At 58.5% G+C, this 57,671-nt stretch carries 47 protein-coding genes and 3 tRNA genes (1 of these 50 running past the window's edge); 26 read left to right on the top strand and 24 right to left on the bottom strand.

The features are described 5' to 3' along the window. From H8S56_RS16235 to H8S56_RS16210, 6 genes are all read left to right on the top strand, one after another. Positions 1 to 865, top strand: the 3' portion of a protein-coding gene (locus H8S56_RS16235; protein ID WP_187519185.1) for a cryptochrome/photolyase family protein. The gene continues 674 nt to the left of window position 1, outside the view; only the last 865 of its 1,539 coding nucleotides appear in the window; its start codon lies off the left edge, out of view; its stop codon occupies positions 863 to 865. Further along, positions 862 to 1,011, top strand: coding sequence for a DUF2256 domain-containing protein (locus H8S56_RS16230; RefSeq protein ID WP_080265939.1), 150 nt, complete (start codon positions 862 to 864; stop codon positions 1,009 to 1,011). Before H8S56_RS16235 ends, H8S56_RS16230 begins: the two co-directional genes overlap by 4 nt. A 77-nt stretch (positions 1,012 to 1,088) precedes the next feature. Beyond that, positions 1,089 to 2,150, top strand: coding sequence for an SDR family oxidoreductase (locus tag H8S56_RS16225; protein WP_187519184.1), 1,062 nt, complete (start codon positions 1,089 to 1,091; stop codon positions 2,148 to 2,150). 135 nt (positions 2,151 to 2,285) lie between these two features. Continuing rightward, the gene (locus H8S56_RS16220) at positions 2,286 to 2,786 is read left to right on the top strand and encodes a type VI secretion system amidase effector protein Tae4 (RefSeq protein WP_024684767.1); all 501 of its coding nucleotides are present in this window, start codon (positions 2,286 to 2,288) and stop codon (positions 2,784 to 2,786) included. Beyond that, positions 2,786 to 3,241 carry a type VI secretion system amidase immunity protein Tai4 gene (locus tag H8S56_RS16215; protein WP_024684768.1) on the top strand — a complete coding sequence of 152 codons (456 nt, stop codon included), beginning with the start codon at positions 2,786 to 2,788 and terminating at the stop codon, positions 3,239 to 3,241. Before H8S56_RS16220 ends, H8S56_RS16215 begins: the two co-directional genes overlap by 1 nt. A gap of 79 nt (positions 3,242 to 3,320) precedes the next feature. Next, on the top strand, positions 3,321 to 3,692 hold the full coding sequence (locus H8S56_RS16210; RefSeq protein ID WP_187519183.1) for a hypothetical protein: 372 nt from the start codon (positions 3,321 to 3,323) through the stop codon (positions 3,690 to 3,692). Positions 3,693 to 3,714: 22 nt separating this feature from the next. On the opposite strand, the gene H8S56_RS16205 is transcribed toward H8S56_RS16210, so the two are convergent. After that, positions 3,715 to 4,293, bottom strand: a complete 579-nt coding sequence (locus H8S56_RS16205) for a CGNR zinc finger domain-containing protein (protein WP_024695209.1) — start codon at positions 4,291 to 4,293, stop codon at positions 3,715 to 3,717. 408 nt (positions 4,294 to 4,701) lie between these two features. Here H8S56_RS16205 and H8S56_RS16200 point away from each other — a divergent pair, with 408 nt between their 5' ends. The 7 genes from H8S56_RS16200 to H8S56_RS16170 all read left to right on the top strand — a co-directional run bounded on the left by H8S56_RS16200 (position 4,702) and on the right by H8S56_RS16170 (position 13,343). After that, on the top strand, positions 4,702 to 5,130 hold the full coding sequence (locus H8S56_RS16200) for a DUF2231 domain-containing protein (protein WP_187519182.1): 429 nt from the start codon (positions 4,702 to 4,704) through the stop codon (positions 5,128 to 5,130). Continuing rightward, a complete protein-coding gene (locus H8S56_RS16195; protein WP_187519181.1) occupies positions 5,127 to 6,419 on the top strand; it encodes a PQQ-dependent sugar dehydrogenase in 1,293 nt (430 codons plus the stop codon). Before H8S56_RS16200 ends, H8S56_RS16195 begins: the two co-directional genes overlap by 4 nt. 522 nt (positions 6,420 to 6,941) lie before the next feature. Then, positions 6,942 to 7,547 carry a TetR/AcrR family transcriptional regulator gene (locus H8S56_RS16190; RefSeq protein WP_187519180.1) on the top strand — a complete coding sequence of 202 codons (606 nt, stop codon included), beginning with the start codon at positions 6,942 to 6,944 and terminating at the stop codon, positions 7,545 to 7,547. A 388-nt stretch (positions 7,548 to 7,935) separates the two neighbouring features. Then, positions 7,936 to 9,567, top strand: a complete 1,632-nt coding sequence (locus H8S56_RS16185) for a methyl-accepting chemotaxis protein (RefSeq protein WP_187519179.1) — start codon at positions 7,936 to 7,938, stop codon at positions 9,565 to 9,567. 81 nt (positions 9,568 to 9,648) lie between these two features. Further along, positions 9,649 to 10,470 carry an aldo/keto reductase gene (locus H8S56_RS16180; RefSeq protein ID WP_187519178.1) on the top strand — a complete coding sequence of 274 codons (822 nt, stop codon included), beginning with the start codon at positions 9,649 to 9,651 and terminating at the stop codon, positions 10,468 to 10,470. A gap of 97 nt (positions 10,471 to 10,567) precedes the next feature. After that, complete coding sequence (locus H8S56_RS16175; RefSeq protein ID WP_024687920.1) at positions 10,568 to 11,587, top strand: transporter; 1,020 nt, start codon at positions 10,568 to 10,570, stop codon at positions 11,585 to 11,587. 139 nt (positions 11,588 to 11,726) lie between these two features. Beyond that, complete coding sequence (locus tag H8S56_RS16170) at positions 11,727 to 13,343, top strand: inorganic phosphate transporter (RefSeq protein ID WP_187519177.1); 1,617 nt, start codon at positions 11,727 to 11,729, stop codon at positions 13,341 to 13,343. Between the two features lie 46 nt (positions 13,344 to 13,389). On the opposite strand, the gene H8S56_RS16165 is transcribed toward H8S56_RS16170, so the two are convergent. Both H8S56_RS16165 and H8S56_RS16160 read right to left on the bottom strand, forming a co-directional pair. Then, on the bottom strand, positions 13,390 to 14,574 hold the full coding sequence (locus H8S56_RS16165) for an HlyD family secretion protein (RefSeq protein ID WP_024694819.1): 1,185 nt from the start codon (positions 14,572 to 14,574) through the stop codon (positions 13,390 to 13,392). Further along, positions 14,571 to 16,250: an MFS transporter gene (locus H8S56_RS16160; RefSeq protein ID WP_024687917.1), complete on the bottom strand. Its 1,680-nt coding sequence runs from the start codon at positions 16,248 to 16,250 to the stop codon at positions 14,571 to 14,573. Before H8S56_RS16160 ends, H8S56_RS16165 begins: the two co-directional genes overlap by 4 nt. A gap of 286 nt (positions 16,251 to 16,536) precedes the next feature. Between H8S56_RS16160 and H8S56_RS16155 the strand changes: the two genes are divergently transcribed. Both H8S56_RS16155 and H8S56_RS16150 read left to right on the top strand, forming a co-directional pair. Continuing rightward, complete coding sequence (locus H8S56_RS16155; protein ID WP_187519176.1) at positions 16,537 to 17,634, top strand: enoyl-CoA hydratase/isomerase family protein; 1,098 nt, start codon at positions 16,537 to 16,539, stop codon at positions 17,632 to 17,634. A gap of 3 nt (positions 17,635 to 17,637) precedes the next feature. Then, positions 17,638 to 18,789: an acyl-CoA dehydrogenase family protein gene (locus H8S56_RS16150; RefSeq protein ID WP_187519175.1), complete on the top strand. Its 1,152-nt coding sequence runs from the start codon at positions 17,638 to 17,640 to the stop codon at positions 18,787 to 18,789. Between the two features lie 62 nt (positions 18,790 to 18,851). On the opposite strand, the gene H8S56_RS16145 is transcribed toward H8S56_RS16150, so the two are convergent. Both H8S56_RS16145 and H8S56_RS16140 read right to left on the bottom strand, forming a co-directional pair. Then, complete coding sequence (locus H8S56_RS16145; RefSeq protein ID WP_187519174.1) at positions 18,852 to 24,044, bottom strand: dermonecrotic toxin domain-containing protein; 5,193 nt, start codon at positions 24,042 to 24,044, stop codon at positions 18,852 to 18,854. Between the two features lie 149 nt (positions 24,045 to 24,193). After that, positions 24,194 to 24,754: an NADPH-dependent FMN reductase gene (locus H8S56_RS16140; protein WP_024694816.1), complete on the bottom strand. Its 561-nt coding sequence runs from the start codon at positions 24,752 to 24,754 to the stop codon at positions 24,194 to 24,196. Positions 24,755 to 24,965: 211 nt separating this feature from the next. On the opposite strand from H8S56_RS16140, the gene H8S56_RS16135 reads away from it, so the two are divergent. Further along, positions 24,966 to 25,181: a hypothetical protein gene (locus tag H8S56_RS16135; RefSeq protein WP_024687912.1), complete on the top strand. Its 216-nt coding sequence runs from the start codon at positions 24,966 to 24,968 to the stop codon at positions 25,179 to 25,181. A gap of 37 nt (positions 25,182 to 25,218) precedes the next feature. Here the strand turns inward: H8S56_RS16135 and H8S56_RS16130 are convergent, their stop codons facing one another. The 4 genes from H8S56_RS16130 to H8S56_RS16115 form a co-directional block, all read right to left on the bottom strand. Continuing rightward, positions 25,219 to 25,776, bottom strand: coding sequence for a GNAT family N-acetyltransferase (locus tag H8S56_RS16130; protein ID WP_024687911.1), 558 nt, complete (start codon positions 25,774 to 25,776; stop codon positions 25,219 to 25,221). Positions 25,777 to 25,798: 22 nt separating this feature from the next. Then, entirely contained in the window at positions 25,799 to 26,578 is a 780-nt protein-coding gene (dnaQ, locus tag H8S56_RS16125) for a DNA polymerase III subunit epsilon (RefSeq protein WP_024687910.1), read from the bottom strand. Positions 26,579 to 26,644: 66 nt separating this feature from the next. Then, positions 26,645 to 27,097, bottom strand: a complete 453-nt coding sequence (gene rnhA / locus H8S56_RS16120; protein WP_024687909.1) for a ribonuclease HI — start codon at positions 27,095 to 27,097, stop codon at positions 26,645 to 26,647. Positions 27,098 to 27,141: 44 nt separating this feature from the next. Further along, positions 27,142 to 27,900, bottom strand: a complete 759-nt coding sequence (locus H8S56_RS16115) for a methyltransferase domain-containing protein (protein ID WP_024687908.1) — start codon at positions 27,898 to 27,900, stop codon at positions 27,142 to 27,144. 81 nt (positions 27,901 to 27,981) lie between these two features. Here H8S56_RS16115 and gloB point away from each other — a divergent pair, with 81 nt between their 5' ends. The 8 genes from gloB to fabI all read left to right on the top strand — a co-directional run bounded on the left by gloB (position 27,982) and on the right by fabI (position 38,795). Then, complete coding sequence (gene gloB / locus H8S56_RS16110) at positions 27,982 to 28,761, top strand: hydroxyacylglutathione hydrolase (protein WP_024687907.1); 780 nt, start codon at positions 27,982 to 27,984, stop codon at positions 28,759 to 28,761. A 99-nt stretch (positions 28,762 to 28,860) separates the two neighbouring features. Beyond that, a complete protein-coding gene (locus H8S56_RS16105; RefSeq protein ID WP_187519173.1) occupies positions 28,861 to 30,453 on the top strand; it encodes a LysM peptidoglycan-binding domain-containing protein in 1,593 nt (530 codons plus the stop codon). Positions 30,454 to 30,591: 138 nt separating this feature from the next. Next, positions 30,592 to 32,421, top strand: a complete 1,830-nt coding sequence (locus tag H8S56_RS16100; RefSeq protein ID WP_024687905.1) for an extracellular solute-binding protein — start codon at positions 30,592 to 30,594, stop codon at positions 32,419 to 32,421. Further along, positions 32,418 to 34,274: an extracellular solute-binding protein gene (locus H8S56_RS16095; protein WP_024687904.1), complete on the top strand. Its 1,857-nt coding sequence runs from the start codon at positions 32,418 to 32,420 to the stop codon at positions 34,272 to 34,274. Before H8S56_RS16100 ends, H8S56_RS16095 begins: the two co-directional genes overlap by 4 nt. Before the next feature lies 1 nt (position 34,275). Continuing rightward, a complete protein-coding gene (locus H8S56_RS16090) occupies positions 34,276 to 35,349 on the top strand; it encodes a microcin C ABC transporter permease YejB (protein ID WP_024687903.1) in 1,074 nt (357 codons plus the stop codon). Position 35,350: 1 nt separating this feature from the next. After that, on the top strand, positions 35,351 to 36,370 hold the full coding sequence (locus H8S56_RS16085; protein WP_024694813.1) for an ABC transporter permease: 1,020 nt from the start codon (positions 35,351 to 35,353) through the stop codon (positions 36,368 to 36,370). A gap of 1 nt (position 36,371) precedes the next feature. Then, a complete protein-coding gene (locus H8S56_RS16080) occupies positions 36,372 to 37,982 on the top strand; it encodes an ABC transporter ATP-binding protein (RefSeq protein WP_187519172.1) in 1,611 nt (536 codons plus the stop codon). An 18-nt stretch (positions 37,983 to 38,000) separates the two neighbouring features. After that, the gene (gene fabI, locus H8S56_RS16075) at positions 38,001 to 38,795 is read left to right on the top strand and encodes an enoyl-ACP reductase FabI (protein WP_024687900.1); all 795 of its coding nucleotides are present in this window, start codon (positions 38,001 to 38,003) and stop codon (positions 38,793 to 38,795) included. Between the two features lie 132 nt (positions 38,796 to 38,927). Here the strand turns inward: fabI and H8S56_RS16070 are convergent, their stop codons facing one another. The 9 genes from H8S56_RS16070 to H8S56_RS16030 all read right to left on the bottom strand — a co-directional run bounded on the left by H8S56_RS16070 (position 38,928) and on the right by H8S56_RS16030 (position 48,190). After that, a complete protein-coding gene (locus H8S56_RS16070) occupies positions 38,928 to 40,811 on the bottom strand; it encodes a SurA N-terminal domain-containing protein (protein ID WP_187519171.1) in 1,884 nt (627 codons plus the stop codon). Between the two features lie 204 nt (positions 40,812 to 41,015). After that, on the bottom strand, positions 41,016 to 41,288 hold the full coding sequence (locus tag H8S56_RS16065; RefSeq protein WP_024687898.1) for an HU family DNA-binding protein: 273 nt from the start codon (positions 41,286 to 41,288) through the stop codon (positions 41,016 to 41,018). A gap of 145 nt (positions 41,289 to 41,433) precedes the next feature. Continuing rightward, positions 41,434 to 43,830: an endopeptidase La gene (gene lon, locus H8S56_RS16060; protein ID WP_024694812.1), complete on the bottom strand. Its 2,397-nt coding sequence runs from the start codon at positions 43,828 to 43,830 to the stop codon at positions 41,434 to 41,436. A gap of 206 nt (positions 43,831 to 44,036) precedes the next feature. After that, a complete protein-coding gene (clpX, locus tag H8S56_RS16055; protein ID WP_024687896.1) occupies positions 44,037 to 45,320 on the bottom strand; it encodes an ATP-dependent Clp protease ATP-binding subunit ClpX in 1,284 nt (427 codons plus the stop codon). Positions 45,321 to 45,426: 106 nt separating this feature from the next. Beyond that, entirely contained in the window at positions 45,427 to 46,068 is a 642-nt protein-coding gene (clpP, locus tag H8S56_RS16050) for an ATP-dependent Clp endopeptidase proteolytic subunit ClpP (RefSeq protein WP_002552734.1), read from the bottom strand. Between the two features lie 91 nt (positions 46,069 to 46,159). Then, positions 46,160 to 47,470 carry a trigger factor gene (tig, locus tag H8S56_RS16045; RefSeq protein ID WP_024687895.1) on the bottom strand — a complete coding sequence of 437 codons (1,311 nt, stop codon included), beginning with the start codon at positions 47,468 to 47,470 and terminating at the stop codon, positions 46,160 to 46,162. Between the two features lie 373 nt (positions 47,471 to 47,843). Continuing rightward, a tRNA-Leu gene (locus tag H8S56_RS16040) sits at positions 47,844 to 47,928 on the bottom strand. A 56-nt stretch (positions 47,929 to 47,984) separates the two neighbouring features. Continuing rightward, positions 47,985 to 48,060, bottom strand: a tRNA-His gene (locus tag H8S56_RS16035). 53 nt (positions 48,061 to 48,113) lie between these two features. After that, positions 48,114 to 48,190, bottom strand: a tRNA-Arg gene (locus H8S56_RS16030). 295 nt (positions 48,191 to 48,485) lie between these two features. On the opposite strand from H8S56_RS16030, the gene folD reads away from it, so the two are divergent. Continuing rightward, on the top strand, positions 48,486 to 49,343 hold the full coding sequence (gene folD / locus H8S56_RS16025; protein WP_024694811.1) for a bifunctional methylenetetrahydrofolate dehydrogenase/methenyltetrahydrofolate cyclohydrolase FolD: 858 nt from the start codon (positions 48,486 to 48,488) through the stop codon (positions 49,341 to 49,343). Between the two features lie 61 nt (positions 49,344 to 49,404). Here folD and H8S56_RS16020 read toward each other — a convergent pair whose 3' ends face one another. The 6 genes from H8S56_RS16020 to H8S56_RS15995 form a co-directional block, all read right to left on the bottom strand. Then, positions 49,405 to 51,177: an ABC transporter substrate-binding protein gene (locus H8S56_RS16020; RefSeq protein ID WP_187519170.1), complete on the bottom strand. Its 1,773-nt coding sequence runs from the start codon at positions 51,175 to 51,177 to the stop codon at positions 49,405 to 49,407. Between the two features lie 86 nt (positions 51,178 to 51,263). Continuing rightward, entirely contained in the window at positions 51,264 to 51,536 is a 273-nt protein-coding gene (locus H8S56_RS16015) for a DUF2160 domain-containing protein (protein WP_024687892.1), read from the bottom strand. Between the two features lie 11 nt (positions 51,537 to 51,547). Next, positions 51,548 to 52,348: a carbohydrate ABC transporter permease gene (locus H8S56_RS16010; protein WP_024687891.1), complete on the bottom strand. Its 801-nt coding sequence runs from the start codon at positions 52,346 to 52,348 to the stop codon at positions 51,548 to 51,550. A 9-nt stretch (positions 52,349 to 52,357) separates the two neighbouring features. After that, a complete protein-coding gene (locus H8S56_RS16005) occupies positions 52,358 to 53,221 on the bottom strand; it encodes a carbohydrate ABC transporter permease (RefSeq protein ID WP_073164558.1) in 864 nt (287 codons plus the stop codon). After that, positions 53,218 to 54,327 carry an ABC transporter ATP-binding protein gene (locus tag H8S56_RS16000; protein ID WP_187519169.1) on the bottom strand — a complete coding sequence of 370 codons (1,110 nt, stop codon included), beginning with the start codon at positions 54,325 to 54,327 and terminating at the stop codon, positions 53,218 to 53,220. The genes H8S56_RS16005 and H8S56_RS16000 overlap by 4 nt, the downstream gene beginning before the upstream one ends. Then, complete coding sequence (locus tag H8S56_RS15995) at positions 54,327 to 55,421, bottom strand: ABC transporter ATP-binding protein (RefSeq protein ID WP_187519168.1); 1,095 nt, start codon at positions 55,419 to 55,421, stop codon at positions 54,327 to 54,329. The genes H8S56_RS16000 and H8S56_RS15995 overlap by 1 nt, the downstream gene beginning before the upstream one ends. Positions 55,422 to 55,716: 295 nt before the next feature. Here H8S56_RS15995 and H8S56_RS15990 point away from each other — a divergent pair, with 295 nt between their 5' ends. Beyond that, positions 55,717 to 57,570 (top strand): sigma-54-dependent Fis family transcriptional regulator, encoded by a 1,854-nt coding sequence (locus H8S56_RS15990; RefSeq protein WP_187519167.1) that lies wholly within the window; start codon positions 55,717 to 55,719, stop codon positions 57,568 to 57,570. The last annotated feature ends 101 nt before the right edge of the window (positions 57,571 to 57,671 follow it).

Here is a 57,671-nt window from a genome sequence, read left to right as displayed (position 1 = left end):
CGACTACCCAGTGACTCACGCGGATGCCCAGACGCTCTGGGACTATTTTCTGGATTTCGGCCTGGCCGCGTTCGGCGATTACCAGGACGCGATGGCCAGCAACGAGCCTTTCCTGTTCCATGCCCGCATCAGCGCTGCACTCAACATCGGCCTGCTGGATCTGCGCAAGTTGTGCAGCGACGTGGAAACCGCGTACAGGTCGGGGCGCATTGCCCTGAACGCAGCCGAAGGCTTCATTCGCCAGTTGATTGGCTGGCGCGAATACGTGCGCGGCGTCTACTGGTTGAGGATGCCGGAATACGCCAGCGGCAACCTGTTCGGTAACACCCGCGCGCTTCCAGCGTTCTACTGGACGGGCGACACGAAGATGAACTGCATGCGCCAGGCCATCGGCCAGAGCCTGGAATACGCCTACGCCCATCACATTCAACGGCTGATGGTGACCGGCAATTTCGCCCTGCTCGCCGGCATTGCGCCCACCCAGATTTGCGAATGGTACCTGGCAATCTACATGGACGCCTTCGACTGGGTCGAATTGCCCAACACCCTGGGTATGGTCATGCACGCCGACGGCGGTTATCTGGGGTCCAAGCCTTACTGCGCCAGCGGTCAGTACATCAAACGCATGTCGGATTACTGCCGCGGCTGCGCCTACAAGGTCAGCGAAAGTACCGGCGAGGATGCGTGCCCGTTCAACGCGCTGTACTGGCATTTTCTGATGCGACACGGCGACCTTTTGCGCCGCAATCAACGCCTGGGCATGGTCTACAAAAACCTCGACCGCATGACCGACGCAAAGCGGGATGCCCTCTGGGATCGCGGTCAGATGCTGCTTGCCAGGCTGGACGCCGGGGAGCCGCTGTGAAAAAGAGCGAGCTTCCCGTCAAGACCTGCGTGGTGTGCGGACTGCCGTTCAACTGGCGTAAAAAATGGGCACGATGCTGGGACGAAGTACGCTATTGCTCCGAGCGGTGTCGTCGGCACAAGACCAGACCTCAAACGACGGACTGAGGGCGATCAGATTGAACCGTCTGGTACAAAATGGTTCTGAACCTGCGTGACTGTTCATTCACCCTCAGGAGAACCCCATGACCCAGACCGCCCTGGTTGTTGGCGCAAGTGGCATTGTCGGCAGCGCAATCACGCAATTGTTGCTGGAACATGACTGGCAGGTTGCAGCCCTCTCCCGCAGTCCATCGTCAGTACCCGGTGTGATTCCCGTGGCTGCCGATCTTCAGGACCCGGCGTCGCTGAACGCCGCGCTGGCTGATCTCAAGCCTACTCACGTATTTATCACCACGTGGTCGCGCCAGGCCACCGAAGCTGAAAACATTCGCGTCAATGCCGCGATGGTGCGCAACGTGCTGGACGCCGTTCGCGCCGCCAACAGCGTGCAACATGTGGCGCTGGTGACCGGCCTCAAACATTACCTTGGCCCGTTCGAAGCCTATGGCAAAGGCACATTGCCACAGACGCCGTTTAGGGAAACCCAGCCGCGTCTGGACATCGAGAACTTCTATTACGCGCAGGAAGATGAAGTCTTCGCAGCGGCCAAAAAAGACGGCTTCACATGGAGCGTTCACCGTCCGCACACCGTCACAGGTGTGGCGGTCGGCAACGCGATGAACATGGCCACCACACTGGCCGTCTACGCGACGATCTGCAAGGCCACAGGCCGCCCGTTCGTGTTCCCCGGCTCCCGCGTCCAGTGGGACAGCCTGACCGACATGACCGACGCGCGTCAGCTCGCCCAGCAACAATTGTGGGCAGCGACCACGCCTGAAGCAGCCAATCAGGCGTTCAACATCACCAACGGCGATGTGTTTCGCTGGAGCTGGATGTGGGGCCAGATCGCCGACTACTTCGGCCTGCAGGCAGCCGACTTCCCCGGTCAGCCCGCGCCGCTGGAAGAGCAGATGGCTGACGATCAGACGGCGTGGACCGACATCGTCAACAAGCATCAGCTCAAGGAAGGCGATATCAATCGCCTGATTTCACCCTGGCACACCGACGCCGACCTGGGTCGCCCGATTGAAGTCGTCACCGACATGTCGAAAAGCCGCAAACTGGGCTTTAGCGCATTCAAGGCGAGCGACGATGCGTTTTTCGAGGTGTTCGAGAAGTTGCGTCGTGCGCGGCTGATTCCTTAAGCGGTAGCCCTGAATCGACACCGGCCAGGCTGACTGTCCGGTGTCATACCTGGTAGCTCGCTGCCAGTATCGTCAGCCATTAAACGGAAGATTAGACTGCCGCCACCACCAACCTTACGGCATCAAGGATGAAACATGATTCGACCTTCGTTCTCTAGCGCGTGGGCAGCTTCACAGCGGATATACGACGCTCAAAATCCTTCAGGGAAAGTTGCGACTGTCATTGGCGGCACTGTCGCGATGAACGTCAACAGTCGGGACCCTAACGTCAGATGGGTCAATACCTGTGCCGTTCGCATGAGTTATATCCTTAATTATTCAGGCTCGCTCATACCGCGCATCGCGGGAGAGACCGTGTCAGGTGCAGACAAGCGTTGGTATTTTTTTCGCGTTAAAAACCTCATTGCCTACCTGGAGCGGCAGTGGGGAGAAGCCGAGACGGTTAAATACCCCGCAGCCGATGGCGGTCCATTGGCAGGCAAAAAAGGGTTGATCCTGTTTGAAGTGTCCGGCTGGTCGGACGCTCAAGGGCATGCCACCCTGTTTGACGGCAGCAGTTGCTATGACCACTGCTACTTCAACGAGCCAGGCGTGAACTATCAGACCGACCGTGCGAACTTCTGGAGCCTGCGTTAATGAAACTCTCGACCGCAGTTGTGGCACTGGTCATCGCGGCAGCGCCTTTTATCAGCCAGGCCAAGGATGACCCGGTTCAGTCCCCGCAAGCAGGCGGACGCACCTACGCCCAGAACTACAAGGACATGGTGCTGGCTGACTGCATTGCCACCGCCTATAAAGACGAACCGCAAGCCGCCAAAGACGCAGGCAGCAGCGCCAGTGCCCTCATGGACTGGACTTACTTCGATCTGGAAAAGGCGCCGACCGCCGGCAAGCCATTGATCGATCGTTTTCTGGCGAGGGATTACCGAAATCCGCTGGTTGAGTCAGAGGTCAAGAATGTTCGTTTTGAACTGCTCAAGTGTCTGGACCTTTATCACAGCAAGGAGCTGGACAGCCAGGTCAAGCAGTTGGTGATCAAACCGCAGCACACCTACCGCCAGGACAATCCGCCGAAAGCTGTAAAAAACTGATCCTGCCATGCAGGCAGCGGCTGAGGCGTTCAGTACGCAAGCGACCTGGGCGGTCAACCTCGGGATTAACGGGAAAGCCATGAAAATTCGTTTAGCTGCCGTCATCATCCTGCTGAACACCAGCGCCTTCGCCGCCCCATCCAGTATGGACCTGCCCAGTTGCAACCTGACCGAGCAGCGCGCGCTGGATGGCCAGACCGGCGGCAGCGTGACCGACAGGAATCAGGCGCATATCGCCCTGAGGTCCAACATTCTGCAGGCCGATATCGGCACCTCGCGCAAGGCCAGGCACCTGTCGCAGAAGCAGGCTGACGAACTCTTCCAGCGCATTGAAAGGATCCGCTCCGACAGCGCGGGCTTCGTAAAAACGCAGGGCTTTCTCAGCGCGGGTGAGCGCGCCAGTTATGACCGTGAGCTGGATGCGATTGCGGGCCAGGTCTGCAAGCGCTAAGCCAGCGTTCCAGCCTGGCGCTTCATTTTCCGGCCGCCTGCCGGCGCTTGCGGAACTCGGCCACCTTATGCCGATTGCCACACAGCGCCATGCTGCACCAGCGTCGTTTGTGCGATTTGGTGCGGTCGTAGAACATGAGTGAACACTCATGGCTTTCACACTTGCGCAACAACGTCAGGTCGCCTTCGGCCAACAATTGCGCGGCCCCGTAAGCGAGCTCGCCCAGCACCCGATCTGTCGCAGTCGGCTGACAGAAACGCTCCAGCGTCGGGACTTTCGACGGCTCCCATATCAGCTGTGGAACGGCCCGAAGCAGAAAGGCATTGAGCCCTGAGGGATCCGCCGCACGGTTCTCCAGACGCGCCTGAACCAGTTGCTCAATGCTATCGCGCAGTGCTTTCAGTTCGTCGAGCAAGCCTTGATGGCCCACGTCATGCCCCAGGCCAACCTGCTCAAGCCAGCGGACAGCCGCTTCGTGGCTATTCAACAGGTCACGCTTTTGCCCTTCTATCATCATCCGGGTATTGAGCAGATCAAGCGCCGGGTGATCGGCCAATACCAACGGAGCCGGGAGATCGACGTTAGCGTCTGGGGTCGTCATGAATATACTCCTGAAATGTCGGCGGCCATTGTAACCCATAAAAATAGCTTGAACAGTTACCAGATGCCACACAGGATTGAGTCATGTATTCCTGAAGCAACGCGGTTTGGTGGGAGCGAGCTTGCTCGCGAAGGCTTTGATCAAAACACCGCATGTTTAATGACTGTAAGAGCCTCTTCATACCCTGAGGTCATCCGTCAATCCGCAGCCAGCTCCGGCGAACGCTCTGCCACACGGCTGACACACATTTCCTGCGTGTTTACGCTTCCCACACATTTGGACATGAAAACTCACTGAACTATCGCTTTAGCGGCACGATCCTTTCATATGCGCAGTCAATGCGACCCCGGCGGCCAGTGCATTCGTGCTGTGCCTTGGCCCAGGGTCGCTGAACAATAAGGAGCCGCTATGACCGTTACCGCCCACCCTGCTTACCGAAGGACACCAGGCCCGCTTCACGCGATTCTGCTGGCCGGAACCGTGCCGCTGTTTCTGGGCGCATTGTTGAGTGACATCGCCTACTACCAAACCTTCCAGATTCAGTGGGCCAACTTCGCCTCCTGGCTGATCGCCGGAGCGCTGGTGTTCTGCGGTTTTGCGCTGTTGTTCGCGCTGGTCAATCTGGTCCGTGCAGACCACAAGGCTGGCCGCCCGGTCATGTACTTTGTGCTGTTGCTGATCACCTGGGTATTGGGATTGGTCAATGCGTTTGAGCATGCCAAGGATGCGTGGGCCGTCATGCCTTCGGGCCTGGTGCTTTCAGTCATCGTGACCCTGCTGGCCATTGTGGCTGCCTGGATCGGACTGACCAACCTGCGTTCGGGAGACGAGCAATGAGACCTCAAATCGCACTGACAGCCTTGAGTATGGCGCTGCTGCTGAGCGCCTGTGGTGGCGAACCGGACAGCACACAGGCACGTGGCCCGGACCCTAAACTGCCCGAGCCGCAACGTGGCCTGTTGCCAAGCATGAAGATTGCCGAGCCCGTCGCCTGGGGCGATCAGAAACCAACCGTGCCTGAAGGGTTCAACGTCACAGCCATCGCGACCGACCTGCGCATTCCCCGCCAGACGCTGGTCCTGCCCAACGGCGACATCATCGTGGCGGAAGGTCGCGGCGGCAGCGCTGCCAAGCTCAAGCCCAAGGATGTCATCGCCAGCGTGATCAAGGCCGAGGGCAATACCAAGGTCAAAGGCGGCAACCGCCTGACGCTGCTGCGTGACGCCGATGGCGACGGCACCTACGAAATGAAGACCGTGTTTGCCGAAAACCTCAATGCGCCTTACGGCCTGGCGTTTGCCGACGGTAAGTTGTACGTCGCCAATCAGGACGCACTGGTGCGCTTCGACTATCAGGACGGCCAGACCCAGGCCAGTGGCGCGCCCACCAAAGTCGCTGACCTGCCTTCCGCCATCAACCACCACTGGACCAAGGCGCTGACCATCAGCCCCGACGGTCGCTTCCTCTACGTCGGCATCGGCTCGAACAGTAACGTCACAGAACGTGGCATGGAGGTCGAGATCGACCGGGCAATGGTGTGGCAGATCGATGCCGCAACCGGGGCGCACAAACCTTACGCCACCGGGATTCGTAACCCGACCGCGCTGACCATTCAGCCGGAAACCGGACAACTGTGGGCGGTCGTCAACGAGCGGGACGAACTGGGCCCGGATCTGGTGCCCGACTACCTGAGTTCAGTGAAGGAAGGCGGCTTCTATGGCTGGCCTTACAGCTACTGGGGTCAGAACGTCGACACCCGCGCCCAGCCGCAGAAACCGGAAAAAGTCGCCGCCGCGATCAAACCGGACTACAGCCTCGGCTCTCACGTTGCTGCACTGGGCGTGGATTTCTCCATCCCGCAGATGGGCGACAAGTTCGCCAATGGCGTCTTCGTCGGCGAGCACGGCAGCTGGAACCGCGACAACCCTGTGGGTTACAAAGTGATCTTCGTGCCGTTCAGTAACGGCAAGCCGTCAGGTGAACCGCTGGACTTCGCGACGGGCTTTCGTGGCGAGGATGGCAAGACCCGTGGCCGGCCTGTCGGCGTAACGGTCGACCCCAAAGGCGCGCTGATCATTGCCGATGACCTGGCCAACACCGTGTGGCGAGTGACGCGTAATCAGTGAGGCCGAGGTCTCTTTGATTGTATGAACAACTGTTATGAGCCCTGACAGTTGATGACGTCGGTCGGCAATCGAGCTTTTAAAAGCAGTTGCCGACCGACTGCCTTGACCATTGCGGGTCAAGCAGACAAGCAAGGCAGGTTAGGCAGTGACGCTTGATCAGAATCTCCAGAACGCAAAAAACCCGCCGAAGCGGGTCGTTTTGCGAACATGACCATCCCGACATCCTGTCAGTAGCCTCCTGGCAATGGTCGATCCTCCCTGATCGCTGCATCGTTCCTTCGCTGCAGCTGTTGGATTGGATCCTACGTGGCTGACGAGTCAGGGAACAGAGCCAATAACGTCTGACGATGTAAGCCTTTTGCTATACCTGCAACACTGCCTCTGCGGCCGGGCACCCGTGTGTAAACGCCAGGGTCCAGCTGGGGCAGCTGACGCCAAGCCCGCCGATCCTCAGCATTGAGCCGCTCGCAAACCCGGTGCTACCATGCGCGACCGCCATGCAGGCAAGGGAAAATCCGGGTCATGAGCAGCATTCGCGAGCGCAATAAAGAACTCATCCTGCGTGCCGCCAGCGAGGAATTTGCCGACAAGGGCTTCGCTGCCAGCAAGACCAGCGACATCGCCGCCAGGGCCGGTGTCCCCAAGCCCAACGTCTACTACTACTTCAAGTCCAAGGAAAACCTGTATCGCGAGGTGCTGGAAAGCATCATCGAGCCGATCCTGCGTGCCTCGACGCCTTTCAACCCCGAGGGCGTGCCTGCCGAGGTGTTGAGCGGCTACATTCGCGCCAAGATCCAGATCTCCCGCGACCTGCCGTTTGCGTCGAAAGTGTTCGCCAGCGAGATCATGCACGGCGCGCCCCACCTCACACCGCAACAGATCGAACAGCTCAACGGTCAGGCCCGGCATAACATCGACTGTATTCAGGCGTGGATCGACAGCGGACAGATCGCGCCTATCGATCCGCATCATCTGATGTTCACGATCTGGGCAGCAACCCAGACGTACGCCGACTTCGACTGGCAGATTGCGACCGTCACCGGTAAGGCCCGTCTAGATGAGGAGGACTACGAGGCTGCAACCCGAACCATCCTGCGCCTGGTACTCAAAGGCTGCGCACCTGACTGATCGCTGCGCGTCCAAAACCATTCTCCAGAACGCAAAAAACCCGCCGAAGCGGGTCGTTCCTGCAAACATGACCATCCCGACATCCTGTCAGTAGCCTCCTGGCAATGGTCGATCCTCCCTGATCACTGCATCGTTCCGTCGCTGCAGCTGTTGGATTGGATCCTACAATCACTCATGGTCAGCGAAAAGAGCCAATGACGCCTGATTGCGTAAGCCTTTCGCTATAGCTGCATAAAAGTTCCATGTGGCTGTAAAAAAGTGTGACTGCGATCTCATGTTTGTTCATGATGCTCCGAAAAGCTGGAGAGGCAACGCGTCAAGGCGTTTCGTGCTGTTCACGCCTGTCAGCCTCAAAGGGAAAAGAAAAATAATGGATGGGGTAAAGATCATGAATATGCGCAGTTTTTCCATCAGCCGCCGGTTATGGCTGATTCTTATCGTTTCTGTGCTGATGCTCTTTGTCCTGGCAGCGACGTTGCTCAAGCAGATTCACGACGATCTTTATCAGGCCAAGGCTGAAAAGACCATGCACGTGGTTCAGACCGCCAGTGGCATTCTCACCTTCTACCAAGGCCTGGAAGCTGCGGGCACCATGTCCCGCGAGGCTGCACAGCAGCAGGCGTTGAAAGAGATCAAAGGCTTGCGTTACAGCCAGAGCGACTATTTCTGGATCAACGACCTGCAGCCCGTGATGGTCATGCACCCCACCAATCCCAAGCTCGAAGGCCAGAACCTGTCGGCCATCAAGGACCCGGACGGTTTTGCGGTGTTCAACGAAATGGTCACGCTGGTCAAAAGCAAGAATGCAGGTATGGTCAACTATCGCTGGCCCAAGCCCGGTGCAACGGAACCGGTGAAAAAGATCTCCTACGTTCAGCTGTTTCAGCCCTGGGGCTGGATTCTGGGTTCCGGCGTTTATGTGGATGATGTGGCCGCAGAGTTCAAGACTCAGCTGTGGAATGCCGGGATCTTTATCGCTGGCATTGTGCTGGTCATGATCCTGATGCTGACCTTGATCGTGCGCAGCATTGTCCGTCCTCTGCGAGCAGCCGTCATCGCCATGAGCAACATCGCCAGCGGCGAGAGTGACCTGACCCGCACACTTGAAACCCATGGCAGCGATGAAATCACCGAACTGGGCAAGCACTTCAACGCTTTCATTGCCAAATTGCGCAATGTGGTCGTTCAGTTGCAGAGTTCGGCCGTGGCACTCGGACAAGCATCGACGGACCTTGGCAGCAACGCCGAGCAGGCACAGAACCGCAGCCTGCAGCAATCGCAACAGATGGACCTGGTCGCCACCGCCGTCAATGAGGTGACTTACGGCGTACAGGACGTGGCCAAGAATGCCGAGCATGCCGCCAGCGAAATGCGTAATGCCGAGTCGCAGGCGCAGCAGGGTCAGGTCAACATCGACAACAGCCTGCGCCAGATCGAACACCTCTCGGGCACCATCGGCCAGGCGGTGGAAGTGATGCATACCCTGTCCAGCGAAAGCACCCAGATCGGGGGTGTGCTTGAGGTGATCAGCTCGATTGCCGAACAGACCAACCTGCTGGCCCTCAACGCTGCCATCGAAGCGGCCCGTGCGGGCGAACAAGGCCGTGGCTTTGCAGTAGTGGCTGACGAGGTACGCCTGCTTGCGCAACGCACCCAGAAGTCCACGGCCGAAATCCAGGCGATGATCGAACGCCTGCAGCGTCATTCAGATGCCGCGGTCAAGGTCATCGGCGACAGCAGTCGCTCCTCGCAGTTGACCATCGAACAGGCCAATCAGGCAGGTCAGAGCCTGACCTCGATCAGCCAGGCCTTGCGCAATCTCAATGGCCTCAACGCGTCCATCGCCAGCGCCACCCTGCAGCAGTCGCATGTGGTCGATGATATCAACCAGAACGTGACCCAGGCCGCGCAACTGTCCCAAAGCACGGCATTGGCCGCCGAACAGTCGACCAGCGCCAGCCAGCACTTGGGCAGGCTGAGCGAGCAGTTGAACGGTCTGCTGAAGCAATTCCGCGTGTAATTGATCGCTTCAAAGGTCTGTACGGGAACCTCGTGCAGACCTTGTTGCCTGAGACCTGTTCACTTAATCGCAGGGGGTCATATGCGCACACTGGAATTGGCAGGCAACACCGTACCAGTGCTGGGTCAGGGCACCTGGCACATGGGCGAAAAGGCGCACCTGCGCTCGGCTGAAATAGCAGGACTGTGCCTTGGTATCGAACAGGGCCTGACCCTGATCGACACGGCTGAAATGTACGCCGACGGCGCTGCCGAGGAAATCGTCGGACAAGCCATCGCCGGGCAGCGCGACAAGGTCTTCATTGTCAGCAAGGTTTATCCACACAACGCCAGCCGCTCGGGAATTCCGAAAGCCTGCGAGGCCAGCCTGCGCAGGATGAATACCGACTACATCGACCTTTACCTGCTTCACTGGCCCGGCCAGTACCCGCTGACTGAAACCGTCGACGCTTTCGAGCGGCTGCGTGAGGAAGGCAAGATCGGGGCCTGGGGCGTGTCCAATTTCGATGTCCCGGACATGATCGAGCTGGACAATCCGCACTGCGCGACCAATCAGGTGCTGTACAACCCGGAGCAACGCGGCATCGAGTTCGACCTGATGCTATGGAGCGCCAATCGTCATCTGCCGCTGATGGCGTACTGCCCGATCGGTCAGGCGGGCGACCTGTTGTATCACCCTGCGCTGCACGAAATCGCCAATCGCCATAACGCCACGCCTGCGCAGATCTCGCTGGCATGGGTGCTGCGTCAGGACAACATGATCGCCATCCCCAAGGCGACCAACCCTGAACACATTCGCCTGAACATCGCGGCAGAGCAGATCCGGCTGACCGAACAGGACCTGGCCGATATCGACCGTGCGTGGCCGGCTCCGACCCGCAAAATGCCGCTGGCGATGGTTTGAGACATAACCTGCAACATTCAGTCACAAATCTGAAATAACGGCTTGTCATCATGCGGCCTTCGCCTCCCCTTCCGGGCCAGGCCGCACGTGGACTGCCATGAACCACAGCATCGCGCACCATCATCAGGATTCCGACCTTTTTGGCCTGCTCTACGGCTTCCGCTTCCAACCGGGTGAAAGCGGCCAGGAGATCGGCTCGGCCGCTGCACTGGATTATCTGCAACATCCACCTGACAGCAATGACTTTATCTGGCTGCACCTCAATCTGTCGCATGCTGCCTGCGAACGCTGGATGAAAGCCAATCTGGAGCTGCCCGAAGAGTTTTTCGAAGCGCTGCATGAAGGTTCACGTTCCACCCGAATCGAACATGTCGATGCCACCCTGCTTGCGGTGGTCAACGACGTGGTGTTCGATTTCAACCGGCTTTCCACCGATATCTCCACACTGTGGGTCTGTGCCCGTCAGCGCCTGTTGATCACGGCCCGGCTGCAACCTTTGCGTTCGGTGGACAAACTACGCTCGTCGGTCAAACGAGGCGAACAGTTCGACTCTCCGCTGGAACTTCTGGCTCACCTGCTGAGCGATCAAGGCGAAGTGCTGACCCAATTCCTGCGCAAGACCAGCGTCAACGTCGACCGCATCGAAGACCAGTTGCTGTCCCAGCGCCTGAGTAACAACCGCTCGGAACTGGGTGCCATGCGCCGCGTGCTGGTTCGCTTGCAACGCCTGCTGGCGCTGGAACCGGGCTCACTGATGCGCATGCTGCATCGTCCACCGCAATGGCTGCGCGAGCAGGATATTCAAGCCCTGCGGCAATCCATCGAAGAATCATCGCTGGTCATCAACGACCTGACGGCGCTGGGCGAACGCATCAAGCTGCTGCAGGAAGAGATTGCTGCCAACCTCAACGAGCAAAGCAGTCGCACCCTCTTCACCCTGACCGTTGTCACGGTGCTGGCCTTGCCGATCAACATCGTCGCCGGTTTCTTCGGCATGAACGTGGGCGGCGTTCCGTTGGCCACCGATCCTGAAGGCTTCTGGATTCTGGTGGCACTGGTGGCAACCTTCACATTCGTGGCCGGGCGCTGGGCGTTTCGCAAACGCAGCGATTACTGATCTGACGCCTGTCAGTCACGATTAAAGCTGCCGGTGATCAGGAATACGGCCCTGAAGCCGGATGAGTTGACCTGTGTCGCGTCCTTGTCACATTTTGCAATGACCATGGCAGTAATCTTTCAATCCAGGTATTGCACACATGGCCAGCAACGCACTCTCACCCGATGTCACCAGCGGGCCGAGCCTGTCGGCAACCCAGTTCGGACGTAAACCCGGCAGACTGACCATGACGATTTTCTTCGCCATTCTCATCGCCGGGCTGGTGTTCACCGGCTACAGCCTCAAACAGGACGTGGATGACATGGGCACGGTGGTCACCACCTGGACGCCTTTCATTCTGTTGGGCGTAGCGCTGCTGATCGCGCTGGGCTTCGAGTTCGTCAACGGGTTCCACGACACCGCCAACGCAGTGGCCACCGTGATCTACACCCACTCGCTGCCACCCGGTTTTGCGGTCGTCTGGTCAGGGTTTTTCAACTTCCTGGGCGTGATGCTTTCCAGCGGCGCCGTGGCGTTCGGCATCATTGCCCTGCTGCCGGTGGAACTGATCCTGCAAACAGGATCGTCGGCGGGCTTTGCCATGATCTTCGCGCTGCTGATTGCGGCGATTATCTGGAACCTGGGCACCTGGTGGCTGGGACTGCCTGCGTCGTCTTCGCACACGTTGATCGGCTCGATCATCGGCGTCGGCATTGCCAACGCGCTGATGCACGGGCGTGACGGCACCAGTGGCGTGGACTGGTCGCAAGCCACCAAGATTGGCTATTCGCTGCTGCTCTCGCCGCTGGTAGGTTTCGGCTGTGCCGCACTGCTGTTGCTGGCCATGCGCATGTTCATCAAGAACCGCGCGCTGTACAAGGCACCCAAGGGCAATACCCCGCCACCTTGGTGGATTCGCGGCATGCTGATCATCACCTGCACGGGGGTGTCATTCGCCCACGGCTCCAACGACGGGCAAAAAGGTATGGGCCTGATCATGCTGATTCTGGTCGGCACTCTGCCCATGGCCTACGCGCTGAACCGCACCATGCCTGCCGATCAGGCCACGCAGTTCGCCGCAGTGGCAGAGGTCACGCAGCAGGCACTGATTCGCAGCTCGCCCCTGCCTGCTCCGGCAGACTCACGCCAGACCCTCTCGCAGTATCTGGTCAGCAAGCAGGCGACGCCTGAACTGATTCCCGCGCTGGCGGTGATGACTGGCATGATCGGTAACGAAGTGCGCAGTTACGGTTCGCTGTCCAAGGTGCCGGCCGAGGCAGTCACCAACGTACGTAACGACATGTACCTGACCTCGGAAACCATCCGGTTGATGGAAAAGAACAAGGTCGGTCATTTCGATGCCGACACCCTGTCCAAGCTGGAAGCCTTCAAGAAACAGATCGATGACGCCACCCGCTTCATTCCGACCTGGGTCAAGATTGTGGTCGCGATTGCGCTGGGCCTGGGCACCATGGTGGGCTGGAAACGTATTGTAGTGACGGTCGGTGAGCGGATCGGCAAGACTCATCTGACCTATGCCCAAGGTGCTTCGGCAGAAGTTGTGGCGATGCTGACCATTGGGGCCGCCGACATGTACGGCCTGCCGGTTTCGACCACCCATGTGTTGTCCTCCGGCGTGGCTGGCTCGATGGTCGCCAATGGCTCGGGATTGCAGATGCGCACGTTGCGTAATCTGGCCACGGCATGGGTGCTGACACTGCCGGCGGCGATTCTGTTATCGGGGTCGTTGTACTGGCTGTTCAGTCACTTCGTTTGAGTCAACAGATAAGGCGGACCGCTCCCACCGGTCCGCCTGATAACCGCTAAGGCACCGTCGGATCAGGCGGCACGTCGCCGTCAGTGCTGGTGTCGATGCTCACCACCACCGACATCCCCGGCCGCAGTCGCTCAAGCATTGGCTGGTCATCGTCAACCACAATGCGCACCGGAATTCGTTGGGAAATCTTCACGAAGTTGCCCGTGGCGTTGTCGGCTGGCAACAGGCTGAATTCCGAGCCTGTCGCAGGCGAGATGCGTTGTACCCGGCCGTGCATTCTGTGATTGTCCAGCGCATCGACGGTAAAGCTGACTGATTGCCCCAGGCGCACATCGGCCATCTGGGTTTCCTTGAGGTTGGCAATGATCCAGCGCCGCTCAGGCACCAGCGCCATCAACTGCGCCCCGGAATTGACGTACGCCCCCAGACGCACGCCGATCTGCCCCAACTGCCCGTCGCGGGGTGCCACGATGCGGGTGTTGTCCAGGTCGATCCGCGCCAATTGAATCGCGGCCTCGGCGTTGGCGACCGAAGCCTGCAGTGAACCCCGGTTGACGATCACCGTTTGCAGGTCTTCGCGAGCGATCTGCAAGGTTGCCTTGGCTTCGGCAACCGCAGCATTTGCCTGTGCATCCGCGGCACGGGTTACATCCAGCTCACTCTTGGACACTGACCCATCGGTGACCAGCGCCTGATTGCGCCGCAGGTCGGCGGCACTCTTGCGACTTTGCGCGATGGTGTTCTGCAACTGCGCCTCACGCTGGGCAATAGTCGCCTCGGCGCTATGGCGTTGTTGCAGGTTGTTGGCCAACGAGGCCTTTTGCACGTTCAGTTGGGCCAGTGCCTGATCCAGACGCTGTCGGTAGATACGATCATCCAGCCGCACCAGCAGGTCACCCGCTTTGACGAACTGGAAGTCCTGCACCGGCACCTCGTACACATAGCCGCTCAGTTGCGGCCCGATCAACGTGGTCTGGCCACGGACCTGTGCGTTTTCGGTGCTCTGGATCGGGCTGGTGAACGGTGGCAACTGCCATGCGTACAGCACCACCAGCACACCGGCCAGCGCCACCGCACCAAACAGTACCGAGGAGATCACGCGTTTGCGCCTTGAACTGGGCCGGGTGGTGACCGGAGACTTCAGCGGTGCGGGAGCCGGCCCGTCGGTGCGCTTCACGGTTTCGCTGCGCTCGGCATCAGGAGTTGGGGTTGGAGTGCTCGATTCGGTCATGAAGATTGAACGCCGGTCGGTGATACGGAAGGCGCAGCAGTGGGTGTAACAGGGGCCAGCGCCTGAGGTTGAGTGGTCATTTTCAGCCAGATGACCCGGAACGAAATCCAGACCATGGTCAGTACGGCAATCAGCGCGATCAACATGAACACGTCGTTGTACGCCAGCACATTCGCTTCTCGCGTGGCCGCCGTGGCCATGGCACGAATGCCCTGCGCATTGCGCTGGGCCGGATCGGCGATCACCGAAGCGTAACTGGCGCTGTAGCTTTGCAGGCGCGACTGCACCAACGGGTTGATCAGCGTCAGGTGTTCGACGATGTGGCTGGAGTGAAACTTCTCGCGCACGATCTGAAACGTGCCCAGCGCAGCAGACCCGATCAGGCCGCCAATGTTCTGGGTGATCCCGAACAGAACCGAAAAGCTCACCATGTTGCGCGGGTTGGCCAGCACACCACTGATACCCAGCACCAGCGTTGGTCCCAGGAAAAAAGTGCCGCCGAAGGCCAGCAGAAACTGGCTGATATACATGTTCGACTGGCGGGTCAGGTTGGTCGAATGACTGTCCATCCATGCCCCGACCGCCATCATGGCCAGCGAGATCAGCAAAGGTTTGATCAAGTGCGCAGGGTTGATCGTCAAGGCACTGACCGCAAGCCCGGCGACGCTGCCCAACAGCATCACCAGATAAAGCGTGTGCAGTTGCTGACTGCCCATGTTCAGAGCCTGGAGAAAACCGACAGCGCCCACGGACTGCTCGGACAACACAATGCGAAACAGAATCACCGCCAACGCCAATCGCAATATCGAGCCACTGCCCAGCCAGCGGGTGATCAGCAACGGGTTGCTGCGGTTGTGCTCGATGGCTAACCCTGCGCAGATCAGCGCAATGGACGCTGCCGACGCAATGCCGATCCACGGCGCTTCAAACCACCACTCGATGCGTCCCAGCGACAGCACAGCGCACAGTAACGCGAAACCTGTGGCGAGCAGGCCGAAGGTCAGGAAGTCGAGTTTTTCGAACGCTTTGAAACGATCGCCCGGCGGCAGCTTGAGCATCAGTACGCAACCCAGCGACAGCAGCGCCATGCCCAGTTCGAACAGGTAAAGGCCGCGCCATTGGGCAATCTGCAGCAGGTCTTCAGAGACCAGCCGCGCCAGCGGTGTAGCCAGTTGCGCAGTGCCCAGGCCGAGCACCAATGCCTTCATCCGCCACTTCTGCGGGAAGGCCTGGATCATGTAGTACAGACCCAGCGTACTAAGGGCCGCGCCGACCATGCCGTGGGCTGCCCGCACGGCGATGGCCGAATCAATGTCATTGACGAATAAGTGCGCGAGCGTCACCAACGCGTACAGCACCAGAAACAGCTCGGTAAACGCCCGCAGGCCGAACTGCTGGCGAAACTTCACCAGCAGCAGGTTCATCGACACGTTGGTCATGATGTACGCGGCCGGCAGCCAGGCGATGTCCTGTGACGTCGCGCCCAATGCGCCCTGCAAGTACGGCAGATTGGCAATCACCAGGGCGTTACCCAGCCCGCCTGTGAGCGCCACGATCACACCGACCAGCGCGAAAGCCCAGCGCCGGGCGTTGGAATGCAAAGGCGTCGAAGGCGAGCCCGGCATGGTGGGACGTTCGTGAGGTGCCCATTCGCGCGGGGCGTATTTATCGCTCATGAAAAGTCAGTCATAAAAGGCGGTTCATGGGGCTCATTTTCGAAGGGCGAGAGAAATTCCCTTGTGTGACATTAACGGCAGCCAGAATACTCATGAACGCCTTGATGATTCGCGTCAGAGCATGTGGCATTAAAGCTTATTACGGGCACGACAGGCTTAAATGATGGCCATTTGAAACCTTGCTCTATGCTTAAACGCAGTTTTGCTTTGCACATTTGCACTGCTAGGATCTGCTGCGGCGCCAGGTACAGACTAGAAGAAAGCGAAAACGAACAAGGAGTTCAGAATGAGTTCACAGGTTTCATCCGCCCTGTCGGTCCAGCGACCTGCCAACCGGGGTGCGATTCTGATCGAAATACGCAATCACATCGGTCACCTGACGCTCAATCGTCCCGCCGGGCTCAACGCCCTCGATCTGGGGATGGTGCGCACGCTCAAACATCAGCTGGACGCCTGGGCCGAGGACGAGAACGTTTACGCCGTGGTGCTGCGCGGTGCAGGCGACAAGGCCTTCTGCGCAGGCGGTGACATCCGCGCGCTCTATGAAAGCTACCAGAACGGCCTGGACCTGCATGAAGCTTTCTTTGTCGAAGAATACGCCCTGGACCTGACGATTCATGGTTACCGCAAGCCGGTGATGGCGCTGGCCGATGGCCTTGTGCTGGGCGGCGGCATGGGCCTGATTCAAGGGGCCGATCTGCGCGTGGTCACCGAACGCACTCGACTGGGTATGCCGGAAGTGGCAATCGGGTATTTTCCAGATGTCGGCGGCAGCTACTTTCTGTCACGCCTGCCGGGCGAGCTGGGCACATGGCTCGGTGTGACCGGCAGCCAGATCGGCGCGGCCGACGCGTTGTATTGCGGGTTGGCCGACTGGTCGATGAACAGCGAAATGATGCCGCGCCTTGATCACATGCTCGACCACCTGAAATGGAAATCGACGCCGCTCAAAGACCTGCAAGGCGTGATGGCTAAACTCGGCACCCAGCGCCTACCCTGCCCGCCTCTGGAACTGCTGCGCTCCGCCATCGACCATTTTTTCGGCCGGCCCGATATCCCGAGCATCCTTGAGCAACTGCAGGAAGTGGCCATCGGCGATACCCGCCAATGGGCGCTGGACACGGTAAAACGCATGCAAGGTCACTCGCCACTGGCGATGGCCGTGACGCTGGAGATGCTGCGCCGGGGTCGACACCTTTCACTGCACGCCTGCTTCGCGATGGAGCTGCACCTGGACCGCCAGTGGTTCGAGCGCGGTGATCTGATCGAAGGCATACGCGCCCTTATCATCGATAAAGACAAGAAGCCGCGATGGAAACACGACAGCGCAAAGGATATCAGCGCAGCGCACGTCGAACGTTTTTTCAGCGGCCAGGAGACTTGACTCATGCACGACCTGGAATTGAGCGAAGAGCAGATCATGATTCGCGACATGGCACGCGACTTTGCACGCAACGAAATCGCTCCCCACGCACAGGCCTGGGAAAAGGCCGGCTGGATCGACGACGCGCTGGTCGGCAAGCTCGGTGAGCTGGGCTTGCTCGGCATGGTGGTGCCCGAGCAATGGGGCGGCACTTACATCGATTACGTTGCCTACGCCCTCGCGGTCGAAGAAGTTTCAGCGGCCGATGCCGCCACCGGCACGCTGATGAGCGTCCACAGCTCGGTGGGCTGCGGACCCATTCTCAACTATGGCAGCGATGAACAGAAACACACCTGGCTGGAAAAACTCGCCACCGGCCAGGCCATCGGCTGCTTCTGCCTGACCGAACCCCACGCAGGCTCCGAAGCGCATAACCTGCGCACCCGCGCCGAGTTGCAAGGCGATGAATGGGTCATCAATGGTGCCAAACAGTTCGTCAGCAATGGCAAGCGGGCAAAACTGGCGATCGTGTTTGCCGTGACCGATCCAGAACTGGGCAAGAAAGGCCTGTCGGCGTTTCTGGTGCCCACCGAAAACCCGGGCTTCGTGGTGGACCGCAGCGAACACAAGATGGGCATCCGCGCCTCGGATACCTGCGCGGTCACCCTCAACAACTGCCGCATTCCGGCTGCCAACCTGCTGGGCGAGCGCGGCAAGGGCCTGGCCATCGCGCTGTCCAACCTGGAAGGCGGCCGTATCGGTATCGCCGCCCAGGCGCTGGGCATCGCCCGTGCAGCGTTCGAAGCCGCGCTGGCCTACGCCCGTGAGCGCGTGCAGTTCGACAAGCCGATCATCGAACACCAGAGCATCGCCAACCTGCTGGCCGACATGCACACGCGCATCAACGCCACCCGTTTGCTGATCCTGCACGCTGCACGTCTGCGCAGTGCTGGCCAGCCGTGTCTGTCAGAGGCCTCACAGGCCAAGCTGTTCGCGTCGGAAATGGCCGAGTGGGTGTGCTCCAAAGCGATACAGATTCATGGTGGCTACGGTTATCTGGAAGACTACCCGGTAGAGCGATACTACCGGGACGCCCGTATCACCCAGATCTACGAAGGCTCCAGCGAGATCCAGCGCCTGTTGATCGCACGCGAGCTGCGCCACTATCTGGTCTGAGGAGCGGTCCCTGGTGCAAATGCCCCAGGGCCCCATCAGCCGATGCCGAGCGGCCCCACGGCCTAGCCCACCAGCCGCTCGCGCCCCAGCAAAGTCACCAGCAAAGCGACAGTGTCGGCATTGGCGAGCATGATGTCAGTGCGTTTCTGGACATCGTTGTAGAACACATCACGCGCCTCATCCAGCGTCGCTTTGCCGGCAAGACGCAATATCGTTTTCTTCCCTTTACCGTCAGAGTTCCTCAAATCCCGCCAGCGATTGTTGTCCAGTTGCTTGAACAACTGACTGCGGTCCGTCTGGTACGAAAGCGTCTTCTGCTGAAGCGCGAGTTGCGCGTTCTTCAACCTCAATCGATAGCCTGCGGTATCCTCCAGAAGATCGGCAAAGGGGGCCTGAGCATCGACGTAAGCCAGGTCTTCCGTCTTGAGGGTCAGGTGAGACAATTCGTGAATCAGAATCGCGGCACGGTAATGCGCGCCGTAATGGAACTGTCCCGAACGCATGGCGCTGACCTTGAATCGGTAGCTCGGCAACCGGAAAAACTGCTCGGTCAGAAAAACCCTTTTCAACGGGTCCTTAATAAAGATGAAGGCTGCGGAGTCGTGCCCGATCCTGTTGACCCCGATCACATAACGCGTTGAATCGACAGGCGATAGCGTAGGGTCCATCAACGCGCCATAGATCTGTGTGACGACATGCTTCACAACCTCGCACATCCGTTCATCGGGCTCGTTTTCGTCAAAAAAGTCGGCAAGAACCTGTTTGACCCGCGGCGCCATCGAACCGTCAGGTAGTTTCAGGCAAAGGTTGTCCAGACAGTTCTCCAGGTAACGTTGAGCCTGGGTGTGACCCTCTTCAATCGCCTGCGCCATTCCCCGGAATGTGCGGCGGATCTCCAGCATTCCCTCGCAGTCGAACGACATGACATCCTCCGCACCGGACTCGACGAGACTGCTTTTGACACGTGTCAGCAGTGCTCCTCCCCCCTTGAGCCCGCCATGAAGATCCAGTTTCCAGCGCTGCTCCTCATCCAGCACAACCGGTGGACCTACCCTGTCGCCAGCCACAATGAACCATCCATCCAGGTCCGACTTCAGCTCGTAGACCCTGCCATTGATGGCCGCATACTTCTTCCCGCTGACGGGGTCATTGTAGGTACTGAACAGATCATCCTTGCGCAGCGTATTGAGCGACACCCCTCGGATCTCGAACTGGCGCAGGCGGATCAGAATCTCCTGTGTCAGTGAGTTGTTCGACCAGGAGAACCGCGGAAAAACCTTGGCTTCGGGAGGATCTTGCGGCGCCTCAAGGATCTCTTCGTCCAACGAGACCTCCACCTCACCCAGGTCCGCGCCTCCTGCCTCCTGCGCACCCATGCCCGAGGAAATCACCATGCTAAGGGCAGCCATAAACTCGGCAATTGCCTTGCCCCACTGCCGCTCACCGGCAGAAATGGCGGAAAGGTTCAGCAGGTCCTGACTTTGCCAGATGCCCACCAACGCCCCCAAACGGCCTGGTAATAAAGCCATAGTCTGTTCGGCGACCAGACCGAAGAGATAGCGCGAGGCGGTACTTTTCAACTCCGCGCTGGTCACACTGTGCTGCTTCACCTGCTGCTTGAGTGCCTGCATTGTGCCGTTGAACAACAGGTCGAGTACGTTGCCTTCATAGGGCTCAATGGACAACGTGACTGGCTTTGGACGTTCGAAGGGCATATCGAAGTCGGACTCCACGCTGAACGGCAAGTGCGGTTCCATGAAACCGCCATGGTCATAAAGCTTGCGTTCTGCAGGATCGATGCAATCGAGAATCAGCGCCTGAAGATACTCAGACGTGTGGATATCCTTTAACAGCGCAGCCTCATCAGCGTACTCCTTGAACGCAAAATCGTCATGAAACGGCGCATAGAACACCCATGGCCCTGCCTTGCCTCGTTCCGGGCCAATGATATAGGCATTGATGACAGTGGTCGGTGCCCAGCCCTCGCTGGCAGGCAGAAGACGCAGTGGGCTCAATACGACCTTGCGCCCTGCAACAGGCAGTCGGGCGATCCCGTCGGGCATGTCCATGATCGCTTCAATAAAGTAAAAAGCGTCGTCGGACAGCTCCTTTTTCAGCTTCGCCGTGAACGCTCTCAAGAGGCCGGTGGCTGGCAGTTGCTCGGCAAACAATTTCTGTCGCTGCGCATAGGCTGGGTCATCCTTGGCCATAATGCTCTCCGTCAGACTCCGGTAGCCTTGGGCCACATTGAGTGAATCGACCATTTCCCGAACGTAAGCCACCGTCAGCGGGCCTGCCAGTGGAGTACCATCTTTTGCCGCGAGCGAAATGACGCCGTCCTGACGGGACATGAATCGATTGACGGCAAATTCACAGAGCGTCTGACTGACGCGCTCCGTTGCAGCCGGGATGGCAGAAGGCACTTCGCCGATGGTGGCAAAGCCGGAAACATAATGTGTCAGCGTAACCATGACGTCTTCCGGATCAAGCGTCTGCCCCGGAAAGTCGCGTGCAAGCCTGTTTGTCAATTGCTGACGTGAGTAGTCATAGAGGCTGGGGAGACCGAAGAGGAAATCCTTTTGTGCAATGCACGCTACGTAGAAGTGCTGCAGAATGTTGACCAAAATGATCTGCTCGGTAGGCGACGCGGTGCTTACCCACTCTGGCAAGGCGGTTTTGTTAATGACGTGTTGAATGATCATGCCCAGGCGGTTGAGCACCTGACGACTGGCATCCCTGGACTCGACAGCGCTCATCAGGTGACGAAACAGGCTGGCGCTCAGCTCTCGCTTGAGGGCCTTTTGATAGAGACATGTTGCAGTCTGCTGCTGCCGCTTGATCTCGTGCGCCTGCAAGGCCGCGATGAAATGTCCCTGCGCAGGGTGCAGCTCGATCTCGACAGAGGGTACGCCCTCCTGTCGAAGGAGAGTGGTCACAGCCTCCCTGTCCGGCTCCGATAGGGCGTTCACCACGTGAGCACGTGGATCGATCATCTGCCGGGAAAGCCAGTTTTTCATGTCCTGCAAGGCACCGAAGCGTCTCAATCCGGAGCCCGACAGCCACAGCACCACGCTCCCGATGTGCTTGGGCTTACTCAGCACGAACGCATTGGGAACCGCAATGGCTTGCTTGAGGCCCGTCCAGCGAACGGACATGGTATACGGATCGACGCGCTCATCACCCAGACTGTCTCTGAGTGCAGGCAAAGGTCTGTCAAGCACCTGCTGGACACTTTGGAGCGCCTCATCATCAAGACCACCGATACGCTTCTGGATAATCACCTCAAGGCGCAGGGCATACTCGCGAATAAGCCCGGTTGAAGCGCCGGGATGCACGCACGTGTCCAGATAACGTACCTGACGTGCGTAGAAGCCACTGATCTGTCGCTCGAAGCGCTGCGTAAAATCCATCAGTACGCAGTCAACCATTTCCTCCAGCAGCGTCATGGGCAGGCGCTGGTCCAGAGAGTCACCCGCCAGCGCGGACTCGCCACGCATCACCATCGCGTCGGTGAAGTCAACTTCGACATCGCCACACACTCGACCAAGCACCCACGACAGCAACGGAACCGCCTGCACAGCGCCGTCCGTTGAAGCGATCCAGAGCGTGCGGGCATCAAGGCCGGACTCGCCGAGCAGCATCAGGTAACGGTTCAGTTCGTTGCGCATGCATCCGTCCAAACCAGGGTGCAGCAGCGAAACCCGCCCGAGCAGAAACTCCATCTTTTGCAGCTTACCGGCCCAGGTCCCGTAAGCTTCCGGCGCTAAGTACGGTACGACAACGGGCGATCCCCATGCGCCGTTGAAGTCTGTCCGACCGGCGCGCCAACGGCCCAGGTCATGCAGCCCCAGTAGCCGGACATCCAGCAAAACCCTGATATCCAGCGCATCATCAAGCCGTACCGGGGTTTTTTCATAGCCGATTGGCGAAAGTGCGCACGCATGACGCAAACTCCGCTGCTGCAACGCAATGACCGAATCCAGGTACTGATCCAAGAGCGGCCCGGTGAACGAGTTGGCAAACAGCTCGATCCGCCCACTGGCACGCAGCAAAGGATGATCGTTCAACGACGAATACTGCAGAAGATCGGACCGACCCTGTGCGCTGGAAAAAAGGGTGCCGATACCGTCGAGGTCGTCAAAACGGCGGAACCCGTTCAGGCACGAATACAGATAAAGCCCCTCGGGCCTGCCGGATTCGAAATTGATCGCGAACAGCCCGATCAGCTTGACCGGCTCCTGCCCACCGACCGCGGCCGACAAGCGCCGAACCCTTGTCTTTCGTGACTCAGGCGACACGCCGGACGCCAGCAGCAGTGTGCGCAGCCCTTGAAACTGCTCCTCGGTGAGCAAGCCATCATTGCGCCCTGCCAACAGGTGATGACGCAAAGTCTCCGCCAGCGCCCGAGCGCAGAACTCGCGAACACTCACCCCGTCACTGCGCCTGGACGACCAGTAATCCATCAGCGACCGTTCATAGTAAGCGCCCATCTCGGCCACTGCATCCGACACCGCCTGAGCACAGGTGCCTGACTGTTTTTGCGAAAGTATTGCTCCGGAGGCATCCAGGTACTGCCGCTTTATGCTGGCGGGTAACGCCTGATAGACATACTCGTCCACCGCGACATTGACCAGGCTGTCGGTCCCGACGACGTTGGTATCCGACACATCTGTATTAATGAGCTGTACAGGATGATTGAAGACGTCGAAACGCAGCGCAGCATCCTGCGCCTGAAGCTTATCGATCAGGGCCCGTCCAAGTGCCGTGCGCAGCTCTGGTAACTCATGCAACAGCTCCCAGATCTGCTCCAGATGCTTTGCCTGATGAACAATGATCAGCCGTGTGCGGGCAGGAAAAATCGGGCCGTCTACCTGCTGGGTATCGATTTCTATGGACGGGTCTTTGATTTCATCAAACCGCGCTCTCAATGCAAGAAGCAAAGACAGACGGTTATCGAATCGTTCGATCCCTGACAACAAGGTGCTCAGCAATACCGGTGCCTCACTGTTGTCCGGATCGCTGATCATCAGTGCGGTCGCCAGCTCGCCACCCGTCTGTGCACCGTCGTCCCGGACAAACCGGTCGACCCTGGGGCGAACGGGAGCCTCCTGCGTTTCATTCCCTTCGCGGGTCAATATGCCCAGCCACTGGCCCTGCTCGGCACTGATACGAGATTCGCTGACGGCCTGCTGAACGTCCTGGGTGAAACGAGCGCTGAGCGACTCGCTGGAAAAATAGGGAGGTAATGCTGACATGTGCGGTTTCCTTCGGATGACACCTCGCCCCCAGCAGCACTGCAGGGGCGAGGTCAAAAGGAAACAGCTTATTCAGCGGGGAAAAATGGCTGCGTTAGATAAAGCAATCGATTGAAAAACGGCAGCAGCTCCTGATCGATTCACTGGGCTTAAGCCTTAGCGTTCTTGTCGACCCAGGCCGCGAAAGCGTCGATGAAGGTCTGCAGAAACGGGCGGGTCTTGTCGGAGAGCGTCCCGGCTTCATCGAAGAAAGTCCCGGCATTGCCAAGGTAGGACTCCGGTTGCTGAAGACAAGGCACGTCGAGGAATACCAGCGACTGGCGAAGATGATGGTTTGCGCCAAACCCGCCAATGGCGCCGGGAGACGCACTGATCACCGCGCCCGGTTTACCGCTGAACGCACTCTTGCCATAGGGACGCGACCCCACATCGATTGCGTTCTTCAAGGCACCCGGCACCGAACGGTTATACTCCGGCGTCACGAAGAGAAAGCCATCGGCCACAGCGAGCTGCTCGCGAAAGGCCGTGTAGGCTGGCGGGGGCGACTCACCATCAATGTCTTCGTTGTACAACGGCAGATCGCCGATCTCGACGATGTTCAGCTTCAACGTATCGGGAGCGAGCCCTGCGAGGGCCAGCGCGATTTTGCGGTTGATGGACTCTTTTCGCAGACTGCCAACCAATACAGCGATGGAGTGGACCTGGCTCATGAAAATATCCGTTATCTGATTCAAGGAAGGGTTAGGTATAGATCACGTACCGGTCTTAGACGGACCGAATACGCTTTTATTCGATTGCGCCCGGACACATGTACTGACTATTTTTTTGCGACCGGTAAACTCCCCTATAAATCAGTGGTCTACACCCCTCGATGAATTCGTAAACCAGCGGTTATCTTCAGCTTCAGAGGTTTCAAAGCAAATGGCTTCAGTTCTCGTCGGACAATTTCATGCCAGGGATGCGGAAGGCCGTATCTATCCCGTGCATGAATTCCATGAATCACAGCCCGATGAGGCGCAGGGAAATCAGCCTGTGGTCACTTATCGACTGGCTATCGGCGATCGGGTCAAGCATTTGGGCGGAGACGATTTCGAGCTGGTGCAGTCCGGCGTGAAGATCACCCGCCTTGCGAAGTAAGTAGCCAGTTGCCCGACGCCTGGTTCATGCCCATGAATCAGGGCTTGGGGAAGATCAGATACCAGAAGATCGCCGATTCGCGGGTTTGCGGATCAATGCCTCGATAACGCATGTGATCTACCCCGCCCACCACGAACCCACAGCGCTCATACAACCTGCAGGCTGCCAGATTGTTGTTCTGGGTTTCCAGCATGATGCCGGGCAGGTTGCGCTTGCGACTCCAGAACCCGGCAACATCGAGCAGCGAACGCGCGACACCGTGCCTGCGTGCCGACTCATCCACTGCCAGTTCGTCCACATAGGCATAGCCGCTCCAGTGGATACTGAGCACCATATGACCGACTGCACGTTCGTCCAGCCAGGCGACCAGCACCGAGCTGCCGGGAGAATCGCGGTAATGACTGAATTCCTGTGAATCGATGCCGTAGTTCTTGCGGTAGGGCTCGACCGGGTCAACGGGCCACGACTCCACGCTCTCCCCCACCTTCGGCGTTGCGTAACCGCGAACGGTAAATGTGAATTCGCTATTGAGGATGTAGTCTTCGAAGCACTCGTCCGCGATGCGGATGCTAAGAGCCGGATTTGCCACAGTCATGTCACCACTTTGCGGATTACTGTCAGGAAGAAGCCTGGGCCTGAGCCTCCAGCAATTGCACCCACAGCGCAGGCGCGCCGGATGCCTTGGCGATCGTTGACATACGTACTTCGTGCTCGGCCAGTTCACTTTCGCTGGCATGGATTACGCGGCAAGGCGTGCGATCAGCAGGCAAACGGCGAATTTCACTGCCACGATTGTTAGAACCGCCATCCGAACCGTTGCCGTCGGAGGCATTGCCCGCCAGCGACAGACTGGTCTGCCCGCCGGTCATCGCCAGATAGACGTCAGCCAGAATCTCGGAGTCGAGCAAGGCACCGTGCAACTCACGACCTGAGTTGTCGACGCCATAGCGCTTGCAGAGTGCATCGAGGCTGTTGCGCTGCCCCGGATGCCGCTCGCGGGCCATCATCAGGGTATCGAGCACCGAACAGTGCTGCGTGATGTCGGTCCTGTCCCGGGCACCCATCAAGGCGAATTCGTTGTTGATGAAACCAACGTCGAATGCCGCGTTGTGGATGATCAGTTGAGCGCCCTTGATGAACTCGAAGAATTCATCGGCGACCTCGGCAAAACGCGGTTTGCCGACCAGAAACTCGTTGGTGATACCGTGAACGCCGATCGCGCCCTCATCACTCTCGCGGTCGGGTTGCAGGTAAACGTGAAAATGCCGCCCGGTCAGGCGACGACCGATCAGCTCGACGCAACCGATCTCGATGATGCGGTGCCCGTCGGTCACCGGCATGCCCGTGGTTTCGGTATCGAGTACGATCGATCTGTTGTCTGTGTTTTGCAATGCCATGAACTGCTGCCTCATTTACAGGCCGCGATATTACCACGCCGCGGCCGCTGCCAGCCTGCCGACAGGCTAGCCGTGCTTGATACCACGTACCTCATCGACGCCGCGATTGGCCAACTGGTCGGCACGCTCGTTACCGGGATGGCCTATATGACCGCGCACCCACTGCCACTTCACGGTATGCCGACTGACCTGCTCGTCCAGTAGCTGCCAGAGGTCGGCATTCTTGACCGGTTCCTTGGCCGCCGTCTTCCAGCCGCGCTTTTTCCAGTTCACCATCCACTCGGTGATACCTTTCATCACGTATTGCGAGTCGGTGACCAACGTCACTTCACATGGGCGCTTGAGTTCTTCAAGGCCGCGGATGGCGCCTGTCAGCTCCATACGGTTATTGGTGGTGTTGGCTTCGCCGCCCCACAGCTCTTTTTCGACGCCCTTGCAGACCAGCAATGCGCCCCAGCCGCCGGGGCCGGGGTTGCCCTTGCAGGCGCCGTCAGTGAAGAGTTCAACGCTATCGCTCATTACAACCTTTCCAGAATGATGGGCTTGTTCGGCATGAGCAGAAATCAGGTGTCCTGAGTGGTACGACTGACCTTGGCCATAGGCAGCGGAATAAGCTTGCCCATTGGTTCGCGTCGCACCTGGCGCAATGGCCTGAGGCCAACCACCAGCTTGCGCGCCACCAGCAGATAAAAGCCGCCACCGGGACTTTGACGCCCCTCACCCAGGCTTTCCAGCCCTATCAGCCGTGACTGCCATGCCGCCGAAGCGAGGGGCGGACGATAGCACCCGAAGCGGCGTTTCTCCAGCGCGAAGCCCAGCAGGTTGAGCCAGTCGGCGACGCGCGAAGGCGAGATGCAGCGTGCCTTGCGCAACGCATCGCGGGCGAAGACATGGCGCACGCCCCAGGCGCTCCAGGGATTGATGCCGATGATCAGCAAGTGCCCACCCGGCCGCACGCTGCTGGCCGCTTCACGCAGCAGGCCATGGGGCGAAAGGCAGAAATCCAGACCGTGTTGCAGTACCACCACGTCAGCGGCGTGTTCGCTCAATGGCCAGGCCTGTTCTTCACAGACGATTTCCACACCTGGCAATGGCGCACCCAACCGGACGTTGCGCTGCACTTGCTGCGCCACGGGAGGGCTTTCTGCCGACGGCCCGTAATGCACCAGATAGCCACCAAAATACCGGCCGAGTTCGTCTTCCAGAACACGGCGCTCCTCATCGAGCAAAAGCTGGCCCAACGGGCCGGACAGCCACTGGCGAGCGGCGCGGATCAACGCAAGCCATTCAGGATCGGCCTGAGCGAACGCTTCATCGGTCATGAGTTCTCCTCCAGAGGTGCTCGCATACCACGGCAACAGACTCTAAGATGCACCATTGTTCTCCGCGATGCGAACTGCGCCATGATACAGATCCACGCCCTGCCCGCTTTCAATGACAACTACATCTGGTTGTTACAAGACCTTTCGACCCAATGCTGCGCCGTGGTCGATCCGGGAGACGCAGCGCCCGTGCTGCGCTGGCTGGAACGTCATCCCGATCATCGCCTCACCGACATTCTGATTACTCACCATCACAATGATCATGTGGGCGGTGTCGTCGAACTCAAGCAGGCCACCGGAGCACGGGTTCTGGGCCCGAAAGCGGAAAACATCCCAGGCCGCGACGTCGCGCTGGTCGATCACGACCGGTTCACGGTTCTGGGCCTGGACTTTTCGGTTCACGCAGTACCCGGCCACACCCTGGGCCATATCGCCTTCTATCATGATGACGCCTCCGTTCCACTGCTGTTCAGTGGCGACACCCTGTTCGCGGCAGGCTGCGGCAGACTGTTCGAAGGTACGCCCGACCAGATGCACGCCTCCCTAAGTCGTCTGGCTGCTTTGCCGGACAACACGCAGGTCTACTGTGCGCATGAATACACCCTGAGCAACCTGCGGTTTGCCCAGGCCGTCGAGCCGGACAACCAGGACATTGCCGAGCGACTGGCTCAAGTGATTCAACTGCGAGACGAAAACCGCATCACCCTGCCTTCCAATCTAGCCCTGGAAAAACGCACCAACCCGTTCCTTCGCACTCATGAAACATCCGTTAAAGAAAAAGCGGACGAACGGAGCGGACAGCAAAACGCCTCGCAGAGTGAGGTTTTTGCCAGCCTGAGGGCATGGAAGGACAGGTTCTGAGGTGACCTTAAAATTGCAATAAAATTCTGAAAGGTTGACCAGCGGCAGGCTGCTTTCTAGAATCGCCCGACATTTTCGCCTGGATGTACCCCCCGAACAATGTCGTCATCTATAAGCAAGCCTGTAAATTCGGACGCATTGACTCGGTTGGCCCAAGCCATCGCCGTAGCCGCGAGCGCGATACTGGCAGGTTGCCAGACCTCCGCCCAGATCGACCCGGCCAGCAGTCACCGTGCGCCAAACCTGGCAGCCGGCATCAAGCAGAAACCCATTTTCCTGACTCATAAATCTGTCACGCCCCAGGCACCGCCGCAGGATGTCTGGGAGCGCATGCGCCAAGGCTTTCAGCTGCAACAGGGCAACGATCAAAACCCTCGCATCGACCAGCAGCGCCTGTGGTTCGCCAACAACCCTTCCTTTCTGGAAAACGCTGGCGAGCGCGGCAGCCTCTATATGCACTACATCGTCGAGCGCCTCGAAGAGCGCAACATGCCGCTGGAGCTGGCCCTGCTCCCGGTGATCGAAAGCGCCTACAACCCGATGGCCGTCTCGCGCAGCCAGGCCGTGGGCCTCTGGCAGTTCATTCCCTCAACCGGCCGCTATTTCAATCTGCGCCAGACCAATTTCTACGACGGGCGTCGTGATATTCAGGCATCTACCGTGGCCGCGCTGGATTACCTGACGCGCCTGCACGACATGTTCAACGGCGACTGGCTGCTGGCACTGGCGGCGTATAACGCAGGCGAAGGCACGGTTAGCCGCGCCATTGAGCGCAACGACAAGCTCAACCTGCCCACCGATTACTGGAACCTGCCATTGCCGCAGGAAACCCGTGACTACGTGCCCAAGCTGCTGGCGCTGTCGCAGGTGGTTCTATCGCCGGAAGCCTATGGCGTCAACCTGAACCCGATCGCCAATGAACCGTATTTTGAAGTCGTCGAGCTCAACAAGCGTGTCGATCTGTCCAAAGTGGCCAGCGCCGCCGACATCGACGAAGACGAACTGATCCAGCTCAACCCGGCTTTCAAGAAACGCCTGACCATCGATGGTCCCCAGCATTTGCTGGTCCCAACATCCAAGGCTCAGTTGCTGACCGCCAGCCTGTCGACCATGAAGCAGGAAGAGCTGGTCGCCTGGCAGCCTTATCGTGTTCGTCGTGGCGATACACTCGAAAGTCTCGCAAGCCGCTACCAGGTCACTGTCAGCTCGCTCAAGGGCAACAACAAGCTGGCCGGCAATCGCTTGAAAGTCGGTCAATCGTTGAGCATTCCAGTCAAGCCGGGGCTGAACACGTCACAGCCGGTGTTCGAATCACTGGCCAGTAGCGAAAAACCTGCTCGCAGCCGCACGTATAAAGTCAGAAACGGCGACAACCTCACCACCATCGCCCAGGCCAACAAGGTCGATGTGGAGGACCTGCAGCGCTGGAACAAGCTGTCCGGCAAGAAGCTCAAGATCGGCCAGACCCTGGTCATGCAGGACAACAGTAAAGCCGCCAGCAAGACCGTCGCCAGTGCCAGCAGCAAGGACGGCGACAAGAAGCCCATGCAGTACAAGATCCAGAAAGGTGACTCGATGTACCTGGTCGCCAAGCGCTTTAACGTCGAGATGCAACATCTCAAGCGCTGGAATCCGCGTTCGGGCCAGGCACTCAAGCCGGGCCAGACCCTGACGGTCTACCTGCCGCATTGACAAGAGCCGGCCGCGTGCCCGGCGAACGTCACATAGAGCCTGCCCATGCGCTGCATTGGCAGGCTTCCCTTTCCAGTCTTTTTCCTGTCGGGACAAGCTGTTACTGTTAGCGACCCGAAAGCCCAAGTCGCCTGGATCGTGATACGTCCCTTCCTGCTAACCGTCAGTCTGGCCTTGAGCTTCTGCGCCAACGCAGCCATCACCGAAAGTCATGGTTATGCGCAGTTTGGTGTCCTCAAGTACCCGGCCAGTTTTACTCACTTCGACTGGGTCAATCCCGAGGCGCCGAAAGGTGGCACCTTGAGAATGATGGCATTTGGCACGTTCGACACGCTTAACCCCTACACCTTTAAGGGTACAAGCCCGGTATCGACCGGAAATTTCCTGCAATACGGCGTCAACGAGCTGAACGAGACGCTCATGGTCGGCACGGGCCAGTACGACCCGTCCGGTGATGAGCCGACCTCCAGTTACGGCCTGATCGCTCAGTCGGTGGAGTACAGCGAAGACCGTAGCTGGGTGGTATTCAATATCCGACCTCAGGCCCGCTTTCATGATGGCAAGCCGATCACTGCCTATGACGTGGCATTCTCCTACCGCACGCTGCTCAAGGACGGACACCCGCAGTACCGCACCGCTCTGCAGGAAGTGCAGCGTGTCGACATTCTCGACCGGCACCGCATTCGTTTCGTGTTCAAACGGGCCGGCAATCCGCTGCTGATTTTGCGTCTGGGCGAACTGCCCGTGCTGCCGCAGCATTACTGGAAAGACCGCGACTTCAAGGCCACCACCTTCGAACCGCCACTGGGCAGTGGTCCCTATCGCATCACCCGGGTTCAGCCCGGACGCCAACTGGTGTTCGAACGGGTCAAGGATTACTGGGGCAAGGACCTGCCAGTCAACCGCGGCAAATACAATTTCGACCGTGTCGACGTGGAGTTCTACCGCGACAGCGACGTGGCGTTCGAAGCGTTCAAGGCGGGTGAATTCGATATCTACATCGAGCATCAGGCCAAGAACTGGGCCAATGGCTACAACTTTCCCGCCGTCGCCAACGGCAGTGTGATCAAGGCGCAGATACCTCACCGGATCCCGACCCAGACCCAGGGGTTGTTCATGAACACCCGACGCGCAGCCTTCGCCGACGTCCGGGTACGCGAAGCGCTGGGGCTGCTGTTCAACTTCGAATGGACCAACCGTACGCTGTTCAGTGACGCCTATGCACGCTCGACCAGTTACTACCCGAACAGTGAATTTTCCGCGACCGGGCTGCCAACCGGAGCCGAATGGCTGGCGCTAAGCCCCTACCGCGACCAGCTGCCGCCCAGCCTGTTTACTCAGCCGTTCACTGCGTCGAAGACCGATGGTGGCGGCATTCCGCGCGAAACCCTGCGCAGGGCGCTGACTCTGCTGGGCAGTGCGGGCTGGAAGCTGACCGACAAAGGCCTGCTCAACGCCGACAATCAGCCGCTGCGCTTCGAGATCCTGCTGGTCAATCCCGGTCTGGAACGCATCCTGCTGCCCTATATCGAGGACCTGCGACGCCTGGGCATTAACGCAGGCCTGCGCACCGTGGACCGGGCGCAATACAAGCAGCGTCTGGACCGCTTCGACTTCGACATGATTCTCATGACCCTGCAACAGACGCTCAGTCCCGGTCTTGAGCAGTGGCAGTATTTCCATTCGAGCCAGGCCGCGATCAACGGCAGCAAGAATTACGCCGGTGTCGCCAACCCGGTGGTCGACGGTCTGCTCAACAAACTGCTGGCCGCCCAGACTCGTGACGAACAAGTTGCCACTGCAAGGGCACTGGATCGCGTCCTGCTGTCCCAGCATTACAGCATCCCCAACTGGTACCTGAACAATCATCGCCTTGCGTATCGCAATCGATTCGCCATGGTCACCACCCCGCCCTACACCCTGGGGCTGCGCGCGTGGTGGCTCAAGTCTCTGGAGAAGCCCCGATGAACCCTCTGCATTCCCTGCGCCTGCGAACAGCCGCCCTGCTGTTGGCAAGCCTGGCCTGCTCGGTACAGGCTGCGCCTCAGCATGCTGTGACGCTGTACGACGAAGCGCCCAAATACCCGGCTGACTTCAAACATTTCGACTATGTAAATCCGGATGCCCCTAAAGGCGGCACGCTGCGCCAAGCCGGTTTCGGCGGATTTGACAGCCTTAACCCGTTCATCAACAAAGGCGTGCCGGCAGATGACATCGGTCTGATCTATGACACCCTCGCCCGCGGCAGCCTCGACGAACCGCTCAGTGAGTACGGACTGGTCGCAGGCAAGATCGAAAAAGCGCCCGATAACAGCTGGGTGCGCTTTTACCTGCGTCCCGAGGCGCGCTTCCACGACGGTCACCCTATTCGCGCCGAAGACGTGGAGTTCAGCTTCAATACGCTGATGGAGTATGGCTCGCCTATGTACAAAGGCTACTACGCCGATGTCGATCAGGTTGTCGTCGAGGACCCGTTGCGCGTGCTGTTCAGGTTCAAACACAAGGGCAACCGCGAGATGCCCCTGATCCTCGGACAATTGCCGGTATTGCCCAAGCATTTCTGGGCCACTCGCGAATTCGACAAGGGCAGTCTGGATTTCCCGCTGGGCAGCGGCCCCTACAAGGTCGTTGACGTAAAAGCCGGACGCTCGGTGCGCTACGAACGGGTCAAGGACTACTGGGCCAAGGACCTGCCGATCAACAAAGGCTTTTACAACTTCGATGTGCTGACCACCGATTACTACCGCGACAACACCGTGGCGCTGGAAGCGATGAAAGCCGGGCAATTCGATTACTGGCTGGAAACCAGCGCCAAGAACTGGGCCACGGCGTACAACACACCTGCGGTCAAGGCCGGGCGGCTCATCCAGGAAGAACTTCCGAACGGCAACCCCACCGGCATGCAGGGCTTTATCTTCAACCTGCGCAAGCCAGTGTTCCAGGACGCCCGCGTGCGTGAGGCGCTGACTCTGCTACTGGATTTCGAGTGGACCAACAAACAGTTGTTCAACGGCTCTTACAGCCGCACGAAAAGTTACTTCGACAATTCGGAAATGGCCTCCAGCGGCCTGCCTTCGCCAGAAGAACTGAACATTCTGGAGCCTCTGCGCGGCAAGATTCCGGATCGGGTGTTCACCGAAGCCTTCACGTTGCCGGTCACCGATGGCAGCGGCATGATTCGTCCGCAGCAGCGCCGCGCGTTCCAGCTGTTGCAGGAAGCCGGCTGGAAAATCGTCGATGACAAGATGGTCGACACTCAGGGCAAGCCGGTCAAACTGGAGTTCCTGATCGCTCAGACCGAGTTCGAGCGCATCCTGCTGCCTTACAAGCGTAACTTGAGCGACCTGGGTATCGAACTGGTCATCCGCCGTGCCGACGTCTCGCAATACATCAACCGCCTGCGCTCACGTGACTACGACATGATTGTCAGCAGCTTTCCGCAGTCCAGTTCGCCCGGTAACGAGCAGAGGATTTACTTCGACTCGTCCAGCGCCGATAACCCCGGCAGCCGAAACTTCATCGGCCTCAAGGACCCGGCAATCGATACTCTGGTGAACGGTCTGATCAACGCCGACTCACGGAAAAACCTGATCACCTACACCAAGGCACTGGACCGCGTGTTGCTGTGGGGTTTCTATGTTGTTCCCAACTGGCACATCAAGACGTGGCGCGTTGCGTACTGGAACCACCTCGGCCACCCGCAAGCCAAGGCGCTGTCGGACGTCGGCCTGATGACCTGGTGGGTCAAGCCCGACGCCAAACCCGTGGTGCCAGGCCAACCCGCCCCTGACCAGGCCGCCCCGGCGAGCACGGAGCAATAACATGCTGGCTTATATTCTGCGACGGCTGCTGCTGATCATTCCGACCCTGCTCGGCATCCTGATCATCAACTTCATCATCATCCAGGCTGCGCCCGGTGGGCCTGTGGAGCAGATGATCGCCAAGATCGAAGGCTTCGACGGTGCCACCAGCCGCATTGCTGGCGGTGGCGCAGAGGTCTCGGTGGCGGGTTCCAACTACCGGGGCGCTCAAGGACTGGACCCCGCGCTGGTCAAGGAAATCGAGCGCATGTACGGCTTCGACAAGTCCGCGCCCGAACGCCTGTGGATCATGATCAAGAACTACGCCACGCTGGATTTCGGCGACAGCTTCTTCCGTGATGCCAAGGTCATCGACCTGATCGTCGAAAAGATGCCGGTGTCCATTTCCCTCGGGCTGTGGAGCACCCTGATCATGTACCTGGTGTCGATCCCGCTGGGCATCGCCAAGGCCACCCGCCACGGCAGCCACTTCGACGTCTGGACCAGTTCGGCCATCATCGTCGGCTATGCGATACCGGCGTTCCTGTTCGCGATCCTGCTGATCGTGGTGTTTTCCGGCGGCAGCTACTTCAACTGGTTCCCGCTACGCGGGCTGACCTCGAACAACTTCGAGGAACTGAGCACCGCGGGCAAGATACTCGACTACTTCTGGCACCTGGTCCTGCCGGTCACAGCACTGGTGATCGGTAACTTCGCGACCATGACCCTGCTGACCAAGAACAGCTTTCTCGACGAAATCAGCAAACAGTACGTCACCACCGCCAAAGCCAAAGGCCTGAGCAATCACAAGGTGCTTTACGGACATGTGTTCCGCAACGCAATGCTGTTGGTGATTGCCGGTTTCCCGGCCGCGTTCATGGGTATTTTCTTCACCGGTTCCCTGCTGGTGGAAGTGATCTTTTCTCTGGACGGCCTGGGCCTGATGAGCTTTGAAGCGGCCATCAACCGCGATTACCCCGTGGTGTTCGGCACGCTGTTCATATTTACCCTGCTGGGTCTGGTGGTGAAGCTGATCGGCGACATCACCTACACGCTGGTAGACCCGCGCATCGACTTTGAAAGCAGGAAGCATTGATATGAAGCTGTCTCCTCTCAATCGCCGGCGCTTCGAACGTTTCAAGGCCAACAAGCGCGGCTGGTGGTCACTGTGGCTATTTCTGCTGCTGTTCGGCCTGAGTCTGGGCGCCGAGCTCATCGCCAATGACAAACCGCTGGCTGTGCGTTACGACGGACAGTGGTACTTCCCGGTGTTCGAGCGCTACCCGGAAACCACGTTCGGCGGTGAATTCCCGCTGGAAGCCAATTACAAGAGCCCGTACATCAAGGAACTGCTGGCTGCCAAAGATGGCTGGACCTTGTGGGCACCGATCCCCTTCAGCTACCAGAGCATCAATTACGACCTGAAAGTCCCGGCACCTGCTCCGCCCTCGCGAGAGAACCTTCTGGGCACGGACGATCAGGGCCGCGATGTGCTCGCGCGGGTGATTTACGGCTTCAGGATCTCGGTGCTGTTCGCCTTGACCCTGACAATCCTCAGCTCGATCATTGGCGTGGTAGCCGGTGCGCTGCAGGGTTTCTATGGCGGCTGGGTCGATTTGCTGGGACAGCGGTTTCTGGAAGTCTGGTCGGGGCTTCCGGTGCTGTACCTGCTGATCATTCTGGCCAGCTTCGTACAGCCTAACTTCTGGTGGCTGCTGGGCATCATGCTGCTGTTTTCCTGGATGAGCCTGGTGGACGTGGTGCGCGCCGAGTTTCTGCGTGGCCGCAACCTGGAGTACGTACGTGCGGCCCGGGCGCTGGGCATGGAGAACGGCGCAATCATGTTCCGTCACATCCTGCCCAACGCCATGGTGTCGACCATGACGTTCATGCCGTTCATTCTCACCGGCGCGATTGGCACCCTGACCGCGCTGGATTTCCTCGGCTTTGGCCTGCCCGCCGGGTCGCCCTCGCTGGGCGAGCTGGTGGCGCAGGGCAAATCCAACCTGCAGGCACCCTGGCTGGGCATCAGCGCCTTTGCAGTGCTGGCCCTGATGTTGAGCCTGCTGGTGTTTATCGGCGAGTCCGCCCGCGATGCTTTCGACCCAAGGAAATAAGATGAACACTGACAATCTGATCGAAATCCGCGATCTGGCGGTCGAGTTCGTGACGGGCGACTCGCGTCAACGGGTGGTCGAGAACATCAGCTTCGATATCCGCCGAGGCGAAACCCTGGCCCTGGTCGGGGAAAGCGGCTCAGGCAAATCCGTCACGGCGCACTCGATACTGCGCCTGCTGCCCTACCCTATCGCCAGCCACCCCAGCGGTACCATCCGCTATGCGGGCGACGACCTGCTGAAGGTCGAAGAAAAAAAGCTGCGCGCGATCCGTGGCAACCGCATCGCCATGATCTTTCAAGAGCCGATGACCTCGCTGAACCCGCTGCATTCGGTGGAAAAGCAGATCAACGAAGTCCTCGGCCTGCACAAGGGGCTGACCGGCAAGGCGGCCACTGAGCGCACGCTGGAGCTGCTGGAACTCGTTGGCATACCTGAGCCGCGCAAACGCCTCAAGGCGCTGCCACATGAGCTGTCAGGCGGCCAGCGCCAGCGGGTGATGATCGCCATGGCCCTGGCCAATGAGCCGGAGCTGTTGATCGCCGATGAGCCCACCACTGCGCTCGACGTAACCGTGCAGTTGAAAATTCTCGAACTGCTCAAACATTTACAGGCGCGCCTGGGCATGGCGCTGCTGTTAATCAGCCACGATTTGAACGTTGTTCGGCAAATAGCCAATCGAGTATGTGTCATGCAGCGCGGTTGCATCGTCGAACAGGCATCGTGCGAAGAACTGTTCCGCTCGCCGCAGCATCCGTACACCAAAGTTTTGCTCAGCGCCGAGCCCAGCGGCGGTCCTTCGACCAACCCCGCTGGCGCTCCGCTGCTTGAAGTCGAAGACCTGAAAGTCTGGTTTCCGATCAAGAAAGGCCTGCTCAAGCGCACCGTCGATTACGTCAAGGCAGTCGACGGTATCCGCTTCAGCCTGCCAGAAGGGCAAACGCTGGGGATCGTGGGCGAAAGTGGATCGGGTAAGTCGACGCTGGGGCTGGCGATTCTTCGGTTGATCGCAAGCCAGGGCACCATACGCTTCAAGGGCAACGCGCTAGACTCCCTGTCGCAGCAGCAGATACGTCCGCTGCGCCGACAGATGCAGGTGGTGTTCCAGGACCCGTTTGGCAGCCTGAGCCCGCGAATGTCGGTGAGTGATATCGTTGGCGAAGGCCTGCGCATTCATCAGATGGGGACGGCTGCCGAGCAGGAAGCGGCGATCATCGAAGCGCTCAGAGAGGTAGGTCTGGATCCGGAAACCCGGCACCGCTACCCCCACGAGTTCTCCGGTGGTCAACGCCAGAGGATCGCCATTGCGAGGGCACTGGTGCTCAAACCGGCGCTGATTCTGCTCGACGAGCCGACTTCGGCGCTCGATCGGACAGTGCAGCGCCAGGTGGTCGAACTGCTTCGCTCGCTGCAAACCAAGTACAACCTGACGTATTTGTTCATCAGCCATGACCTGGCTGTCGTCAAAGCGCTGAGCCACCAGTTGATGGTGGTCAAGCAAGGCCAAGTGGTCGAACAGGGTGCGGCGCAGGCTGTTTTTGCCGCACCGCAACATCCTTATACACAGCAGCTTCTGGAAGCCGCCTTTTTGGCACCAGTCGCTGTCGATTAACCTGAAGAGGAACAACACATGGGTTTTCTCGCCGGTAAGCGCGTCCTGATCGTCGGTGTCGCCAGTAAACTGTCCATCGCATCCGGCATCGCTGCCGCCATGCATCGTGAAGGTGCAGAGCTTGCTTTCACCTACCAGAACGACAAACTCAAGGGTCGTGTCGAAGAGTTCGCCGCAGGCTGGGGCTCGGGCCCTGAACTGTGCTTCCCTTGCGACGTGGCCAGCGACGAAGAGATCAACAAGGTCTTCGAAGAACTGAGCAAGAAGTGGGACGGCCTGGACGTGATCGTTCACTCGGTCGGCTTCGCGCCGGGCGACCAGCTCGATGGCGACTTCACCGAAGCCACCACCCGTGAAGGCTTCCGCATTGCCCACGACATCAGCGCCTACAGCTTCGTGGCCCTGGCCAAGGCTGGCCGCGAAATGATGAAAGGCCGTAATGGCAGCCTGCTGACCCTCTCGTACCTGGGCGCCGAGCGCACCATGCCGAACTACAACGTGATGGGCATGGCCAAGGCCAGCCTTGAGGCCGGCGTGCGTTATCTGGCAGGCAGCCTCGGTCCTGAAGGCACGCGCGTCAACGCCGTATCGGCAGGTCCGATCCGCACCCTGGCAGCCTCGGGCATCAAGAACTTCCGCAAGATGCTGGCCGCCAACGAAGCGCAGACCCCACTGCGTCGTAACGTGACCATCGACGAAGTCGGCAACGCAGGCGCGTTCCTGTGCTCCGATCTGGCCTCGGGCATCAGCGGTGAGATCATGTACGTCGACGGCGGCTTCAACACCACCGCGATGGGCAACATCGAAGAGTGATACGGCCAGTGCCGCTCATCGCGAGCGGTACTTTCCGGGAGACAAAAAAGAAGGCCGCTCAGTGAGCGGCCTTCTTTTTGGCGCCTGCAAAGACCAGGTCATTTCCGACCGGGCCTTCGCATTCAGCCGGGCTTAGAACTTCTCGATCTTCGCCTTGTTTTCCAGCTCAGCACGGAACGCTGCGAAATCCTGCTGACCGGCACGCGATGACAGGAAGCGGCGGTATTGCGCCTTTTCCGCATCAGTCGGTGCAGCCGCCTGATTCACACCATTGAGACGCACGATCACAAAGCTGCCATCGGCTGCTGTCTGGCTGGTGTATTCCGGCTTGTCCTTGCCTGTTGGCTTGGGCATGCGGAACAGCGCTTGCAGAACGGCAGGATCGACACCTTCCTGACTGCGAGTGACAGCTTCCATCACTTTCCACTCATGGCCGTCCTGCTTGGCCGCCAGTGGAATCTTGCCATCACGCAGACCTGCCAGCAAAGCTTCGCCACGGGCCTTGGCTGCGGCGCTCGCATGCTCCTTCACCAGTTGCGCACGAATCGCACCGGCAACACTCTCAAGCGGCAGCTGTTGTGGCTTCAAGTGCTCTTTTGCACGCACAACCACGACGGTTTCCGGGTCCAGTTCCAGCGTGTTGCTGTTGGAACCCTCTTCCAGCACTTCCGGGCTGAACGCCGCCTGGATAACCGCACGGTTGGCCGTCAGGCCTTCACCACCTTCACGGCCGAACGGCGCTGTAGTCTGAACCTTGAGGCCCAGATCCTGAGCCGGTTGCGCCAGGTCAGACGATTCGAACGCCGAATCTTCCAGTTGCTTGGTCACTTCAACGAACTTCTGCTCGACCTGCTGCGACTTGAGATCGCTGGTCAGCTTGTCCTTGAGGCTGGCAAACGTCGGAATCGACGGCGCTTCCACACCCAGCAGCTTGATAAGGTGCCAGCCGAAGTCGGTGCGAACAGGTTGCGAAACCTGGTCCTTGTTCAGGCCGTAGAGCGCATCTTCGAACGCAGGGTCGTAAACACCCTTGCCTGCGTAACCCAGATCACCACCCTTGCTAGACGAACCCGGGTCCTGCGAGAACTCCTTGGCCAGAGCGGCAAAGTCCTCACCCTTGGCCAGACGCTGTTGAATCTCTTCAATCTTCGCCTTGGCCTGTTCATCGCTGAGCTTGTCGTTCACTTCGATCAGAATGTGCGCAGCGCGACGCTGCTCGGACAGGTTGGCGATCTCTTTCTGGTAGGCCGCCTGCAAGTCCTCGTCCTTGACCTTCACCTTGTCGAAGAAGGCAGACTTCTTCAACTCGATGTAATCCAGCACCACCTGCTCAGGACTCATGAACTCCTTGGCGTGCTCGTCATAGTGCGCCTTGACCTCATCGTCGGTGACTTTCACCGAAGACGTGTCAGCCGGCAGCGTCAACGACGCGAAATCGCGGGTCTGTTTTTCCAGGCTGGCGAACGCCTCGACCTGAGCATCGGTCACGAAAGCACTGCCTGCGACACCGGCACGAACCTGGCCGATAAGCATTTCCTGGCCCAGCATCTGGCGGAACTGCATACGGCTGTAGCCCAACTGACGGATCACCTGATCGAAGCGGTCTGCACTGAATTTGCCATCCACCTGAAACTCAGGCGTCTGCAACAGTTGCTGGTCCAGCGCTGCATCGGAAAAGGAGAACTTCGAATCCGCTGCGCCCTGCAGCAGCAGCTTGCGGTCAATCAGCCCTTTGAGAGCCGACTCACGCAGCAGCTTTTCGTCGAGCATGGCAGGATCAAAATCCTTGCCCAACTGCTGGGAGAGCTGCTGAGCCAACTGACGGCGTTGCATGTCCACGGCCTGGCTCAACTCGTTCTGTGAGATGTCCTCACCGTTGACTTCGGCAGCGTTCTGCTTGTTGCTGGTAGCGGTAAACAGCGCCTCGATGCCGGTGAAAGCCATCAGAGCGATGATGATTCCGATGATTGTCTTGGCAATCCAGCCCTGTGAATTGTCCCTGATGTTCTGCAGCATTGCGTCCCCCAAAACGGTTGAACTGACTAACCAACCGCGGAGCGTGGGTAGAAAGCGGATAGAAGAAAGGCGCATCCGAGGATGCGCCTTCTCGTAACTGACGGAGCGGAAGGGCTCGAACCCTTCGGCGTTGCAACCGATTGCACCACCGCTCCGCATCTGGACCGAATGAATCCGACCCAGCGGGCAAAGGCTTGAGGAGGCTTAGTTGACAGCTTCTTTCAGGGCTTTACCGGCTTTGAAACCTGGTTTTTTAGCAGCAGCGATTTCCAGTGTCTCGCCAGTCTGAGGATTACGACCGGTGCGCGCAGGACGATCTGTAACGGAGAACGTACCAAAGCCAACCAAAACAACCGAGTCGCCAGCCTTCAGAGCGCCAGTGACGGATTCGATCACTGCGTCCAGCGCACGGCCAGCAGCAGCTTTCGGGATATCAGCAGATGCAGCGATAGCATCAATCAGTTCCGACTTGTTCACTCTAAGTCCCCTTATCTCTATATTGAGTATGTTTCTAAGTTTTAGGTGTTAAGCAAAACGAGCGCTGGGAGGCCTGCCGGACTTGCTTTAAAGAGCCGCTTTATAACAAGGGCTCTAAAAAGCTGTCAAGGAAGCCTGCTCAGTCTTAATGCGTGCTAATTCTTTCCTTAGAGTCAGACTCGCGTTTCTCATCCTTGGCGACCAGATCAGGAGCCACATCCGGCAAGGGCTCCGGCGCGTATTGCAGCGCAATTTGCAGGACTTCGTCAATCCATTTAACGGGCTTTATCTGAAGATCCTGCTTGATATTGTCAGGAATTTCCTTCAAATCGCGTACGTTTTCTTCAGGAATGATGACTGTCTTGATTCCGCCACGATGAGCTGCCAGAAGTTTTTCCTTCAGACCACCAATCGCCAGTACCTGACCACGCAAGGTGATCTCGCCGGTCATCGCCACATCAGCCCGCACAGGAATCTGGGTCAGAGCCGACACGAGCGCCGTGCACATGCCTACGCCAGCGCTCGGACCATCTTTCGGCGTAGCGCCTTCAGGCATGTGGATGTGCGTGTCATGCTTCTCATGGAAGTCAGCAGAAATACCCAGGCTGCGGGCCCGGCTGCGAACCACGGTCTGTGCTGCTGTGATGGACTCGACCATGACGTCGCCCAGCGAACCGGTCTTGATCAACTGGCCCTTGCCCGGTACGACGGCGGCTTCGATGGTCAGCAATTCGCCGCCCACCTGAGTCCACGCAAGCCCCGTGACCTGCCCGATCTGGTCCTGCTGCTCGGCCAGACCATAACGGAATTTACGCACGCCCAGGAAGTGCTCGAGCATTTCAGCAGTCACATGGACAGCGAAACGTTTTTCCAGCGCATGCTCTTTGACCGCCTTGCGGCAGACCTTGGCAATCTGGCGCTCGAGCCCGCGCACGCCCGCTTCACGGGTGTAATAACGAATGATGTCGCGGATCGCATCGACGTCGAACTCGATTTCGCCCTTCTTCAGACCGTTGGCCTGAATCTGCTTGGGTGAAAGGTATTTGACGGCAATGTTGATCTTCTCGTCTTCGGTGTAGCCCGGCAGGCGAATGACTTCCATCCGGTCCAGCAGGGCTGGCGGAATGTTCATCGAGTTCGACGTGCACAGGAACATCACATCGGACAGGTCGTAGTCGACCTCGAGGTAGTGATCGTTGAAATTGTGGTTCTGCTCGGGGTCCAGAACCTCGAGCAATGCCGAGGCCGGATCGCCACGCATGTCGCTGCCCATCTTGTCGATTTCATCGAGCAGGAACAGCGGGTTGCGCACACCCACCTTCGTCATCTTTTGTATCAATCTTCCTGGCATCGAACCGATGTAAGTCCGGCGATGGCCACGAATTTCAGCCTCGTCGCGTACACCACCCAAGGCCATACGCACGAATTTGCGATTGGTCGCATTGGCAATCGACTCGGCCAGCGAGGTTTTACCCACACCAGGCGGACCTACCAGGCACAGCACAGGACCGCGGATCTTTTTCACGCGTTTCTGCACAGCAAGGTACTCAAGGATGCGCTCCTTCACCTCATCCAGGCCGTAGTGGTCGGCGTCCAGAATGGCTTCAGCACGCGCCAGGTCCAGACGTACCTTGCTCTGCGCTTTCCATGGCACCTGAACCAGCCAGTCGATGTAGGAACGCACCACAGTGGCTTCAGCCGACATCGGCGACATCTGCTTGAGTTTGTTCAACTCCGCAGTCGCCTTGGCCAGCGCATCCTTGGGCAGACCCGCAGCATCGATGCGCTTCTTCAGCTCTTCGATTTCATTATGGCCTTCGTCGCCATCACCCAGCTCTTTCTGAATGGCCTTCATCTGCTCATTCAGGTAGTACTCGCGCTGGCTGCGCTCCATTTGTTTCTTGACGCGACCGCGAATGCGCTTCTCAACCTGCAACAGGTCGATCTCACCGTCCAGCAAGGCAAGCACATGCTCTACACGAGCGGACAGGTCGATAATCTCGAGGATCTCCTGCTTCTGCTCGATCTTGAGCGCCATGTGCGCTGCCATGGTGTCTACCAGGCGGCCAGGCTCATCGATGCTGTTGAGCGAAGAGAGGACCTCTGCAGGGACTTTCTTGCCCAACTGCACATATTGCTCGAACTGAGCCAGGAGACTGCGCACGAACACTTCAGACTCGCGATCAGGCGCATCCACTTCATCAATCAGCGCAACCTCGGCGCGGTAATGACCCTCAGCCTCGATGAAACGCTCGACCGATCCGCGCTGCTCGCCTTCGACCAGTACCTTGACGGTACCATCAGGCAGTTTCAGCAGCTGCAATACGGTTGCAATGGTGCCGACGTTATAAAGAGCCTGCTCATCAGGATCGTCGTCAGCGGGATTTCTTTGCGCGAGCAACAGGATTTGCTTGTCACCCGTCATCGCCGCCTCAAGGGCTTCGATAGACTTCTCGCGCCCCACGAACAGCGGGATAACCATGTGCGGATAAACCACGACATCACGCAATGGCAAAAGAGGCAATTCGATGGTGGTCTTCATGATTTCGCCTCTACAGCGGCCAAACGGCCGGGACAGATGGAATTAGCTTGAAGCCAAGATGGGGGTAGTACTCGAAAAAAACAAGCCCCGAGGGTTGCACAGCCGACCTGCTTCACATCATCTACAGAACGAACGAGCAGGGCAAAAATGCAAAAGGGGACCCTGAGGGCCCCCTTCCGTGTCTTTCTACGCGATCACACGAGGTGTTACGCGTCTGGAGCTACCTTGGCAGGCGGCTCGCTGTTCTCGTAGATCAACAATGGCTTGGACGAGCCATCGATCACGCTTTCGTCGATCACCACCTTGCTCACGTCGCTCTGCGACGGAATTTCGTACATGGTGTCGAGCAGCACGCCTTCAAGAATGGAGCGCAGGCCACGGGCACCGGTCTTGCGCTCCAGCGCGCGACGGGCAACCGATTTCAACGCATCGGTACGGAACTCAAGATCCACACCTTCCATTTCGAACAGCTTGGCATACTGCTTGGTCAGCGCGTTCTTCGGCTCGGTAAGGATCTGCATCAAAGCAGCCTCGTCCAGCTCGTCAAGCGTCGCCAGAACCGGCAGACGGCCCACGAACTCCGGGATCAGACCGAACTTGACGAGATCGTCAGGCTCGACTTCACGCAGGGATTCGCCAACCTTCTTGCCCTCTTCCTTGCTGCGAACTTCGGCGTTGAAGCCGATGCCGCCGCGAGTGGAGCGGTTCTGAATGACCTTTTCCAGGCCCGAGAAGGCGCCACCGCAGATAAACAGGATGTTGCGCGTATCCACCTGCAGGAATTCCTGCTGTGGGTGCTTGCGGCCACCCTGAGGCGGAACGGAAGCCACAGTGCCCTCGATCAGCTTCAGAAGGGCCTGCTGCACGCCCTCACCGGAAACGTCACGCGTAATCGAAGGGTTGTCGGATTTGCGCGAAATCTTGTCGATTTCATCGATATAGACAATGCCCATCTGGGCCTTCTCTACGTCGTAATCGCATTTCTGCAACAGCTTCTGGATAATGTTTTCCACGTCCTCACCCACATAACCGGCTTCGGTCAGGGTGGTGGCGTCGGCGATGGTAAACGGCACATTGAGCAGGCGGGCCAGTGTTTCGGCCAGCAGCGTCTTGCCGGAGCCCGTAGGGCCGATCAGCAGGATGTTGCTCTTGCCAAGCTCAACGTCGTCATTTTTCTTGTCGCGCTGGTTCAGCCGCTTGTAGTGGTTGTAGACCGCTACTGCGAGAACCTTTTTGGCACGTTCCTGACCAATCACATACTGATCAAGGATGCCGCTGATTTCTTTAGGCGAAGGCAATTTATGCGCGCTGCTTTCGGCCTGTGCTTCCTGCACCTCCTCGCGGATGATGTCGTTGCACAGGTCGACGCACTCGTCGCAGATAAAGACCGAGGGGCCGGCAATCAATTTGCGCACTTCATGCTGGCTTTTGCCACAGAAGGAGCAATAGAGCAGTTTGCCGTTGTCCTCGCCGTTGCGGGTGTCAGTCATTCGATCGATCCAATCCGGTAGGCTTGCAACACAAGATGAAGGCTATTGCGGGCTTTTTCAAGTCCGCAGGCGGTCGGTTGCACCGACCCCCTACATTTTGAGCTGCTTAGGCAGGCATTTGACGCTTGTTGATCACCGAGTCGATCAGGCCATATTCAGCCGCACGCTCTGCGCTCATGAAATTGTCACGTTCGGTGTCGCGCTCGATGGTTTCGAGGCTCTGGCCGGTGTGATGCGCCAGCAACGAGTTCAGACGGTGACGAATATGCAGGATTTCCTTGGCATGGATGTCGATATCCGACGCCTGCCCCTGGAAACCGCCCAATGGCTGGTGAATCATCATGCGCGAGTTCGGCAGGCAGTGACGCTTGCCCTCGGCACCGCCAGCCAGCAGGAACGCGCCCATGCTGCAGGCCTGACCGATGCAGATGGTCGACACGTCCGGCTTGATGAACTGCATGGTGTCGTAGATCGACATGCCCGCAGTCACCGAACCGCCAGGTGAGTTGATGTAGAGATGGATATCCTTGTCCGGGTTTTCCGCTTCAAGGAAGAGCAGTTGCGCCGCGATAAGGTTGGCCATGTAGTCCTCTACCGGACCAACCATAAAGATCACTCGCTCCTTGAGAAGGCGCGAATAGATGTCATAGGCACGCTCGCCACGGGCGGACTGCTCGATAACCATCGGGACCAGGCCGCCAGCGGCCTGGATGTCAGAGTTCTGCTGAATATAAGAATTGCGGGACATGTCCTGCATTCACTCCCAAATAGTCGAGTCTTGAATACGCACAAGCCAGCGCGAAGGCTGGCTTGTGGGTGTTTTCGAACGAAAAGAGAAATCAGTCGGCTTTTGGAGCTTCCACCGGCTTGACAGCTTCTTCGTAGGAGACCGATTTGTCGGTCACGCTAGCTTTCTGCAAAACAGTATCTACAACTTGCTCTTCAAGCACAACAGAACGTACTTCGTTCATCTGCTGCTCGTTCTTGTAGTACCAGGCCACAACCTGCTCAGGCTCCTGATAAGCCGACGCCATTTCCTGGATCAGGTCACGGACGCGAGCGTCGTCAGGCTTGAGGTCGAACTGCTTGACGACTTCAGCAACGATCAGACCCAGCTCTACGCGGCGCTTGGCCTGCTCTTCGAACAGCTCTGCAGGCAGCTGATCCGGCTTGATGTTGCCGCCGAATTGCTGAACGGCCTGCACACGCAGACGGTTGACTTCGTTTTCCAGCAGCGCTTTAGGCACTTCGATCGGGTTGGCAGCCAGCAGACCGTCCATGACCTGATTCTTCACCTTGGACTTGATGGCCTGACGCAGCTCGCGCTCCATGTTCTTGCGAACTTCGGCGCGGAAACCGTCGATACCGGTTTCCTTGATGCCGAACTGCTTGAAGAACTCTTCGTTCAGCTCAGGCAGTTTTGGCTCGGAAACGCCGTTGACCTTCACGGTGAACTCGGCTGCCTTGCCGGCCAGCTCCAGGTTCTGATAGTCCTCAGGGAAGGTCACGTTCAGAACGCGCTCTTCGCCAGCCTTGGCGCCAACCAGGCCGTCTTCAAAGCCAGGAATCATGCGGCCGGAACCCAGAACCAGCTGAGTACCGCTGGCAGAACCGCCGGCGAATGCTTCGCCGTCGACCTTGCCCACGAAATCGATGTTCAGCTGGTCTTCGTTCTGAGCGGCACGATCGGCCTCTTCGAAACGAACGTTCTGCTTGCGCAGCACTTCCAGCATGTTGTCCAGATCGCTATCAGCCACATCGGCAGACAGACGCTCTACAGCGATGGTATCGAAACCGGCAACGGTGAATTCCGGGAAGACTTCGAAAGTCGCCACGTATTCCAGATCCTTGCCTTTTTCGAAGGATTTTGGCTCTACAGCAGGTGCGCCAGCCGGGTTGAGCTTCTGCTCAACGACAGCTTCGTAGAAAGTAGCCTGAATCAGATCGCCCAGCGCTTCCTGACGCGCGCCGTCTTCGTAACGCTGACGGATCACGCTCATAGGCACCTTGCCAGGGCGGAAGCCCGGGATCTTGGCTTTACGTGCGGTCTGTTGCAGACGCTTGTTGACTTCGGTCTCGATGCGTTCGGCAGGCACGCCGATGGTCATGCGGCGCTCAAGAGCGGAAGTATTTTCAACAGAAACTTGCATGGATATTCCTCGTTGCACAGACGTTAGCCGGCCGTTTCCGACCCCAGAATCAAGGGCATGCATTCTAGTGGGTCAAACTCAAGAAGTCACCCTACTGAAAAAGGGCAGATTAAGAGGAAGGAACCGGACCCCTGCCGAACGCGGACAACAAGCGCCTCGCGCCGCCAGCGATGCGTCTGGCACGGCCTCTATATAAGGAAGCATCCATACCCGACCACTGCCGACTCCTTCCACGTAGCACACCCCACTCGACCGACGGCAGCAGCCTTCGGACCAGCGAAGCGGTAAAACCAATACGTTGAAACAAAAAAAGCCGCACGAGGCGGCTTTTTCCTTATAGCCAAAAGTGTAATCACTCAGGCTATTTGTATCTTGGTGCGGACGGAGAGACTCGAACTCTCACACCTTTCGGCGCTGGAACCTAAATCCAGTGTGTCTACCAATTCCACCACATCCGCGCTTCAAGCTCTTAAAGCAAAGGCGCCAGACTATGAATCTGGCGCCTTTCTTAATATGGGGTGGACGAAGGGGATCGAACCCTCGACAACAGGAGTCACAATCCTGTGCTCTACCAACTGAGCTACGCCCACCATATTGCATGTGACCAGTACAACTTTACTTGCTGTGCCAAAGCTGCCTTGAATGGCGCACCCGGCAGGACTCGAACCTGCGACCATCCGCTTAGAAGGCGGATGCTCTATCCAGCTGAGCTACGGGCACTTATATAATCTGTATTCTTTGACGATCACAAATTAAAAGGCTTTCAATCACACCGAGCCGATTTGCAACTCTGCCTGACCTAATCAACCAGTGCTAGCTTAACCAGTGCTGGGCTCTGCCCGGCAAGTGCGACGAATCTTATAGACGGCCCCTGAGGTCGTCAACTCTTTTTTGAAAAAAATTCAGTTAGATAAAGGAGTTAGCGGAATATGCTGAGCAAGCGCCTTTGCCCTCGCGTCATGTCATGCGAGAATGCGCGCTCATTTTATTTCCTCTCGATGGTTAATCACGCGTCATGACTGCAAAACTAATCGACGGCAAAGCGATCGCCGCCAGCCTGCGCCAGCAGATCGCCAAACGTGTCGCCGAACGTAGCCAGCAAGGCCTGCGCACGCCGGGCCTCGCGGTGATTCTGGTGGGCAGCGACCCCGCCTCCCAGGTGTATGTTTCTCACAAGCGCAAGGACTGCGAGGAAGTCGGCTTTATCTCCCGGGCCTACGACCTGCCTGCGGACACCACTCAGGCTGCATTGACCGAACTGATCGACCGCCTTAATGAAGATGCCGCAGTCGACGGCATTCTTCTGCAATTGCCTTTGCCGGATCATCTCGACGCTTCGCTGTTGCTGGAGCGCATACGCCCCGACAAGGACGTGGACGGTTTCCACCCCTATAACGTAGGCCGCCTTGCCCAACGCATCCCGCTGCTGCGTCCCTGCACGCCAAAAGGGATCATGACCCTGCTGGAAAGCACCGGTGTGGACCTGTATGGAATGGATGCGGTGGTCGTGGGTGCGTCCAATATCGTCGGTCGTCCGATGGCCATGGAACTGCTGCTGGCCGGCTGCACGGTGACTGTCACCCATCGTTTCACCAAGGATCTGGCAGGCCACGTGGGCCGCGCCGATCTGGTGGTGGTTGCCGCTGGCAAGCCCGGCCTGGTGAAAGGCGAGTGGATCAAGCCCGGCGCCATCGTGATCGATGTCGGCATTAACCGTCAGGACGATGGCAAGCTGGTGGGTGACGTTGTCTATGACACCGCCCTGCCCCGCGCAGGCTGGATCACCCCGGTACCTGGCGGCGTCGGCCCCATGACTCGCGCCTGCCTGCTGGAGAACACCTTGTACGCAGCAGAGACGCTGCACGGCGAGTAAGGCCTGTCGGCAATCAACAAAAACGGCACCCGAGGGTGCCGTTTTTGCATGTCACTCAGGCTTATTTCTTGGCCGCTTCCCAGCTTTTCAGCAAGTCTGCGTAGGCAATGGTTTCGCCTTTTGGCTTTTCATTGGCCAGCTTGCGCTGTGGCGCAAGGAACTTGCCACCGCTGTTCTCGGCCTTGGAATACCACTCTTCAGCCGAGGTTTCCGGGTTCATCTTGGGTGCACAACCGCTGGCGTCCTGAACCTTGGAACGCTCGAGGCGCATCATGATCGCATCCTGATCTTTGGCCAGTCCGTCCAGGGCAGCCTGAGCGGTCTTTTCGCCAGTCACGGCTTCAGCCACATGACTCCACCACAACTGCGCCAGCTTCGGATAGTCAGGAACGTTGGTGCCGGTTGGCGACCACTGCACGCGGGCCGGGCTGCGATAGAACTCGACCAGACCGCCAAGCTTCGGCGCCAGCGCAGTCATTTCCTTGGAGTTTATGTCCGACTCACGAATCGGTGTCAGCCCCACGATGGTTTTCTTCAACGACACCGACTTGGACGTCACGAACTGCGCATAGAGCCAGGCGGCGTTACGCTTTTTCTCTTCAGTGGATTTGAGGAAGGTCCATGAACCCACGTCCTGATAGCCCAGCTTCATGCCCTCTTTCCAGTACGGACCTTTAGGCGAAGGCGCCATGCGCCATTTCGGCGTGCCATCGGCATTCATCACCGGCAGGCCGGGCTTGGTCATGTCGGCAGTGAAAGCGGTGTACCAGAAAATCTGCTGCGCAATCTCACCCTGCGCCGGAACAGGTCCCGACTCGGAGAAGGTCATGCCAGCCGCTTGAGGCGGTGCGTAGGCTTTCAGCCAGTCGATGTATTTCTGAGTGGCGAAGACGGCCGCAGGACCGTTGGTGTCGCCACCACGAGTGATACTGGAACCGACCGGATGGCAGGCCTCCACACGGATGCCCCACTCATCCACAGGCAAACCATTGGGCAGGCCCTTGTCGCCACTGCCTGCCATCGAGAACCAGGCATCGGTGAAGCGCCAGCCCAGCGAAGGATCTTTCTTGCCGTAATCCATATGGCCATAGACTTTCTTGCCGTCGATGTTTTTTACGTCCTCGCTGAAGAATTTGGCGATATCTTCATAGGCCGACCAGTTGACCGGCACGCCCAGCTCGTAACCGTACTTCTCCTTGAATTTCGCTTTCAGTTCAGGGCGCTCGAACCAATCTGCGCGGAACCAGTACAGGTTGGCAAATTGCTGGTCGGGCAACTGATACAGCTTGCCGTCTGGCGCAGTGGTGAAAGAGGTGCCGATGAAATCCTTCAGGTCCAGTGTAGGAGAAGTGACTTTCGCACCCTCGGGACTGGCCATCAGGTCGGTCAGCGACATCGCTTTACCGTAACGGAAGTGCGTACCGATCAGGTCCGAGTCGTTCACCCAGCCGTCATAGATGCTTTTGTCGGACTGCATGGCGGTCTGCAGCTTCTCGATAACGTCGCCTTCCTGAAGCAGGTCGTGAGTGACCTTGATCCCGGTGATCTCGGTAAACGCCTTGGCCAGGGTCTTGGACTCATATTCATGGGTCGTCAAGGTTTCGGAAACCACCTTGATGTCCATGCCGCGGAATGGTTCGGCAGCCTTGATGAACCACTCAAGTTCCTTCAACTGCTCGGCATCGGACAGCGTAGTCGGCTTGAACTCGCTGGCCGCCCATTTCTTGGCCGCTTCTTCGTACTGATCTGCCCAAGCTGAAACGCTCAACCCGCTGAGCATTACCATGGTCGCCAACGTCACGCTATGTCGTAGCTTGTTTTTCTTATTGAACATAGACACCTCCAGAGTTGCTTCTTATGTAGTCCCGCTTTTCGAATACCGCCAGCCGGATCGCTCGGGTATTTGCACCCAACCGACCGCTAACCCCAACGCATCACGACCAACAACCACACCAGCGATATCAGCGAGGCGATCCAGACACTCCAGTCCGTCAAGCCGATGACCAGCAGATGCAGGTATGCACTTCCCAGCAGCCCGATGAACAGACGATCACCACGGCTGGTAGCGATCGGCAGAAAGCCGCGCTGTTCGACGCCAGGGGAACGCAGTTCCCAGACTGTCATGCCGGCCAGCAGCAGTGCGATGCCACCGAAGAAGGACGCCGTCAACGGGGTCCAGGCCATCCAATCCATATCCCGACTCCTCAGACACGGCCAAGGGCAAAGCCCTTGACCACGTGATTGCGAACGAACCAGATCACCAGCATGCCAGGCAGAATAGTCAGAACTCCCGCCGCCGCCAGTACCCCCCAATCAATACCCGATGCCGACACCGTTCGCGTCATGACTGCCGCGATAGGCTTGGCATTAACAGAGGTCAGGGTACGTGCCAGCAACAGCTCGACCCAGGAAAACATGAAGCAGAAAAACGCAGTCACCCCGATGCCCGAGCCGATCAACGGGATGAAGATCTTCACAAAGAAACGCGGAAAACTGTAGCCATCAATGTAGGCCGTTTCGTCGATTTCCTTCGGAACGCCTGACATGAAGCCTTCCAGAATCCACACTGCGAGTGGCACGTTGAACAGGCAGTGCGCCAGCGCCACAGCAATGTGGGTGTCAAACAGACCGATCGACGAGTACAGCTGGAAAAATGGCAGCAGGAACACGGCGGGCGGCGCCATGCGGTTGGTGAGCAGCCAGAAGAACAGATGCTTGTCCCCCAGAAACCGGTAGCGCGAGAACGCGTAGGCTGCCGGCAAGGCCACGGCCAGGGAAATCACCATGTTCAGGCAGACGTAATACAGCGAGTTGATGTAGCCGCTGTACCAGCTCGGATCGGTAAAGATCACCTTGTAGTTGGCCAGGGTGAAATCATGTGGCCAGAGCGTCAGACCGCCGAGAATCTCGGTATTGCTCTTGAACGACATGTTCAACAGCCAGTAGATCGGCACCAGCAGAAACAGGATGTACAGCAACAACGGCACCATCTTGCGTGCGTTCATGGCCGTTCCTCAGTTCTTGTCGCTATGGGTCATGGCGGTATAGAACAGCCAGGACACAAGCAGGATGATCAGGAAATACACCAGCGAGAATGCTGCCGCCGGCCCCAGGTCGAACTGACCGATCGCCATTTGCGTCAGGGTCTGGCTCAGGAATGTGGTCGCGTTGCCCGGCCCGCCGCCCGTGAGCACGAAGGGCTCGGTGTAAATCATGAAGCTGTCCATGAAGCGCAGCATCACCGCGATCAGCAGCACACTCTTCATTTTCGGCAACTGGATATGGCGGAAGATTGCCCAGCCAGAGGCACGGTCGATACGCGCCGCCTGGTAGTACACATCCGGAATGGCACGCAACCCCGAGTAGCTCAACAGCGCCACCAGCGATGTCCAGTGCCACACATCCATCACCAGCACCGTGACCCAGGCGTCCATGGTATTGCCGGCATAGTTGTAACTGATGCCCATGGCGTTGAGGCTCCAGCCCAGCAGGCCGATATCGCCACGGCCGAAGATCTGCCAAATGGTGCCTACCACGTTCCAGGGAATCAGCAACGGAATGGTCATCAGGATCAGGCAGACCGTCGACCAGCGACCTTTGGTCGGCATGCAGAGCGCCACAGCGATGCCCAGCGGAATCTCGATCAACAGCACACACGCCGAGTAAATGAACTGGCGCAACAGCGAGTCATGCAGACGCGGATCCTGCAGGACCTGCCTGAACCAGTCGGCACCCACGAAGTAGCGGCTGGACTGGTCGAAGATATCCTGCACCGAATAGTTGACCACGGTCATCATCGGCACGATGGCGCTGAACGCCACCAGCAGGAACACCGGCAGCACCAGCCACCAGGCCTTGTTGTTCTGGACCTTGTTCATGGCATGTCTCGCTCAGGGGTGGGCTCAAGCAGGAAGTCATCGGCGTAGACCATCAGCCACTGCGCAGGAAAACTGATCCACGCCTGGCCCTGGGGCACCGGTTTGTCTTCGGGCATGCGCACCTTCAGCTTCTGCCCGGCCAGTGACAGCGTCAGGATCTTGTAGGTGCCCAGGTCTTCGACGTACACCACATCAGCACACATCGCCTCTTCGTAGGGCCCATCCCAGACATGGACGAACTCGGGACGAATACCGATCTTCAGGCTGCTGAACGAGGTCCGCGCGATCAGTTGCTGCAACAGGCTGGACAACGGCACATGAACGTCACCGAAACCGACGCCATCGCCTTGCGGCTTCACCTCAATGAGGTTCATGCCAGGGCTGCCGATGAAGTAGCCGACAAAGGTATGACGTGGCTTTTCGAACAGCTCGCGAGGCGTGCCGAACTGCACGATCTGACCGCCATACATCACTGCGATCTTGTCGGCAAAGGTCGACGCCTCAAGCTGATCGTGAGTGACGTAGACCATGGTGATATTGAACTGCTCGTGAATCTGCTTGAGCTTGCGACGCAGTTTCCACTTCAGGTGCGGGTCGATAACCGTCAGCGGCTCGTCGAACAGAATCGCCGAAACATCATCACGCACCAGGCCGCGACCCATGGACACCTTCTGCTTTTCATCGGCCGTCAGGTTGCGGGCCTTCTTTTTCAGCAGCAGTTGCAGGTCCAGTACATCGGCAATTTCATGGACCTTGGTGAGAATGCGCGCCTCGTCCATGCCCTGGTTGCGCAGAGGAAATGCCAGGTTATCGAACACCGTCATGGTGTCGTAGATCACCGGAAACTGAAAAACCTGGGCGATGTTGCGACGCTCGGGTGGCAGGTCGTTGACCACTTTGGAATCAAACAGGACCTGTCCCTGGGAAGGACTCAGCAGGCCGGAAATGATATTGAGCAGGGTCGACTTGCCGCAGCCCGAAGGCCCCAACAACGCATAAGCGCCGCCCTGCTCCCAGATATGGCTCATCTCACGAATGGCGTAATCGTCCGGTCCGGGGTTGGCACTGTAGCTGTGAGCCAGATTCTGCAAGCGTATCTCAGCCATCAGGCAACCCTCGACAGACGCAGGCCCGGCGCCTGGATAAGGCCGCCCTGCTGATCGAACACGAATAGTTTGTGGGTCGGGATGTACACCCGGATCGACGCATCAACGTCGTAGGCATGCACGCCCGGCAAGTGCAGCACCAGCGAAAACAACTCGTTGCGCACATGCAGAAAGGTTTCCGAGCCGCTGATCTCGGCCAGTTCCACCGTCACCGCCAGCTCCAGATCATCATCGTTGGATGGCACCAGGCTCAGATGGCTTGGCCGTACACCCAAGCGGTATTGGCCATCACCGATGGATCGCAGATCGGCATTGAGCGGGAAGTGCACGAAATTGGCAAAGCTCACCTCGTTGCCGTCGATACGCCCCTCCATGAGGTTGATCGGCGGTTCCGAAAACAGCTCGGCAGCCAGGACGGTCGCAGGTTTGTGGTAGACCTCAGGCGTCTTGCCGCTCTGCACCACCCGGCCTTCATGCAGGATGGTGGTCGTACCGCCCAGGGCCAGCGCCTCGTTCGGTTCAGTGGTGGCATAGATGGCGATGGTGTGGCGAGCAGCGAACAGCTCGCGCATTTCCTGACGCAGCTCCTCGCGCAACTTGTAGTCCAGGTTGACCAGCGGCTCGTCGAACAGAATCAGCTCCGCATCCTTGACCAGTGCCCTGGCCATCGCAGTGCGTTGCTGCTGACCGCCGGACAGCTCAAGCGGGTAGCGTTGCAGAAACTTCTCGATGCGCAGCATCTTCGCCGTGTCGTTGACGCGGCTGTGGATCATGTCTTTCGACATGCCCGCCTGACGCAGCGGTGAGGCGATGTTTTCGAATACCGTCATGCTCGGGTAGTTGATGAACTGCTGATACACCATAGAGACATTGCGCAAACGAACCGGCCGCTGCGTGACATCGACCCCATTCATCAGCACTCGCCCGCTGTCGGGTTTGTCCAGCCCGGCGATCAGGCGCATGAGACTGGTTTTGCCTGACAGGGTGCGCCCCAGCAGAACGTTGAAGGACCCCGGCTCAAAGCTCAGGGATGCGTCGTCGATCCATATTTGGCCATCGACTGCGCGACTGACGTGCTCCAGCGTGAGAGACATGGCGTGCCCTTTGTTGTTTTTTTAAGGGTAATGCGTGATGCAAGTGCAGAAAGCGACATTCGTGCCAGTTCTGTCACATCCTCGCCAAGGCCCGTTCCAGAGCGTTCGCCCGTATTAACTGGCCGAAAGCGGATTCGCAGCTGAACAAAAATGAACAGTAAACGCTGAACAACTGAACAAAATGAACGTTGACTTTGAACACATCTGAACGACACTGGAGGGACGTTGCACGCCAGGATGGACACGCGACGAGACCTGAAAATAAAAACAACACGTCATCCTTGCAGGCCTTGCCATGGCTCAATCCAGCACCTCGCTCGCTCACGACATCATCATTCGCGATTCATGGACACGTTGCCGGGACTTCGGTCTCAGCCATCAGACACGCCCATCATTCGGCCAGTTGCCCGGCTCAGAAGTCTCACAGTTGCTGGAGCGCCACAACGCGCTGGTGCAGACCACCCATCAGGAAGTGCTGCCGGTCTACGAGAACATTCTGAGCAACTCCAACTGCCTGATCCTGCTGGCCGACCCCCAGGGCCAATTGCTCAAGTCATGGGGCACTCAGCGGTTTGGCGACTCGTCGCATCAGGGTTTTCTGGCCGGGGCCAGTTGGAGCGAGCAAGGTACCGGCACCAATGCCATCGGCACGGCACTGGCCTGTGAACAGGCCATCCATATCGAACCTGACGAGCACTTTCTCAAAGCCAACCGTTTTATGACCGGCTCCGCTTCCCCGATTTTCGACGCTGACCGGCGCATCATTGCGGTCCTGGATGTGTCCAGCGACAGCTTCCTGCCGCCCTCGCACACCCTGGGCATGGTCAAAATGATGAGCCAGTCGGTGGAAAACCGGCTGATCCTCGACCAGTTTCGCGACACCCACTTTCAACTGATCTTCAATACCGGCCTCAATAACCTGGACAGCCAGTGGGCTGGCCTGCTGATTTTCGACGAAAGTGGCCAGATCCTCTGCGCCAATCGCCGTGCTGACAACCTGCTGGGTGTCAGGCTTTCGGGTGTGAGCATCGAGACACTGTTCAAATGCCCGATTCTGCAATTGCTCAGCGAAACCGAAGCCCGCCCGTTCGCCTTGCACGCGTTCGGCAACAACCGCTTTCAATGCCTGATCAAACGCCCCAGGCGCAAGCCGCTTCAACTGCATGCAGTGACGACCACGCCACCACCGGCTGCCCCTCGCAACCTCGACCTGCACGCCATCAGTTTGGGCGATGTTCGGGTCGAGAAAGCCGTGCTGCAGGCTCAGCGTCTGCTGGAAAAGGACATCCCGCTGCTGATCTACGGAGAAACCGGAGTTGGCAAGGAAGTGTTCGTCAAGGCGCTGCATCAGGCCAGCTCGCGGGCGAGTCAACCATTGATCGCTGTCAACTGCGCAGCGATTCCAGCCGATCTGGTTGAAGCCGAACTGTTCGGCTACACCAGAGGTGCGTTTACCGGCGCAAGCCAGAAAGGCAGCATCGGGCTGATACGCAAGGCCGACAAGGGCACGCTGTTTCTGGACGAAATTGGCGATATGCCGATGTCCGTACAAGCGCGTCTGCTAAGGGTCTTGCAGGAGCGTTGCGTCCAGCCGCTGGGCGGCGGCGAGTTGTATCCGGTGGACATCCGCCTGGTATCGGCAACCAACGTCACGCTGCGTGACCAGGTGCAGGCCGGGCATTTTCGTCAGGACCTGTATTACAGAATCAACGGTTTGAACATCGAGTTGCCGCCGCTGCGCGAGCGAACCGACAAACACGCGTTGGTCCAGCGCATTTGGGAGCGGCATCGGGACCCGCACCAGCGCGCGGGGTTTTCACGGGAAGTGCTTGAGCTGTTCGAGCATCACCCGTGGCCGGGCAACATTCGCCAGCTCAACAGCGTGATTCAGGTGGCGCTCGCGCTGGCTGACGATCAGCCGATTGGCACCGAGCATTTACCGGAGGATTTTTTTCTGGATGCGGGCATGAGTGAACGTTGCGATCGGCAGATGCCATCAAACCTGCAGGAGCCGTTGCAAGCCACTGATGACCTGAACGATCTGCTTCAGGCCGCCGGAGGAAATATCTCGCAACTGGCGAAGCGACTCGGGGTGAGTCGCAACACCTTGTACAAGCGCTTGCGGGAACAGCAGTGCGGTGAAAGCTGATCGCTTTCCCTATCGGTGTTACGCCTGGCTCGACACTGCTCGCGCTCAGCGTTATACCCAACTCTTGCTGCAACCTAAGGACGGTAGGAGGCGGCTTGCCG

The sequence above is a fragment of the Pseudomonas triticifolii genome, assembly GCF_014358015.1.
GTDB classification, from domain to species: domain Bacteria; phylum Pseudomonadota; class Gammaproteobacteria; order Pseudomonadales; family Pseudomonadaceae; genus Aquipseudomonas; species Aquipseudomonas triticifolii.
Note: the sequence above shows the minus strand (reverse complement) of the source record. Positions and strands in the feature narration are given on the sequence as shown.

Excerpts from the sequence above, each read along its gene's own strand:
- H8S56_RS16225 (WP_187519184.1), top strand. The coding sequence starts at position 1,089 with ATGACCCAGACCGCCCTGGTTGTTGGCGCAAGTGGCATTGTCGGCAGC.
- H8S56_RS16220 (WP_024684767.1), top strand. The coding sequence starts at position 2,286 with ATGATTCGACCTTCGTTCTCTAGCGCGTGGGCAGCTTCACAGCGGATA.
- H8S56_RS16215 (WP_024684768.1), top strand. The coding sequence starts at position 2,786 with ATGAAACTCTCGACCGCAGTTGTGGCACTGGTCATCGCGGCAGCGCCT.
- H8S56_RS16210 (WP_187519183.1), top strand. The coding sequence starts at position 3,321 with ATGAAAATTCGTTTAGCTGCCGTCATCATCCTGCTGAACACCAGCGCC.
- H8S56_RS16205 (WP_024695209.1), bottom strand. The coding sequence starts at position 4,293 with ATGACGACCCCAGACGCTAACGTCGATCTCCCGGCTCCGTTGGTATTG.
- H8S56_RS16200 (WP_187519182.1), top strand. The coding sequence starts at position 4,702 with ATGACCGTTACCGCCCACCCTGCTTACCGAAGGACACCAGGCCCGCTT.
- H8S56_RS16195 (WP_187519181.1), top strand. The coding sequence starts at position 5,127 with ATGAGACCTCAAATCGCACTGACAGCCTTGAGTATGGCGCTGCTGCTG.
- H8S56_RS16190 (WP_187519180.1), top strand. The coding sequence starts at position 6,942 with ATGAGCAGCATTCGCGAGCGCAATAAAGAACTCATCCTGCGTGCCGCC.
- H8S56_RS16185 (WP_187519179.1), top strand. The coding sequence starts at position 7,936 with ATGAATATGCGCAGTTTTTCCATCAGCCGCCGGTTATGGCTGATTCTT.
- H8S56_RS16180 (WP_187519178.1), top strand. The coding sequence starts at position 9,649 with ATGCGCACACTGGAATTGGCAGGCAACACCGTACCAGTGCTGGGTCAG.
- H8S56_RS16175 (WP_024687920.1), top strand. The coding sequence starts at position 10,568 with ATGAACCACAGCATCGCGCACCATCATCAGGATTCCGACCTTTTTGGC.
- H8S56_RS16170 (WP_187519177.1), top strand. The coding sequence starts at position 11,727 with ATGGCCAGCAACGCACTCTCACCCGATGTCACCAGCGGGCCGAGCCTG.
- H8S56_RS16165 (WP_024694819.1), bottom strand. The coding sequence starts at position 14,574 with ATGACCGAATCGAGCACTCCAACCCCAACTCCTGATGCCGAGCGCAGC.
- H8S56_RS16160 (WP_024687917.1), bottom strand. The coding sequence starts at position 16,250 with ATGAGCGATAAATACGCCCCGCGCGAATGGGCACCTCACGAACGTCCC.
- H8S56_RS16155 (WP_187519176.1), top strand. The coding sequence starts at position 16,537 with ATGAGTTCACAGGTTTCATCCGCCCTGTCGGTCCAGCGACCTGCCAAC.
- H8S56_RS16150 (WP_187519175.1), top strand. The coding sequence starts at position 17,638 with ATGCACGACCTGGAATTGAGCGAAGAGCAGATCATGATTCGCGACATG.
- H8S56_RS16145 (WP_187519174.1), bottom strand. The coding sequence starts at position 24,044 with ATGTCAGCATTACCTCCCTATTTTTCCAGCGAGTCGCTCAGCGCTCGT.
- H8S56_RS16140 (WP_024694816.1), bottom strand. The coding sequence starts at position 24,754 with ATGAGCCAGGTCCACTCCATCGCTGTATTGGTTGGCAGTCTGCGAAAA.
- H8S56_RS16135 (WP_024687912.1), top strand. The coding sequence starts at position 24,966 with ATGGCTTCAGTTCTCGTCGGACAATTTCATGCCAGGGATGCGGAAGGC.
- H8S56_RS16130 (WP_024687911.1), bottom strand. The coding sequence starts at position 25,776 with ATGACTGTGGCAAATCCGGCTCTTAGCATCCGCATCGCGGACGAGTGC.
- dnaQ (WP_024687910.1), bottom strand. The coding sequence starts at position 26,578 with ATGGCATTGCAAAACACAGACAACAGATCGATCGTACTCGATACCGAA.
- rnhA (WP_024687909.1), bottom strand. The coding sequence starts at position 27,097 with ATGAGCGATAGCGTTGAACTCTTCACTGACGGCGCCTGCAAGGGCAAC.
- H8S56_RS16115 (WP_024687908.1), bottom strand. The coding sequence starts at position 27,900 with ATGACCGATGAAGCGTTCGCTCAGGCCGATCCTGAATGGCTTGCGTTG.
- gloB (WP_024687907.1), top strand. The coding sequence starts at position 27,982 with ATGATACAGATCCACGCCCTGCCCGCTTTCAATGACAACTACATCTGG.
- H8S56_RS16105 (WP_187519173.1), top strand. The coding sequence starts at position 28,861 with ATGTCGTCATCTATAAGCAAGCCTGTAAATTCGGACGCATTGACTCGG.
- H8S56_RS16095 (WP_024687904.1), top strand. The coding sequence starts at position 32,418 with ATGAACCCTCTGCATTCCCTGCGCCTGCGAACAGCCGCCCTGCTGTTG.
- H8S56_RS16090 (WP_024687903.1), top strand. The coding sequence starts at position 34,276 with ATGCTGGCTTATATTCTGCGACGGCTGCTGCTGATCATTCCGACCCTG.
- H8S56_RS16085 (WP_024694813.1), top strand. The coding sequence starts at position 35,351 with ATGAAGCTGTCTCCTCTCAATCGCCGGCGCTTCGAACGTTTCAAGGCC.
- H8S56_RS16080 (WP_187519172.1), top strand. The coding sequence starts at position 36,372 with ATGAACACTGACAATCTGATCGAAATCCGCGATCTGGCGGTCGAGTTC.
- fabI (WP_024687900.1), top strand. The coding sequence starts at position 38,001 with ATGGGTTTTCTCGCCGGTAAGCGCGTCCTGATCGTCGGTGTCGCCAGT.
- H8S56_RS16070 (WP_187519171.1), bottom strand. The coding sequence starts at position 40,811 with ATGCTGCAGAACATCAGGGACAATTCACAGGGCTGGATTGCCAAGACA.
- lon (WP_024694812.1), bottom strand. The coding sequence starts at position 43,830 with ATGAAGACCACCATCGAATTGCCTCTTTTGCCATTGCGTGATGTCGTG.
- clpX (WP_024687896.1), bottom strand. The coding sequence starts at position 45,320 with ATGACTGACACCCGCAACGGCGAGGACAACGGCAAACTGCTCTATTGC.
- clpP (WP_002552734.1), bottom strand. The coding sequence starts at position 46,068 with ATGTCCCGCAATTCTTATATTCAGCAGAACTCTGACATCCAGGCCGCT.
- tig (WP_024687895.1), bottom strand. The coding sequence starts at position 47,470 with ATGCAAGTTTCTGTTGAAAATACTTCCGCTCTTGAGCGCCGCATGACC.
- folD (WP_024694811.1), top strand. The coding sequence starts at position 48,486 with ATGACTGCAAAACTAATCGACGGCAAAGCGATCGCCGCCAGCCTGCGC.
- H8S56_RS16020 (WP_187519170.1), bottom strand. The coding sequence starts at position 51,177 with ATGTTCAATAAGAAAAACAAGCTACGACATAGCGTGACGTTGGCGACC.
- H8S56_RS16015 (WP_024687892.1), bottom strand. The coding sequence starts at position 51,536 with ATGGATTGGATGGCCTGGACCCCGTTGACGGCGTCCTTCTTCGGTGGC.
- H8S56_RS16010 (WP_024687891.1), bottom strand. The coding sequence starts at position 52,348 with ATGAACGCACGCAAGATGGTGCCGTTGTTGCTGTACATCCTGTTTCTG.
- H8S56_RS16005 (WP_073164558.1), bottom strand. The coding sequence starts at position 53,221 with ATGAACAAGGTCCAGAACAACAAGGCCTGGTGGCTGGTGCTGCCGGTG.
- H8S56_RS16000 (WP_187519169.1), bottom strand. The coding sequence starts at position 54,327 with ATGGCTGAGATACGCTTGCAGAATCTGGCTCACAGCTACAGTGCCAAC.
- H8S56_RS15995 (WP_187519168.1), bottom strand. The coding sequence starts at position 55,421 with ATGTCTCTCACGCTGGAGCACGTCAGTCGCGCAGTCGATGGCCAAATA.
- H8S56_RS15990 (WP_187519167.1), top strand. The coding sequence starts at position 55,717 with ATGGCTCAATCCAGCACCTCGCTCGCTCACGACATCATCATTCGCGAT.